Origin of the sequence: Bacteroides cutis, assembly GCF_900241005.1 — a bacterium.
Classification (GTDB): Bacteria; Bacteroidota; Bacteroidia; order Bacteroidales; family Bacteroidaceae; genus Bacteroides; species Bacteroides cutis.
This window is the reverse complement of sequence record NZ_OEST01000004.1, coordinates 1-57,671: the sequence shown is the minus strand read 5'-3', so window position 1 is coordinate 57,671 and position 57,671 is coordinate 1. Positions and strand designations below refer to the sequence as shown.

Genomic DNA, 57,671 nt, shown 5'->3' with positions numbered 1-57,671 from the left:
CAATAACGTAGTCTTATCTGCCAAATTCTCTTTCTTACCAAAATCCGTATGCATATCTCCATACCAAAAATCCGTATTGCTTCCAGCCCTACATGCCCATTCCCATTGAGCTTCAGTAGGAAGTGTCACATGCAGTCCTATCTTTTCACTCAATTTCTTACAAAAATTCATAGCATCCTGATAGCTGACCCGAATAACCGGTTGTTCCGGTTTATTAGCCGGATATCCCTGTACTACATGGTCTTTCCATTGCTGATCAATGAAACGGCTATCATGTTCAGGATAAAAAACCTTGTATTGCTCATTGGTTGTTTCTAATTCAGCCATCCAGAAAGACTTCTCAATATTCACTTTTGCTGTCGGATATGTATCTGATGGTCCGTCATAACTTCCCATTACAAATTGTCCGGCTGGAATGCGTACAAACGTCATACTGATTCCAGGAGCAATTTCCACAACCTTACGTTGTTCTCCCTCAGCAATCTGCTTACCTTGTGCAGTAACCGCGTCGAAAGGCCATCCTTTAACTTTCAGTTCTTTTACTTTTCTTTCTTGTTCTTCAATAGGCACGACAGGCTGAACTTCTCCCTTACTCTTCAAGTAAGATGCATAATCCGCCAATTCTTTCTTCCAGTCTACACTACTTCCATTCGCATATTTATCTGTAAGTTCTATCCGGCGCTTATACTCATCAAAACCTTTGTAAGGAGTTTTATTCAAAGACTTCACGTCAAAGTACCCTTTATCAGGAGCATTATAGTCAATCCAATTATACAAAGTGCGCCATTCCTTGTCTGTCAATTCCACATTATGGTGTCCTCGTTTCAACATACGAACCAATTCACTGGTATTCGGGTGATATTCATAAGGTTGCAATACAACCATATCTCCTTCTCCACCCTGACGGTGAATGTAAGGATGGAAATTCAAATAGGATGTACCATATCCGAATTTATCTTTCTTTCCCCCTCGTAAGTCAAAGGCTTTTTCACCATTATGACAAGCAATACAAGCCCGATCAAGAATAGGTTGAATTTCCAGATCGAAAGTGAACGAACGAACTCCTCCTTCAGGGGGAGTAATGACATCGGGGTCTTTCTGAGAAGCAATCACTCGCTTGGGAATAGCAATCTGGTTCTGGTCTTCATGACAACCAATACAAGAAACCACCTCTCCCGGCTGAGCAGTTACCCAGCTACGCATCCACTGAATAGCTACACCGTCCTTATCTATAGGCTGTATAGACAACGGTGTATTTGCCGGTACCTTAAAAATGGCCGAACCATCCTTCTCAACAGGGACAGTACCCAATAAACGTTTGATATCCCATCCAGACTGGATACCATGCCAATTATGATCCGACTTAGCCGATACATACGCATATTCATAAGCATGCAAACGAAGTTCCTTTACTGTACCGCGAGGAATATCTTTCAAACCCTCACCTTCGTAGATATCTTGAATGAAAAAGGTTGCTTCTTTCTGATCCATCTTCACTCGGTCGGGAATAATAGGCGGCACCGTTACTTTATGTACTAATGCCGGACTAATGAAACCTTCTCCTTCTGCTTCAAAAACACAAGTCACATTATCAAATATATCTACCAAATAAATACCCCACAGCGCTTCCGGCGACAATTTAGCAGCCACCAAGAAATATTTATCACTCAACACAGTAGGCTTGATAAACTGCGGCCATACACCATCTACCAAACGGTCTTTGATTTCCTCCTTGATAGGACGATTACGATAAGGTATCTCCTGCACCATCCCCGCCACGTTCTTACGCCCTTTAGTCGGATCAAAAACAATCATTCTACCCGAACGAGCTATCCCATGATGCCCCGAAATGATACCGACGAAAGCCGAACCGGTACCCGGTATAGGCTGTACATCGAACGTACTATTAGGAAACATAGAACCACTACCGTAAAGAGCCTTGTTTTCTGTTCCATCAGGATTCATGTGCATCACAATTCGAGAATAATAATGTGTCAAGTCCGTATATTCCCACCGTGTATACATTACCCGTCCATTGTTCATGATCACCGGATTCCAATTTCCATCCTGGTCAAAGGTCAGACGACGTAAATTATGATCTTTAGGATCGTAAATCACCATGTTTCCTACCGGATTGCTTCCGCTCAGACAAGGTACACGTTGATAACCTATATTGGAGGTAGCGATAATTCGTCCATCAGGCAAATAAGTCCCATCATAAAATTCCAAGTCCGGCTCTTCATTCTCAATCAATGGATGAAAACCTGTTCCATCCAATTGAACTTCAAAGATATTCCAACGTCGATCGTTACAGAGCTGCGTAAACATCATCCGGTTACCATCCCAATGCAGACGCAGGTCAGAAATAGGCGAATCGAGCTTTGGCTTATAAACCTCACGCACATTCACCTCTCCCCGCAAATTCGACAATTCTACAATCGAAGCATTGAAACCACTACGCCCCGCCGACCCCTGATTAGACCAGTTATTGTTCTGGGTACCCAACTTAGGAGCCATCGCATTACGTGCACTCTTCCCTAAAATATAACGAGCAGCCACAATCTTATCTGCATCCAACAACGGATTACCCAACAAAATTTGACGTTTCAATTCCAATGCCTTAACCGCATCTGCCAAAGCTTGTGCTTCACCCTGATAGATACCCTTAAATCCTTTTCCGGCTAATCGTTGCAGTTCTTGCCACATCGGTTCATACTTCTCCGCAAGATAATTACGGTTCTTCTTCATGTCATCGAAAGCAAGTTTTACTGCATCCGTATTCAACCATACCAGCTGCGATTGTATATCCAATACATTGTCTACTTCATCACGCAATGTCATCACTGCTTTCAGTAGTTTTACGCTGTCCGCTTCAGTCTCTATCTGAGAAAAACGACTCTGATAATAAGCTGGATCACTCAACCGGGAAATCCGGTCATTCAGCACCTTTTTTTCATAAGAAATGCCCGAAGAAGCCGCACTGCGTCCTGCCTTCACTTGCCCTGTCGCAAAAGTAGAAAAAGACAACAGCACTAAACTCAATAATAAAAATACTTTATTCATAGAATTACTTATTAGATAAAGACAAAATATCACCAACAATCATCCGATATTCTATCTGAGGTAACATTCATTTATCGTTCTCATATAAAACCGATTGTAAAGATACGAACGAAAAAGGATGAGGGACTTGCAGTATTATATATATTATTGTAATTTTTGTATCACTTTTATATCCTGATATAAAAACATACAATAATATATATAATACTGCAAGTTTTTTATTATTTCCCAAAAAAACTATCAATCAACAGTAGGAAGAAAATATCTATAGAAATCTATAAACGAAAGAGAAGTAAAGGTGAAATGATATATATAAAAAAACGGTCGCTACGGATATTCCGTGCAACCGTTTCCATATTTAATTGGAAAGAATTATTCAGCGCGCAAAGTGAAACGCTTGAAATCCACTACCTTCAATTCAGGATCAGCTTCCTTCAACACTTCCCTTACAGTCTTCTTACCATCCATAATATCTTCTTGGTTCAGCAAGCAAACTTCCTTCAAGAACTTGCCCAAACGACCGTTAGCAATGTTCTGTATCATTTGTTCAGGCAAATGCGCAGCCTTTTCAGCAGAAACTGTAGCAATGATTTCTTTTGCTTTAGCTACATCTTCAGCAGTAATCCAACCTTTAGACATGTTGCTTTCCATATGATCTTCGCTATCTACATGAGCTGGGTTGATACCTGCCTTCTTCAGAGCAGCCTCAACAGCCTTCTGTACTTGCTCTGCTTTAGTCTTTTCAATAGCCACTTCGATTTCTTTCTGCTTTATTTCTTCAGAAACTCCATCTTCATCAATTGCAATCGGGTTCATGGCGGCAATCTGCATAGCTATCTGTTTAGCCAATTGTTCATCAACTTCTTTGTTGAAAGCAACAATAGTACAAAGACCGTTTCTGTTCATGTGATTGTAAACAACAGTACTTGCACCTTCTACAGTCATATAACCGTCAAGTTCCATTTTTTCACCAGTAATACCGCTACGATCTACTACTGCATCTTGTACAGTACCTTTACCCATCGGCAACGCTTTCACCTCATCCAATGTTTTACACTTGTTGGCTACAGCCAAATCAAGAATATCTTGAGTCAATTTTATGAAATCAGCATTCTGAGCTACGAAGTCAGTTTCACACTTCAGAGCAATGATAACGGCAAAGTCACCAGTAGTTTTAGCCAAAACACAACCTTCAGAAGCTTCACGGTCTGAGCGCTTAGCAGCAACAGCCTGTCCCTTCTTACGGATAATCTCCATTGCCTTGTCAAAATCGCCTTCTGCATCGTTCAATGCATTCTTGCAATCCATCATACCAGCACCGGTCATTTTACGGAGCTTGGTTATATCAGCCATACTTACAGCCATAATATCTTTATATTTTAATTGTTAATAATATCTTTATAAAACAATTGAGAGCTGAGAATAGAGAATTGAGAATTGCTGTAAAGTAACTCTCAACTTTCAATTCTCAACTCTCAACTATATAATTAAGCCTCTTCGTCTTCCTTCATGAAAGCAGCAGCCTTAGCAGCATTGATTGCTTCCTCATCGGATTTGTCGAGTCTTGCCTTTGTAGCTTTCTTCTTGCCTTTGTTAGCAGGAGCCTCACCGGCAGCTTCCATATCTACCTTTTCAGCTTTACGCTCTTCCAAACCTTCCTGCATAGCAGCGCAACAAGCATCAAGGATAACTTCTACTGACTTAGTTGCATCATCATTTGCCGGAATTACGAAATCAATATTTGAAGGATCAGAGTTAGTATCAACTATACCGAATACAGGGATACCCAAACGATTAGCTTCGCGAACAGCGATATTTTCCTTCATTACGTCAACTACGAACAGAGCAGACGGCAAACGAGTCAGGTCAGCAATAGAGCCCAAAGTCTTGTCTAACTTTGCACGTTGACGAGAGATCTGAAGAATTTCTCTTTTAGAAAGGTTTGAATAAGTACCATCATTAGTCAACTTATCGATAGTAGCCATCTTCTTTACAGCCTTACGGATTGTCGGAAAATTAGTCAACATACCACCTGGCCAGCGCTCGATTACATAAGGCATATTTACAGATGAAGCCTTATCGGCAACCACCTGCTTAGCTTGTTTTTTAGTAGCAACAAACAGGACTTTCTTTCCTGATTTAGCGATTTGCTTCAAAGCTTCAGCAGCTTCGTCAATTTTAGCAACCGTCTTGTTGAGGTCAATGATATGAATACCATTGCGCTCCATGAAAATATAAGGAGCCATTGAAGGGTTCCACTTTCTTTTTAAATGCCCGAAGTGACAACCGGCTTCCAATAATGTATCAAAATTTGTTCTTGACATTTTGTTTTAATCTTTAAATCGTTTACTTTCTTTTTTGTTTTTTCTAAACCAACCGCCGGGTAGCCTATCCAGATGAAGAGTCCCGGTAGTTTAGATACTAAACGCTTTTTCAGTTGAGAGTTGAGAGGTGAAAGTCGAGAATTAAGCAACTTGTCCGCCCCAACCGTTCTCCAACTCTTAACGTTTACTGAACTGGAATCTACGACGTGCTTTCGGCTGTCCCGGTTTCTTACGTTCAACAGAACGCGGATCACGAGTCATAAAGCCTTCAGCGCGGAGAGCAGCCTTGTCTTCAGCATTGATTTTTACCAATGCACGAGCGATTGCCAAACGCAATGCCTGAGACTGACCGGTGAAACCACCACCGCAGAGATTAACTTTGATGTCGTACTTTTCAGCAACACCCAGCTTGTTCAACGGTTGTTTTACCACATATTGAAGAATGCTTGATGGAAAGTACTCTGCGAGGTCTCTCTTGTTAATAGTAATCTTTCCAGTACCTTCGCTTACGAAAATACGTGCAATTGCACTTTTACGTCTGCCTAATGCATTTACTACTTCCATTATCTCTTATTTAAGTGCGTTAATATCAATCATTTTCGGGTTTTGAGCTGCATGTTTGTGCTCACCACCTGCATAAACGTACATATTGCCCAGCAATTGAGCGCCCAGTTTATTCTTAGGCAGCATACCCTTTACTACTTTTCTCAGCAACTTGTCATCACCGTTCGGTTTTGCCTGCAAACGAGCAGGAGTGATTTCTCTCTGACCGCCGGGATAACCTGTATATGACAGATATACCTTGTCATTCCATTTGTTACCGGTTAATTTTACTTTGTCGGCATTGATAATGATTACATTATCGCCACAATCTACGTGAGGAGTAAAGTTTGGTTTATACTTTCCTCTCAACAGTTTCGCAACTTTTGCGCCCAGACGGCCTAACACTTGGTCTGTAGCGTCAACAATGACCCATTCTTTAGTCACTGTAGCCTTGTTTGCAGAAATGGTCTTGTAACTTAAAGTATCCACTCTTAATTGTTTTTTAAAATGTTACTACTAAAATATTTTCTTCACCACAAGTTATTCACCCCGGACAAAGGAAGATTAACTCGCTATGAATTAAATGCTTATCCTTTTGAGATAATAATCGGCTTGCAAAGGTACAGATTTTCTGATAACTGGCAAACGTTTTCTTCTTTTTTTTAGATAGCCAGCCGGACGATAAGTACTGTTATTCAGGGCAAAGCGAAGAAGCATCTCCCGACATGACTTATATTCGCACATATCAGAAGAGCAATTTCTTCGCTTTGCCCTGCCCCTACCACTTAACCGGCAAGGGTAAATCTGTCACAAACAAATCATCTGACAATATCTTCCGGAAACTTAGAAGGCATATTGACCCGTTTCCATGTCTCATGGAACCAAGTATTCAGCTCATTGCCATTCAAATCTTTGGAAATAAAGTACTTCAAATACATCAGCCCACCTTCACCCATTTCAAATTCAAGTACATTATCTTTATTATCAAGCATAGGCAGATGGATGTTTTTTTCGATGCTTTCTTTATAGGAGTTGTCCGATATTTGTTGATATGTACCGTATCCGGTAACGATCGCATCCGATCCGGGACGTATCGTAAAATTCACAATTCGTCCGTCATCACTCAACACTTTAAATGTATTACTCGGCTTCAATGTTCCCGGGACATCGGGGATCTCAGATACATAATGACACAACTGCCAGATACCTTCCAAATGGGCAGGTTTAAAAGCAGACTTACCCTGCGCCTTGAGATTTGTTACCGCAAACAGCATCGCTGCCAGCATGGTAAAGAAATAAATTCTTTTCATATTCGTATGATATTGGTTAACGTCACGTCATTCCTATTGAGACAAATATAAAGAATTATTTCGAGAAAATAACAATTCAAAGCATAAAAAAGTCCGCATAACTTAAAGTTTATGCGGACTCTTCAATCTATACTCCGTTAATTCATCCTAATTGTTAGAAATCAGCATTGCGAGGCGTACGCGGGAAAGGTATCACATCACGGATATTTGTCATTCCGGTAACAAACAACAGCAAACGTTCAAAACCCAAACCAAATCCGGAATGAGGACAAGTACCGAACTTACGCGTATCGAGATACCACCACATATCTTTCATTGGAATATGGAGTTCATCAATACGGGTCATCAGCTTGTTATAGTCCGCTTCACGTTCGGAACCGCCGATAATCTCACCGATTTTCGGGAAAAGAACATCCATAGCACGTACTGTCTTACCGTCTTCATTCTGTTTCATATAGAAAGCCTTGATTTCCTTTGGATAATCAGTCAGAATAACCGGACGTTTAAAATGTTCTTCTACCAGATAACGTTCGTGCTCAGACGCCAAGTCTACTCCCCAATATACCGGGAACTCAAACTTATGCCCTTTGGCTATAGCTTCCTCCAGAATTTTGATACCTTCCGTGTAGGGCAGACGAACAAAACTTTCCTTCAATACACCTTGCAGACGTTCTATCAACCCCTTATCGAACATATCGTTAAGGAACTTTACGTCATCGGCACAGTTATCAAGAGCCCACTGCACACAATACTTGATAAACTCTTCCGCCAAGTCCATGTTATCGACAATATCATTAAAGGCCACTTCCGGCTCAACCATCCAGAACTCAGCCAAGTGGCGGGGAGTATTGGAGTTTTCCGCACGGAATGTAGGTCCAAATGTATAGATAGCCCCCAATGAAGTCGCAGCGAGTTCACCTTCCAACTGACCGGAAACTGTAAGACTGGCCTGCTTACCGAAGAAGTCATCATCATAAACGATAGAACCATTTTCGTCTTTCTTCAAGTCATACAAGTTCATTGTAGTTACCTGAAACATTTGTCCGGCACCCTCACAGTCAGAAGCCGTGATGATAGGTGTATGAAAGTAGAAAAATCCTTTTTCGTGAAAAAACTTATGAATGGCAATGGCCATATTGTGCCGAATACGGAACACTGCACCGAACGTATTTGTACGCGGACGCAAATGAGCTATCTCACGAAGGAATTCCATAGAATGGCCTTTCTTCTGCAATGGATAGGTATTATCACAGGTTCCCAGAAGTTCAATATCACAAGCCTGTATTTCAGCTTTCTGACCAGAGCCCACAGATTCCGTCAACATACCGTTCACGCTCAAACAAGCACCGGTAGTAATATCTTTCAGCATATCCTCATTGAAGTTTGCCAAATCCACCACAACCTGCACATTATTTATTGTAGAACCGTCATTCAGCGCGATAAAGTTTACTTGTTTACTACCTCTGCGGGTACGAACCCAACCTTTCACATTGACCATGGCGCCAAAATCTTCGCGCTTCAACAAGTCAACAATTTTTGTTCTACTAATCTTTTCCATAAAAACAGTTTTAAATAACTTATTTATATTACTCAAAAGAGCCCATACGCAGGAAGTTTACCTCCTGTTCCGTCAAATAACGCCACTCACCGCGACGTAATCCTTTCTTTGTCAATCCGGCAAAGAACACCCGGTCCAGTTTTACAACCTTGTATCCCAACGATTCAAAAATACGACGTACGATACGATTCTTTCCTGAATGAATTTCAATGCCTACATCATCTTTCTTAAAATCATCAGTATAACTGATGGCATCCGCATGAATTTCACCGTCATCTAACTGGATACCGGCAGCAATCTGCTCCATATCAGCCTTTGTAAGGTTTTTATCCAGATGCACGTGATAGATTTTCTTTTTCAGGAACTTAGGATGAGTCAATTTAGAAGCCAAATCACCATCATTTGTAAGCAACAGTACACCTGTTGTATTGCGGTCAAGACGCCCCACCGGATAAATGCGTTCATCACAAGCGCCTTTCACCAAATCCATAACCGTACGACGAGCTTGAGGATCATCGGAAGTAGTTACCGTATCTTTCGGTTTATTCAGTAAAACATAAATCTTACGTTCAATACTGACCACCTGATCATGAAACTTCACCTCATCAGAACGTTTTATTTTAGTTCCCAACTCCGTCACAACTTCACCGTTTACAGAAACCACACCAGCCGTGATAAATTCATCAGCTTCGCGACGTGAACAAACGCCTGCATTTGCCAAGAATTTATTCAAACGAATCGGTTCGTTCGGATCGGTAAATTGTTCTTTATATTCAATTTGTTTTTTCTTACTATACTTGGCATTGGGGTCGTAATCACCCGTACGGCGAATTGGCCGGCTATAACTATCTTTGTTACCATACCCACTTGGCCTGCCGCCACCATTCGAGTTAAAACGCGGGCGATAAGGACGATCACCACCTTCGCTGTTATAACGCGGACGATAAGGACGGTCACCACCGGTATTACCATAGGAAGGACGTTGAGGACGGTCACTGCCTTCACTGTTATAACGCGGACGGTAAGGACGGTCACTATTACCATAAGAAGGACGTTGAGGACGGTCGCCACCTTCGCTGTTATAACGCGGACGGTAAGGACGGTCACTATTACCATAAGAAGGACGTTGAGGACGGTCACCACTTTCGCTGTTATAACGCGGGCGGTAAGGACGGTCACTATTACCATAAGAAGGACGTTGAGGACGGTCGCCACCTTCACTGTTATAACGCGGGCGGTAAGGACGGTCACTATTACCATACGAACGTTCACTATTATAAGGACGCTGAGGACGGTCGCCATTTTCCGCGTTAGGATTAAACCTCGGACGATAAGAGCGATCGCCGTTTTCACGATTATAAGACGGACGGCTATAGCCACCTTCTCTATTAAACTGGTTACCATCACGGCCGGCACCTGAGTTCTCCTCTGAGGAAGAAGCATCACGCCAAGTTTCATTTTCTGTATTCATTGTTTTATTCGAATAAAATTAAACCTACTGGCCTCACGGCCATTTTTTTGTTTCTCTTATACCTTTTTAATATGTTTATTATAAACAACCACCGGATAAAAAAGTTGATATTTCCTCAACCCGGCATTCATATCTGCTTAAATTCCCGTATATGTATGGGGAGTGATAACTCTCAGTTCTTGCTTTATTTCTTCACTTACATTCAAGCCATCAATAAATTCCTTGATAGACGCTTCCGTAATAGCCTGATTAGTACGGGTCAATGCTTTCAAAGCTTCGTATGGATGCGGATAAGCCTCACGGCGCAATATAGTCTGAATAGCCTCAGCCACAACACTCCAACAATTATCCAAATCACGATAAATCACTGTTTCATTCAACAACAGTTTACGCAAACCCTTCAACGAACTTTGGATAGCGATTATAATATGACCGAAGGGAGTACCGATATTACGCAATACGGTAGAATCGGTCAAGTCACGTTGCAAACGAGATACGGGAAGCTTTACAGCCAAATGTTCCAAAATGGCATTTGCCATGCCTAAGTTACCTTCTGCATTTTCAAAATCAATCGGATTAACCTTATGAGGCATTGCACTGGAGCCCACTTCACCGGCCTTAATCTTCTGCTTGAAATATTCCATAGATATATATTGCCAGAAGTCACGGTTCATATCTATCATTATTGTATTGATACGCTTCATTGCATCAAAAACAGCCGAAAGATTATCATAATTGGATATCTGGGTCGTATATTCTTCACGTTCCAATCCAAGCTTCCCTGAAACAAACTTATTACCAAAAGCTTTCCAATCATATTCCGGATAAGCTACATGATGCGCATTATAGTTGCCGGTAGCTCCACCAAATTTAGCTGTCAACGGACAAGCTTTCAAAGTAGCCAACTGACGTTCCAGACGATAAACAAACACCATTATTTCTTTCCCCAAACGAGTAGGAGAAGCCGGTTGTCCGTGCGTTTTGGCAAGCATCGGGATACCAGCCCATTCTTCCGCATAAGAACGAAGTTGAGCTATCAACTCTTCTATCTGAGGATAGTAAACCTGTTCCAACGCGTCTTTCACAGACAAAGGGATAGAGGTATTATTAATATCTTGTGAAGTCAATCCGAAGTGGATAAATTCTTTGTAGTCATCCATTCCGCCCAACTTATCAAATTCTTCTTTCAGGAAATATTCCACAGCCTTCACATCGTGATTGGTCACGCTTTCAATCTTTTTAATGCGCCCGGCGTCAGTTTCAGAGAAATTACGGTAAATATTTCTCAAAGTCTCAAATACACTCTTATCCACCCCTTTCAGCTGAGGCAAAGGCAACTCACACAAGGTTATGAAATATTCCACTTCAACCTGTACACGGTATTTTATCAGTGCAAATTCAGAGAAATAGGCAGCCAAAGCATCTGTCTTACCTCTGTATCGGCCGTCAATCGGAGAGATTGCGGTAAGTAAATCAAGTTCCATACATCGTATTTATGATAATTATCGAGGTGCAAAATTACGGCTTTTTTCTGAGTAATAAGGTATAAAGAAGAAAAGAATTTAAGAAAAGGACATTAATGGATAAAAAAAATAGCCTCACAATCACTTGCAAGACCATCCGTCATTAAAAACATTGAAATTTAGTGGGCGTTGACGGATTCGAACCGCCGACCCTCTGCTTGTAAGGCAGATGCTCTGAACCAGCTGAGCTAAACGCCCTTTTGATTTACGAAAGTGTGGATTACGTGTGGGCGTTGACGGATTCGAACCGCCGACCCTCTGCTTGTAAGGCAGATGCTCTGAACCAGCTGAGCTAAACGCCCGTACACTTTCGTTTCAAAAGCGATGCAAAGGTACAGCTTATTTTGACATTACCAAAACTTTTGCATTATATTTTGCAATAAAAAAATCACGTCACATTCAGCACTATTGAATTTCAAGCATTTAGCACATTCACTTTTTCACTTCGTTTTTCCGGATCACTCTTGCTGGATTACCAACAGCCACGCTATCGGATGGAATATCTTTCGTCACCACACTGCCCGCACCAATAATACAGCGATCCCCAATCGTCACTCCGGGACAAAGGATAACCCCTCCGCCAATCCAGCAATCTTCTCCCACCGTCACCGGATAGGCATATTCTTTTTCTGTACGCCGTTCTACATAATCAACCGGATGATGCGGTGTATAAATTTGTACACACGGACCAATCAGGGTATGAGCGCCAATCGTTATATAACCACCATCCAGAAAGGTACAATTGGCATTAACAAAAACATACTCACCCAAACGGATACCATCACCATGGTCGCAATGGAAAGGCGGACAAATAATAGAAGTTGCGGGAATACCCGGCACCAACTCCTCCAGCAAGTTCCGATAATCCTCATCATACGTACTCATTGTACGCATTTTGGCAAGCAACCGCTTGGCATGTTTAAATTTCACCTGTATTTCCGGCATTGACATATCCGCCAACTGCGAACTCCGCATTTTCTCCACTTCATTCATTTTGTTCTCTTTTTTAATTGATGAGACAAATATAGCGATAAAGCCAAAGACAACAAAAAACGGGAAACCGTAATCGGCTTCCCGCTTTCACAACCGTTTTCGGCAAGTAAAGGCTTATTTATATTCTTGCCAACTCTTAATCTGAATATCTTCCATCTTCATTTCACAGAATGCTTCGATGAAAGCACCTGCCAGACGCGCATTTGTAATCAATGGAATATTATGATCAATGGCACCGCGACGGATCTTGTAACCGTTAGTCAACTCGCGTTTAGAGTGATTTTTCGGTATATTTATAATCAAGTCAAACTTGTGTTCAGCAATCATTTTCATTACATTATTCTCTGCATCCGGGCGTTCATCCGGCCAGTAAACCGGTTCCGTAGTCACCCCATGCGCATTGAGGAATGCAGCCGTACCCGCCGTTGCATAAATCTTATACCCTTTAGCAAAAAGCATACGGCTGGCATCCAACAAATCCACTTTAGATTTCATAGCACCGGAAGAGAACATAACCCCCTTCTGAGGGATTTTAAACCCGGTAGCAATCATAGCGCTCATCAATGCTTCAGAGAAGTCGTCACCGATACAACCTACTTCACCTGTAGAGGACATATCTACACCCAGTACAGGGTCTGCTTTATGCAAACGGGAGAATGAGAACTGAGAAGCCTTTACACCAATCCAATCGATATCGAACGCCGACTTGTCGGGTCGCGCATATGGAGCATCCAGCATGATACGGGTAGCAGTTTCGATAAAATTACGCTTCAGTACTTTAGAAACAAACGGGAAACTACGTGAAGCGCGGAGATTACACTCAATAACTTTCACCTCATTGTTACGGGCCAGGAACTGAATATTGAAAGGACCGGAAATATTGAGTTCTTTTGCAATCTGGCGGCTGATCTTCTTGATACGGCGAGCGGTAGCAAAGTAAATTTTCTGCGCCGGGAACACCAATGTAGCGTCACCAGAGTGTACACCGGCAAACTCTACATGCTCCGAAATAGCATATTCCACCACTTCGCCATTCTGAGCCACGGCATCAAACTCTATTTCCTTCGTATTCTGCAAGAACTGAGATACAACTACCGGATATTCCTTAGATACCTCAGCAGCCATTTTCAGGAAGCTTTCCAGTTCTTCTTCGTCATAGCATACGTTCATTGCGGCTCCAGAGAGTACATACGACGGACGGACCAATACAGGATAACCTACTTTCTCTACGAAACCTTTCACGTCTTCCAAGCTCGTCAGTTCCTGCCAAGCCGGCTGGTCGATACCCAGTTGATCAAGCATAGCAGAGAATTTGTTGCGGTTCTCGGCACGGTCAATAGAAATTGGAGAAGTACCCAATACAGGAACCGACTGGCGATGAAGCTTCATAGCCAAATTGTTGGGTATCTGTCCGCCCACGGATACGATAACACCGCGTGGCTGTTCCAAATCAATAACATCAAGTACACGCTCAAAAGAAAGTTCATCGAAGTACAGACGGTCACACATATCATAGTCAGTAGAAACCGTTTCGGGATTGTAGTTAATCATTATTGATTTGTACCCCAGTTTGCGTGCCGTCTGGATAGCATTCACCGAGCACCAGTCAAATTCTACGGAAGAACCGATGCGGTAAGCACCCGAACCAAGTACAACCACCGATTTCTCATTCTTGTAATAATTCACGTCATACCCTTGAACAGCATATGTCATATACAGGTAGTTCGTCAATTCAGGATGCTCGGAAGCAACGGTATTAATGCGTTTTACCGCCGGAAGGATTCCCAACTCTTTACGGCGTGCACGCACCATCAGGTTTTCTTTTTCCATATTGCCTTGAGGGTTCAATACGAAACGGGCAATTTGGAAATCAGAGAAACCGAACACTTTTGCTTCACGTAACACGTCAGCCGGAATATCTTCCACCTTATTATATTGGGAAAGTTTGAACTTATAATCAACAATGTTTTTCAACTTGCCAAGGAACCACGGGTCAATCTTAGTCAATTCATGGATACGGTCGATGGAATACCCCTTTTCCATAGCCTCAGCGATAGCGAATACACGCAAATCGGTAGGATGAGACAACTCATAATCAAGATCGCTGAATTCCAAATCATCATTACCCACAAAACCATGCATACCTTGTCCGATCATACGGAGACCTTTCTGGATGATTTCCTCGAATGTACGTCCGATAGACATAATTTCACCGACAGACTTCATACTGGACCCAATCTCACGGCTCACACCCACAAATTTCGTCAAATCCCAACGAGGTATCTTACAAATCAGATAATCCAATTGCGGAGCTACGTATGCAGAATTCGGAGTACCCATTTCACCGATTTGGTCAAGCGTATACCCCAACGCGATCTTAGCGGCAACGAATGCCAACGGATAACCGGTAGCCTTGGAAGCCAACGCAGAAGAACGAGACAAACGGGCATTCACCTCAATCACACGATAGTCGTTGGTTTCAGCATTGAATGCATACTGAATGTTACATTCACCTACGATGCCGAGGTGACGGATGCACTTTGTAGAAAGTTCCTGAAGCATCTTCACCTGCTCATCAGTCAAAGAGCAAGTAGGAGCCACTACGATAGACTCACCCGTATGGATACCCAGCGGATCGAAGTTTTCCATACTTGCCACCGTAAAGCAATGGTCATTGGCATCACGGATAACTTCAAACTCTATTTCTTTCCATCCCTTCAGAGATTCTTCTACCAGAATTTGTTTAGAGAAAGCAAAAGAACTTTCAGCCAGCTTCAGGAATTCAGTCTCATCGGCACAAATACCGCTACCCAGGCCACCCAATGCATAGGCCGAACGTACCATCACCGGATAACCGATTTTACGCGCGGCGGCGATAGCATCTTCCATACTCTCCACAGCCTGGCTGATAGGGGTTTTCATCTGTATCTCATCGAGTTTCTTCACAAAGAGATCACGGTCTTCCGTATACATGATAGCTTCCACTGAGGTGCCCAGCACACGTACTCCATATTTCTGAAGAATACCGTTCGTATAAAGTTCCGCACCACAGTTCAATGCTGTTTGTCCGCCAAAAGCCAACAAAATACCGTCCGGTTGCTCTTTCTTGATAATTTCCTCTACGAAATAAGGAGTGACCGGCAGGAAGTAAACCTTGTCGGCAATGCCCTCTGATGTCTGAATTGTAGCAATATTCGGATTTACCAATACCGAACTTATACCTTCTTCACGCAATGCCTTCAACGCTTGTGACCCGGAATAGTCAAATTCCCCAGCCTGTCCGATTTTGAGCGCTCCTGAGCCCAAAACAAGTACTTTCTTTAAATTCTTTTCCATATTCTCTTTTGTTATCTATATAAGTTCATCCCATACGTTCCGGCAAAAAAAAATGCGTTACCCGAAAGAGGTCTAACGCATTACCAAAGAACTAAAAATATCATTTTCGGAAAAAGAAAAACCGACGGCTAACGAATGAAACTCATTCGAGCGGAGGTTGTATTCACTTCTCATTTCCTGCGATTGCATAGTTATCTTTAAAATTTGTGCAAAGTAACGACTTATTTCAATAAGATGCAAATATTCCGAAAAAAAACGTTGTCAAGGGCGAAGTACAAATCATAAACCTTTTTCCTCTTCTTACTCGCTCTCCGTTTCTTGAACATACTACCCAAGAACATAATCATTCTCCAGAAAGTTACCTTTGCCGGTACATAAAGTTAGAACGAAAGCTTCATTCCTTAAAAGGAAGACTTCATTTTAAGTTTACGTCACAACAGCCGCGACTTTATAATAAATGTATCTGCACACTATGAGCCTGTTTAAATTTTCTTCAATAATATTTTTTATAGGGACAGTAGATATTTAATGGGAGATATACTTGATAAGTTCTTTTGATACTGTATTCATCACAGAGAAATCAGTTGTCAAATTGATTTCAAAAAGACGCTCATCAGGCGTTTTCTGTCTCCAAACTGCCCATTTTACTGACACGCCCGCTTTCCAAGAAGTCCAAAAGCGTGTGATTTAGCGCATAAATATGCGACGTTTTTACCGAATATATACCGGTTGCACACTTCCCGCACGAGGGATATTAACTTCCCACACGAGAGATATTAACTTCCCGCGAGAGAGATATCAACTTCCGACGTGAGGGATGTTAACTTCCCTCATGGAAAAAATGGACATTTCTCCTGCAAATGCTCCTTTTCTCCCGTGAAAAGAGCGTTTCTGGATGGGTAACCCACTGTTTTCCGTCTATTTGGATTATACATATTTCTGTATTTCGCTATTCATGAGGAAGATACGGATTTTCGTTCGCAAATTTCCGCTTGCGTCTGCCAACGGGTGGAAATACGCGATCCTCGGGTTTCGGAAAGTACAAAGTGTCAAAAAACGGGTACAAGCATATCTGGAAGAACATCCTTGCCTCACCGTCTACAACTATCGCCAACTGACGGGAGTACTGTAAACTGCTGTTACCACAGAGCTGCATCAGTGAAAAAAAATGCCCGAAAGTAACATCACAAGTAGCAGAAAAGGAACCATAAGGCATATGTGAAAAGTGAGATTTTAGGCTAAAACCGAACCTTTTCTAAATATTTCTAATTAATAAACACTATATTTGCAGCCAAACTACCATTCTGTATCTATAATGGTTTAGAACAAAGTATATAATAAAAGAATAACAAATATGGCAAAAGAAAAAATCATCCTTACGGGCGACCGCCCCACAGGACGCCTGCACATCGGACATTATGTAGGCTCGCTAAGACGCAGGGTGGAGTTGCAGAATTCCGGACTGTTTGATAAGACGTTTGTATTCATCGCTGATGCGCAAGCACTGACGGACAACATGGAAAATCCGGAAAAGGTGCGCCAGAATGTTATCGAGGTAGCCTTGGATTATCTGGCTTGTGGCCTGGATCCGACAAAGAGCACCATTTTCATCCAATCCCAGATACCGGAACTTTGTGAACTCACATTCTACTATATGGATTTGGTTACCGTCAGCCGTTTGCAACGTAACCCCACTGTGAAAACAGAAATCCAGATGCGTAACTTTGAGACAAGCATTCCGGTAGGATTTTTCACCTATCCTATTAGTCAGGCCGCAGATATCACCGCATTCAAGGCTACAACCGTTCCTGTAGGTGAAGATCAGGAACCAATGATTGAGCAAGCCCGCGAGATAGTACGCCGTTTCAACTTTATTTATGGAGACACCTTAGTAGAACCGGAAATTCTTTTACCGGATAATGCCGCCTGCCTGCGTCTGCCGGGTACTGACGGAAAAGCCAAAATGAGTAAATCGTTGGGAAACTGTATCTATCTTTCCGACTCAGCCGACGAGGTGCAGAAGAAAGTGAAGAGTATGTATACCGACCCCGACCACTTGCGCGTGCAAGACCCGGGCAAAATTGAAGGTAATACCGTATTTACTTATCTGGATGCTTTTTGCCGTCCCGAGCACTTTGAACGTTACTTGCCCGATTACCCTTCGCTGGAAGAACTGAAAGCGCACTATCAACGTGGCGGTTTAGGTGATATGAAAGTAAAAGGGTTCCTCAATTCTATCATGCAGGAAACTCTAGAACCTATCCGTAATCGCCGCAAAGAATTCGAGAAGGATATTCCGGCCATTTATGACATGTTGAAAAAAGGTTGCGAAACAGCACGTGAGGCTGCTGCCAGAACATTGGATGAAGTGCGCCGTGCTATGAAAATAAACTACTTTGACGATGAAGAGTTAATTTCAGAACAGGTGAAGAGATTTAATGGAGAAGGAGCATAAATACTCCTGGAATTCTCATCCGACAATATTTTAAAAAAGCTGTATCCCAATAATACACGGATGTTATAAAAAATATACATCCGTGTAAATTATTAAATTTACTACTCCTATAAAAGGAAAAAGTGAATAATTATATATAAATAAAAAAAAGGAACAGATCCGAATGAAAGTATCCCACAGTAACCAATCTATAGAGGAACACAATGAGGAAGTATTGAAATACCTATTCGATACTTACTTTACCCGATTGTGCCAATTCATGTATACCTATTGGGATAACAAACAGGAGATCGAAGAAGAAGTTATGGACATATATGTCCATCTATGGCAGCATCCCGAAAAAATCAAACCAGATTTATCCATCAAAGCTTATTTGTTCCAATCCGCACGTAATAAATGCCTCAAGCTTATACGCGACAAAAAAGAAATACTTTCACTTGACGGACTCGAAGAAAACATAAACACGGACGAACCGACATCGCTTGAAATGCAAGAGCTCAATGAACTTATTCAAAAAGCAATCCTCGCTATTCCAGCCAACTCCCGTGAAATTTTCCTAAAAAGCAGGAACGACAATCTCACCAATCAGGAAATAGCTGAAAAAATGAATATTTCTTTGAAAACAGTAGAAAAACACATTTCCCGTTCGCTGAAGATAGTAAGAGAAATCATAGGTGACCAATACATTTTTTTTATTTTCTTGTAAAAAATCCATTTTTACCGTAGGGTTAAAACTGTTTTTAGGGTTACACTAGTAAAAGACCTTAAAAAAACAGTTAAAATGAGAAAAGAAATACCTTGGAATTTAATCATCGCCAAACTTGAACGCACTATCAACTCCGATGATGACCAATTACTGGCAGAATGGTTGTCCGACAGTAAAAATCTTCAAGCCTATGAAGAAATAGCCATCTTATGGAACAAGGTACAAGAGCGAGCAGACGGTTATACTCCACAGCCGGCTCACTATTGGAATCAGATCGCCAAGCAACTTAATCTACCTTCAGTAAGAAAAGAACGGAAAAGACTTCACTCTATTCGAAACATCTATAAAGTTGCAGCATGTATTGCCGTACTGTTGGTTTCCTCACTTTCATTCTATTTCGGAACAACCTGGGATTTTACAAGTAAGACATCGCAACAATGCTATACCAATGTCAACGGGAAGTCACAAGTCACTTTACCTGACGGCAGTATTGTCTGGCTACACTCCAACACCACTTTGGCATATAATACTGATTTCCAGAAAAACAACCGCATAGTCAACCTGAAAGGTGAGGCCTACTTTGAAGTAGCCAAAGATAAGCATAAACGTTTCATTGTACACACAGATGGAATTGACGTTGCCGTATACGGAACCAAGTTCAATATCTCCTCCCACCCGAAAAACGCAGAGACTTCTGTTAGTCTTTTAGAAGGTTCCGTAGCCTTTACTACTGCAAACAATCCGCAAGAAAGTTTCTTAAATCCCGGTGAAGTAGCTGTGTATAATAAAGAAAGCCACCAAGTATCAATCACCCGGGAAGATGTAGACATGAATGCGGCATGGGCCACTCCCACCGTACAATTCTCCAATCGTTCACTGGGGAAAATATGTACCGTTTTATCCGACAGATTTGACGTCACCATACGTATAGCACCAGAACTAGCAGACAAGTACTTATACACTTTCACCCTACACGATGAGAATATTTTTGAGATACTGGAACTTATTGCAAGTATCCATCCGATAAAATACACATTTAACAATGATGGCACAATCGATATTATTCAATAAAATCATTAACCTTTAATACAAACGCCTATGTAGAAACTTGAAAATTAATGTAAACAATTAAAAATGTAGAGAATTTATATGGATAAAAAACCAAAAATATCTAATTAACTTATGAAATACAAAAAACTTTATTTATTAATTATTACATGTTTCTTTTCCCTAGGTGTAATCGCCCAAAGCGGTTCGGAAAAGATCACCTTATCTTTCAAAAACATACCTTTAAAAGAAGCCATGGGAAAGATAGAACAGGCTTCCGGATATACGTTCTTTTATGATGCAACAGAAACAAATACAGAACAACCCGTTAGTCTGACAGCCAAGAATGAAGAAATTCGTCTGGCATTACGCAGAATGTTTGAACCTACCGATCTCACATTCAAGTTCTCGAAAAAGCAGATCGTACTAACTGTCAAAGAAATCAATAGTAACCAAAAAGGAGCAGCCAAAACCATTACCGGTCTTGTCACCGACGAGCAAGGAGAACCGGTCATCGGTGCTACAGTAACTGTAAAAGGTACCATAAATGGTGTACTAACTGATATTGACGGTAAATATAGTATCCAGACCCATGAAGGAGAAATACTGGAATTCCGCTATATCGGCTATAACAGTATAGAACAAAAAGTAAAAGATAAAAACACAATTAACGTGGCAATGTCCGAATCCAATGTCAACTTGGATGATGTGGTAATCGTAGGATACGGTTCTCAGAAAAAGGAGAGTGTAACATCCTCAGTAAACACAATAAAACCTGCCGAAATAGCAATTCCGACCCGCAGTTTGTCCAACATGATCGGTGGTCAGATTGCCGGTGTGATTTCCATCCAAGTATCGGGTGAACCAGGTAATGACGATGCCAGTTTCTGGATTCGTGGACAAAGTTCTTATGCCGGTGGCACAAGTCCGTTAGTATTGGTAGACGGTGTTCCCCGTGCCATGAATGATCTGGATACGGATGAAATTGAAACTTTTACCGTTTTGAAAGATGCCGCCGCCACCGCTGTATATGGTTCTGAAGGAGCCAATGGTGTTGTGTTGATTACTACCAAACGCGGACGTGCTCAAAAGACAGTGGTTTCTTTCAATGCACAATATAGCATTGCTACTCCTACCCGCATGCCTGAACTTATGAACTCCTGGGATTATCTCTCGCTGTGGAATGAAGCATCCTGGAATGACGCCGGAAATCCCGACTGGACAAACTATATGCAAAATAATGCTCCTTATTCGGCAGAAGTATTGGATATGTATCGTAATGGAACAGACCGTGATTTGTACCCCAACTCCATCTGGACCGACTTATTAGCGGACAACACACACAACCAACGATATACAATCAACTTCCGGGGAGGTTCTGAAAAGACGAGATTTTTTGTTTCAGGAGCCTTCTATGACGAGAAAGGTATCTTTAAGTCCAACCCTATAGACGATTATGATGCCAACATTGGTGTGAAACGTTATAATCTGCGTTCCAATGTGGATATGGATATCACACGAACTACCAAATTGTCTGTTGATATGAGTGGACAGTACCGCACAAAAAACAACCCGGGCAGTTCTTCAGAGTCCATATTCAAACATATTGTGGTATTCCCTACCCACCTTATCCCGATGACATGGTCAGACGGTACAGCATCTGCCGTTACCGGTGAATCCGATGGACGTTATAATCCGTATAACCTATTGAACTACTCTGGTTACACCAAACAGTGGTCAGCCGCTTTACAAAGTAAAGTCACCCTGAAACAGGAACTCGATTTTATTACTAAAGGTTTGTCTGCACAAGGAAGTATCAGTTTCGATGCAGATTTCACCTCCACCATGAAACGTTCTCTGACCCCGGAAAAATGGTTTGTCAATGGCAGGGATGAAGAAGGGAAGCTGATTAAACAAAAAGTGGCAGACGGAAGCCCACTTGGCGAAGCTACCGTCAATGGCAGTAGTGGTACAAAGAAAATTTATCTTGAAGCACAATTGAACTATGCCCGTACCTTTGCCCAAAAACATGCCGTTACAGGTACTTTCGTATATAATCAGAAAGAGACTCAGTATCAAGGTTCTAGAAAATCAGACGGAACTCAGGATGTAGGTGGTTTAAAATTACTTCCTTACCGCAAACAAAACTACGTTGTACGCGGTACATATACCTTTGATAGCCGTTATGTATTGGAGGCCAGTTTTGGCGCTACCGGTAGCGAAAACTTTGCATCCGGTCACCGTTGGGGAATTTTCCCTGCAGTGGGAGCTGCATGGAATGTACATGCAGAGAAATTCATGCAAAAAGATAACATACTCAATATCATTAACAAGTTACGTATCAGAGCTTCTTACGGTCTGACCGGTAACGACAATATTGGTAGCAGCAGCCGCTTCATGTACAGAGAATCTTATACAGACAGCGGGAACTCATATCTTGGTTTGACGGGGCCAGGCGGTAGTGTCACCAACAATTATGGAAAAGTATACGAAAATCTTTTTGCATCTCCTTCACTGACTTGGGAGATAGAGAAAAAAGCCAATTTCGGTATTGACTTGGGATTATTCCGTGGACGTGTAGATATCACAGCCGATTACTTCAACAATCGTCGTGAAGACATTCTAATTCAACGTGTCACTGTTCCTACCTCAACAGGTTTCCGTAACAATCCGTGGCAGAACTTCGGTATCACCACCAACAAAGGTTTTGATGCCAGTATTGTAATAAAACATAATATCGGTGACTGGACTCTGTCCGCCAGAGGTAATATGACCTATGCTGTAAATAAAATTGTAGAAAAAGATGAGATTCCACAGCAGTACCCATGGTTGGCACAGACTGGAACTTCAATCGGAACCAATAAAATTCTAATAGCCGACGGACTCTATACCAACCAAGACTTCATTATTACCCAAAAAGCCGATGGAAGTTATAGCTACAAATTAAAAAATGGAATTCCAGCTACCGATGTCAATAAGGTACTACCAGGTGACATCAAGTACAAAGACTTGAATAATGACGGAAAAATTGATGAGATGGACGAGACCTATTACAGTGGCATACATCCCAATAACCCGCAAATCGTCTACGGTTTCGGTCTCAATGTACAATACAAAGGTATTTATGCAGGCGTATTTTTCCAGGGAGCAGGCAGACGTTCGGTGAACCTGAAAGCCAATGACAGTTATTTCATGCCGTTCCATCAGGGAGTTTCGCAGACATCCGCACGTGCGGAAGCTGCCGACCACTGGAGTGCCAACGATCCGAACAATATGAATGTATTATATCCGAGATTACATACTGCCAAGAATGATAATAATGAAAGAAACAGTACCTGGTGGTATCGTAGCGGGAATTATCTACGCCTGAAAAATGTGGAACTTGGTTACCAATTCGATAAAAGACTCATCCAAAAATGGAAAATGCAGAATTTACGTGTCTACGTTCAAGGCAGTAATCTCGCCTTATTATTTGATGACATCAAATTATGGGATCCTGAAGTAGGAAACAGTGGTTCAAGATATCCTATCAGCGCAACATGGACCGTGGGTCTGGATGTAACCTTTTAATTAACCTTCAAATTAAACAATGAATATGAATATCAGAAAAACTATTTATACAATAGCGGTTGCCTCCATAGCAAGCGTTTTCTCCTCTTGCTCCGATTTTCTGGATGTCTCCAAAGAGTTATCCAAAGACTTAAACAAGGAAGAGGTATTCTCCAACTATACTTATTTGAAACAATGGTATGGCGAATTATACTCTACTGTACCCCGATATTCGGAAACAGGTCTGGATATTGTCAATAATTCGGGTGAATTTCCTAATATATGGGCCATATATTCGGGTGAATTGATTTGCGCGCATCCCAATGTACTACAACATGGACAAAATACATTTACCACACAAGTAGGTTATCATCGTTGGGCGTCTTGCTACAAAGAAATCCGTCAAGCCATGATTTATCTAGAAAATGCACCAGCCACAATGGGTGATCCCAGTGACCGTGACGGATACAGATCTGAAGAAGATATGCGCCGTATGAAAGCAGACGTAATCTACCTGATGGCGTATAACTATTTCCTGTTGTTTGAGATGTATGGTCCCGTACCCATCGTACAGACAATTGCCGATCCCGAAAGCGCCGATCTTGATCTTCCGCGTGCATCGGTAAAAGAAACGGTAGAGTACATTGACGGTCTGTTGGAACAAATTATTGAAGGTGAATACAGCGACGTGCTCCCCGACAACTATAAGCAAGGTAACAGTTATAACTATACCGAGATGTTACGTCCTACTAAAGCTGCCGCATTGGCATTGAGAGCACGCTTGTGGGTATATGCAGCTTCTCCACTCTTCAATGGCGGTTATCCAGAAGCTCTATTGGTGACAGACAAAAGTGGTAAACAACTATTCGAACCCGAAGACCGCAGTAGATGGCAAACAGCCAAAACACATCTGGAAGCATTACTGAATTTTGCCGATTCTCACGGAATGGGTTTATATAAATACTTAAATCCAGACGGAACAGAAGATCCTCACATGTCTGTATATTATTTGTTCCAGGAGCTCAATGACGAAATTCTATGGGCTAATCCTACCAATGATTATAGTGCTATAGGAAGCAGAATGGAGCCACGTACTGCTCCCTGGTCTTTGGGTTATGCCAGTACTATTGGTGGTAATGTAGGTCCTTATCAAGAATTGGTAGATATGTTCTTCACCAAGGACGGTCTGACTATTGAAGACGGTTTAAATAATGGAAGTTATAAGGAAACTGGTTTCAGTGACATCCAAAATCCTTGTACCAACATTGAGATTGATACGAAGGTGACTAAAAAACATGTAGACAAGCATATCTTCAATATGTATGCCAATCGTGAGCCACGTTTCTACTCCAACATTACATACGAAGGAAAGAGTTGGCACATCCAACCTTCAAGCTATCCTGACTGGGGAGCCTACTTCAGCGTCGCTTCAAAATCTTCTTATAAAGGAGATGATACAAATGCACGCACAGGCTATTTACTCTATAAATTCAATAATCGTGATATTATGAAGAACAATGGTAACAAAACCAGTTGGGGACGTCCGTGGATTTACTTCCGTCTGGCAGATTTCTACCTTTATTATGCGGAAGTATTGAATGAAATAGACCCGAGTAACAGTAATATCATTAAATATTTGGACATGGTTCGTGAACGTGCCGGTATTCCAGGTTATCGTGAAATGAATGATAACGGAACTAAAACAGGAATTATTGGTAACCAAAATGCGCAACGTGAAGCAATTTATCAAGAACGCATTGTCGAAATGTTTGCCGAAGGTAACTATTATTTTGATATGCACCGTTGGATGAGAGCTGGGTGGTCTAAAGACGAAAATACCGGACGATGGATCAAGGACAATGAAGATAAAGCTATTATCCGTACCGGTATGAATATAAATGAGATTACAGTTACAGCATTCAAGGAAAGTGCCAATAAACAAGCCAAGACTTTCCGGGAGGCAGACGGTCCCGGTACATACTACAACCGTATCGTTATAGACCGTTTCCCATGGAAGAAAGCAATGTTACTATATCCTGTACCTTATAATGAAATGCAGAAAAGTAAGTTAATGGTACAAAATCCTTTGTGGAATTAATCATAGTACGAATATGTAAAGGCAGGAACAGAAACTCTTTTCTTTGTCTGCTCTTGCCTTTACTTTTTGAAACACAATTCTTTTAAATCTTAAATCTCTATATCTTAAACAGATATTGATCAATTCTACAAAGAATAACAGAAACATGAATAATATGAATAAATATACCATAAGAAGTAAATGGAGCTATACAAAGTTCTTTTTATGGATACTACTTTATATATTTCCTCTTATGGCGTGTAGCGATGACAACGGTGAGGTGTTTCCTGAGAACTGGATAAATATATCTACCGAGCCTCTGAGCTTCTCTTTTGAGGGAGGAACGGAAAGTCGTGATGCTATACTCGGTACAGGATTGGATGCCGCCAAGGTAACCTCTACTCTTTCCCAGCAAGGGAAGGACTGGATTACAGTTAACCTTGAAAATGGTAAACTAAAAATTCTATGTGAACGTTCATGGAATAACAAACCGAGAAATACAATATTGACTTTAACGTATGACGATAATCATAAGTGTAATCTTCCCATTTCGCAAGAAGCTGCACCCAGTTCAGCAGATCAGACTATCAAAATAATCGGTGCAATAGCAGATTCTGAAGAAACAGACAAAAAAGACGAAACGACCCAAAACCCGTTGACTCTAAAAATGTCTTATGATGGTAATAAAAACACTTACTTCAATTCTAAATTTGGAGCTGTCAATTATCCGTTCCACATCACCTACGAATTGGAAACCGGGCATACTCTAGATTATATTGTCTATACGCCACGGCAAACCTACAATTACTGGGGAGCGTTCGATAAGTTCTCTGTAGAAATATCTACTGTCGACAAACCGGATGATTTCACCTCTATAGGCAGTTATGAGCGTGGCGACGGAGTGTTTACTCCATTCACGATTACACTGGCAAACGGTATCAAACAGGTAAAGAAAGTTCGATTTGTTATCACCAAAGCCTATCAGGACCGGGTTAGTTGCGCTGAAATGGAGTTTTTTGAAGCCAGTAACAATAAATTTGACGGTTCTTCTATCTTCGCAGATAAGATGGGTCTGCAACTTAAGGAAGGGCTAACTGAAAACAATATTAAACAACTGCCCAACAAGTATCTGAAAGAGTTAGGGCTTGCCCTATTAAAAGGAGAGTACGACACGTCTTATCGCTCAGCCAGTTATCGTCCTTATCAGAAACCGGATATCATGGCAACTAAAAATAAGACGAACAAATACAGTTTGCGTGATAACCCTACAGGCATCTATGCAAAGGCAGGCGAAACCCTACCTATATTTGTGGGAGAGATTTATGAAGGCGGAAAAATATCGATGTTGATCCAAGACTTGAACGGTGGTTATTCCAACAGTAAGACTTATGAGCTTAAAGAAGGATATAACGAAATAACGGTAGAAATTGGCGGTCTCATTTATATCCTGAACCATGTGGAAGACGATATTCCATTATTGGCAGATCAAGCTTCAGAAGCCCAAAAGCAAATTATCAAGGCAAAGACCGTGCAAGTACATTTCGGGGCAGGGAAGGTAAACGGCTACTTCGATATTCAGAAGAATACGGAAAACGACTGGAAAAATATCCTCAATAAAGCTCAATATCAAGATATAGATATATTAGGCAAATACTCACACATTACGTGGAAAGTAGAAGACTTCAGAGCTGCGAATACAGAAATTACCAAAACGGTGGCGAACACAGATCGGCTGGTTGAGCTGGAATGGGATTTCATGGGACTATTCAAATATCATAAGGAGTTCAACAACCGTATGCACCTCTGTATTGACTATAAAGCAACAAGCCCCAATGCCAGTGATTACCGTACCGTATATAGTGTGGGAAACTCCAACAGCTATGCCGAAATATTCTGTAATCCGGCACGGTTTGGAGTACGTTGTTGGGGACCTGCACATGAAGTAGGGCATTGTAATCAAACACGTCCGGGTTTGAAATGGGCTGGTATGACTGAAGTGACCAACAACATCATGTCTACATATGTACGTTGGGAATTGACAGGAACCTCCTATCTTATCGAAGAGAATAATGGTAACGGTTTTTATAAAAGTGCAATTACTCTATTCAAAGATAACAAGACCCCTCATTGTGTTGGTTATTCGGATGATACCTATAACCATTGTTATGAGAAACTGGTTCCCTTCTGGCAATTGAAACTATATATGATTGATGCATTAGGACAAAAAGACTTCTATCGGGACTTGTATGAATACTATCGTGGTGAAAATTCCCTTGCTACTGATGCAGAAAGCATGACTCATGGTGTCTATCAGCTGGATTTTGTACGACAAGTATGTAGAATGGCCCGAATTGACTTTACCGGCTATTTCAAGGATATGGGCTTCCTCACTGCGGTAAGCACGAAACTGAAAGATTATGGAGAAAAACAATTCACAATCACGCAAGCACAGATTGATGCCCTGATTGCAGAAATCAAAGCCCAAAACTATCCCAAGAAAGCTCCCGCCGATTTATATCTGATAACAGATAATAACTGGGAATCTTATAAGAACAAATAACAGAATTAGAAAAATAAAGTTATAACTATTAAGTTTAAAAATTATGAATAAGAAATATGCAATGAACGTAACTACAACTATGTTACTGTTACTTTTTATGTGTTTTTCCATTACAGGATGTAACGATGACGATAAAGATGTTACTGTACCCGACAACTGGGTGACTGTACCCTCTGATCCTTTGACTATCGGCTACAGGGGGGGTGATCTATCTTGTGACTATACACTAGCTCCAGGATTGGATGCTTCAATCGTATATGTTGTCAGCCATGAATTATGGGCTTCCGGATATATTGATTATGATCAAGAAAAAAAACTAAATGTTTTAAAAATTGAAGTCGAAGAATCGGAACTTATAGAAGAAAGAGAAGCAAAATTCACTTTATGCTACGATGACAAGCATCAAACAGAGATCAGTGTAATACAAGCACCTGCACCTCCTACAATGGTAACTGAAATCATTACCGACAATATCCCCGTAAGTATCCGTATGAATGAAACACTCAACTTGAATGAGTACACTTCCGTACTGCCATCCAATGCAAGTTATAAGACATTACGATTTACAGTAGCAGAAGGTAGTGAGAAAATAATATCCATCAGCGCAGATGGCATATTGAGTTGTAAGACCGGTGGTAATGCTACGATCAATATAACGACAACGGATGGCAGTAATGTAACCACTACCGCTACAATTACCATAGAAAACAATATCCTATTCGATCGTAAAGATTGGAAGGTGTCTACATCAGCAAATTATACATTATCCACTGGAGGAACATTAAATTATATAGGTGATTATAACAACAATCTACCCGGACAAACCGGAGAACCGGAAGCTATGTTCGACGGTAACAGTAAAACATATTTCGCAATACTAAAAGCCGAAAAATCGAGCTTTGCTCCAAATGCCGGTAAATACAAAGGTGTCACTTTTAGTCAAACCCCCGGTGGTTCTTTGTATTTCATAGTGGATATGAAAGAGCAACAAAAGTTTAATTATTTCTATATCGGACACAGAAGCGACAATACAACTTCCGGCTTAAGAGTTTCTAAAGTAAAAATTCATGGTAGTAATGACGGTAGTACGTTCACCCAAATAGATAATGAGATAACTCTTAATAAGACGCAGAACATTAATTATCCTATCACTACAAGTACATATAGATATGTCAAAATTGAATATTCTGCCTGGGAATCGGCAAGTAGTACCTTACAAATTGCAGAATTCAATTTAGGAATGAATTATGCTTTAGAATAATTTTTTTATTAAAAAATGACTGATTGTACTTTTAGAGATAAATAAGAAATACATGTTTCCTTAGTTTATATCGGTAAAAGTCTAAACTCAAAATCCCCCAAGAGTGAGATTTCTCAAACTCTTGGGGGATTTTTTTATATAGACTAATTATTTTAATTAGCGGATTTTACTAATACCACACGATTTAAAATAGGTTGTCCAAACTTGTCTACACCGCCACCGGCAGCTACTTTCAGACGGTCAGCAGAAATACCATAATCCTTCACCAATACGTTCACTACAGCTTGTGCACGTTTCAAACTCAATTCCTGATTGAATGTCGGAGTACCTGTTGCAGAGTCAGCATAACCGTTTACTGTATAAGTTGCATTCGGGAATTCCTTCATCTGTTTTGCCAGATAAGAAATGTTCATAACTTCACGTGGAGTTATTTCGGCAGAACCTATATTGAAGAATACAGTACGCGGTGCAATATCCGGATCAGTAACAACAACTTCCGTTTCAGAAACCTCTACCGGCCTGTTTTCAGCAGCAGTTAAAGCCGACTTCAATTGTTGGTTTGCAGCAGCCATATTAGCAATTTCTTGTTGCATTGCAGCCAACTCCACAGCAGAAACCAATTGTGGTGTCGGACGGTTAAAACCACGTTTCGGGAAGTGGTAAGTCAACCCAAGAGTTGCACTAAATACACCGTCATAACCACGCTTTCCGGCAACTGTTCCATCAAATTTATCCTCTACTCCCATCGCACTCAGTTCGAGATTAATATCTATCGCATTCGAAATACGGAAGCGATTGATAATACCGGCGTTTATCGCCAAGGCTTCGCGATGAGGCTTTGTATAATTATGAGTGATACCAGCACCTAAGTAAGGAATAATCTCATATACACGATACTGATTATAACCACCGAAAAGTGCGTTCAAGTTAAACATTACATCACCATGGAAATTCATGTAATCAAAACGTTGTTTGTAGGAACCATTACTACGCTGAGTCCCTCTTACATAATCAGCTGAAGGATCCATTGTGAAACCTTTTACCTGAAGACCACTATATTGCAAACGCAGTCCTAAACCAGGAGTAAACCATTTACCAACGGAAACATTCATCGTCGGACTGATGCGCTTACCAAAACTGCCTAATTGTTGGTCATTATCTCCATACATAACCGAGGCACCTCCCCCGATAGAGAAAAACCAATTACTCCAGAATGGATTGGTGATTACTTGATATTTATCCTGCAATTGGATAACGTCAATTTGTTCTACAACAACAGGCTTTTGTTGCGCCATAGCAACAGAAGATACGCCGGCTAAAGCCAGCAACATTAGAATCTTTTTCATATACCTCAAATAGTTAAGTGGTTAATTAAATTCTTTATCATTCAATCTGATTAATTAACACCATCGAAACTAAAAGGTTTTAGAAAAAGAGTTTTTTTTTATGATTTCTCTTATTTTGAGAATAGCTTTTCGATTTCTTCTTCTTTGATTGTAGCGAGAACCGTACGTCCATCGGGTGTATAGTTAGGAGTGGCACAAGCAAAAAGATTATCCACCAAATTGGACATTTCATCATTGTTCAATACTTGTCCGTAAACAATAGCAGCCGCACGTGCCAAAGTCAATGCAAGAATAGTTTGTATCTCTTCTTTTACATCATTACCTTTTTCCATAGCTGTATGTACCATATTACGAACAAGCTCCACCGGGTTTAGACCTTCAATTCCCGAAGGAATACCATTAATGGCATAACTTCCCCCACCCAATGGGCTTAGATCGAACCCTACTGCCGCCAAATCATCGAAAAGGCTTTCGAGCACAGCTGCTTCCGAAACCGGCAATTGAACTATTTCAGGGAATAACACCCCTTGGGAAAACCCTTGTTTTTGGCGTATCTGGTTCATATAACGATCGAATAACACCCGAATATGTGCACGATGTTGGTCTATTAACATTAAACCGGATTTAACAGACGTAAGTATAAAACGGCCTTTGAATTGTAAATGCTGTGCTCCTTTTTCTACAGTAGATGCTTCACCGGCATACAGTAAAGAAACGGGTTGAGGAATTATCTCCACCGGTCTTTCTGCAAGAGGGGTTTCTTCAAGATCAAACGATGCCTCCATAGGCTCGTTCATTTTACTGGCTTTCTCCAGGCCAGAATATAATCCTTCCCATTCCACATTCTGTCGAGAGTAACCTCCTCCATATGCTGACGCAGAAGAGGTTTTAAAAGGATTAAAATCCGTATTATAGTGTACTTTAGGAGGTTCTATCGGACGACTTTGTTCAAATGCAGGAATATCCGGCATACCTTCCGTATCAAAATCAATGGAAGGTACAGCATTGAACTTCCCTAATGATTCCTTAACTGCCGCTGAAACGATCTGCCAAATGGCTTGCTCATTCTCAAACTTGATTTCAGTCTTTGTGGGATGAATGTTTACATCTATATTAGCAGGGTCTACATCAAAATAAATAAAGTAGGAAATTTGCTCACCGGCAGGTATCAACTGTTCATATGCATCCATCACAGCTTTATGAAAATAAGGATGACGCATATAGCGACCATTCACAAAGAAATATTGATGTGCTCCCTTCTTACGAGCAGTTTCCGGTTTAGCGACAAAACCGGAAACCTTAACCATCGTTGTATCTACCTCAACAGACAGCAGTTGCTGGTTCAGTTTCTTTCCGAAGATAGCAAGAATACGCTGACGCAAAGGCATGACGGGAAGATTGAATAATTCCGTATCGTTGCTATACAAATAAAAAGCAACATCAGGATGTACCAGAGCAATACGTTCAAACTCCATAAGAATATTACTCAACTCCGTTGAATTAGCTTTCAGGAATTTTCGACGTGCCGGGATATTAAAAAACAAATTTCTGATAGAGAAATTACTACCTTTCGGACAAGAAACCGCTTCCTGGCTCTCCACTTTTGAACCGGCTATTACTAATCGTGTCCCTAATTCCTCATCGGCTATACGAGTTTTCAACTCTACTTCCGCCACAGCAGCGATAGACGCCAATGCTTCCCCACGAAATCCCATCGTACGTAAGGCAAACAAATCCGAGGCCTCACGAATTTTGGATGTGGCATGACGTTCAAAAGAGAGACGAGCATCAGTCTCAGACATCCCTTTACCATCATCTATCACCTGAATACAGGTCTTTCCCGCATCAGTTATTAATACATGTATTTCTTGTGCTTCGGCATCAATCGCATTTTCTACCAATTCTTTAATAACAGATGCCGGACGCTGAATAACCTCTCCGGCAGCAATTTGATTAGCAACCGAATCGGGCAGCAAATGAATGATATCGCTCATAATTAAGTTAAAATATAAGATATAAGATATGGGAACTTAGAGAAGTCCGCTCGCGATAGCATACCATAGATATCCTAATAAGGCTATGATAACCAAAATAACACCCAAGTGTACAGGCTTACGTCCACTTTCCTTGCGACGTTTCAAATGAGTGGTACCCTCAACGAACTTTCCTCGGATATCTTCCGGAGAAAACTCTTTCTCTGGTATCATACCCAATTCACGCTTAGCATCTTCTTCCATCTTTGCCAACTTCTCTTTTCGCTCATCCACATAAATGTATGAATGATTAAAGCCACGAGGCTTCCGCATTGTAAACATTCCCATAGCATTACTTTTTAGTTCGTTTAATATGCATGTCTCTTGGCGAAGAGACAGGTTTCCTATCACTTTTCTGCAAAGTTTCACCTGCTTTTTTACCCCGCCACTCAAAGATATCCTCTTTATTGAGCGGACGAATATAGTCGAACCACACAAAAGAAGGCAGTTTCATTTTATCTGCCGGTATCTGATCCATAGGATATAAAATGCCATTAGACTTACCGATGAGGGCAGCTTCCTCCATTTTACGATCTTTGAGATAAATACGCAAAAAGCTGCCTTCAGCATAGTTCATACCAATCATTGTAGAATCTTTTTCTTCCGGATAGAATATGATAAGAACATTACCATTTACATCCACACGACGCATCTCACCTGCTATAAAGTAGGCCTTCATTTCCTTACCAGTAACTTGATTATAGTGTATAGAGTCTTTTTGCTCTACTGCCAAAGCCTGATTAATAATATGAGCCCAATCAATGGTACTGTCGTTCATATAAACTTTAATTTCTTCACCAAGCAATTGTTGCGCACCATGCCAAATAACCGGATCGGTGTACATCGTCATGCAGGAATCTTGGGAATTATACACCAAAGAATCACAAACAGCCTGTACATCTGTACGATAGGCACGAACTTTATGATAAACCCGCATCTCACGGTACATAGAATCCGTATTCAAATGATAAGTAACCAACCGCAATGTATCTCCATGCATAAAAAGGCTGTCACCTTGAGAATAATCAATAGCAACAGCACGCTGAGTTGCCAAAGCATTGCCAGTAAGTTCATTGTAGAAACAATAATTACCAGTAAGCATATTTTTGTTCACCGTATCGTTCATCTGCACATTATTGAAAGCTTCACCATAACCCAGATTACGGTCATAGAAAAGGCTGTCACCTGTGAGTTTCTTACCTTCATTGGTCAACACGGAACGGTCTAAAAGTTCAGCTTGTTCTGTAATGGTATTGTATATTCCACGTTCCGAGTAAATATGATTCTTGTCACTAACAATATCCGAAGGACCAAGGATAGTAGCTATTTTAGAAGCTGTATTATACTTCAATGTATCCGAAGTCAAAACAAACTTGGGATTTACCAACTTTACGTCATGGTTGAATACTGATAATTTAGTTGCCGGACTATATTCACCCCATTCTGAAGTCAATACATTCTCTTCATCTGTAAGCGTACCACCATCAAAGTAGTATCCCAAATTGTAAAGACGATCATAATTCAAACTATCGGTAGTAAGTTCAGTATTACGATTAATCATACGTACATTCTCACGCAACATGGCCAACTGAGACATACCATCATAATACAGGTAATCACCATATATGAACAAGGTGTCTCCCTGCTCCATACGTACATTACCAAACGCCTCGACAGAATTGATTTTCTCATAAATCAATGCACTATCACAAAACATATACATGCTGTCATGCTTCAACCTAACCGCCCCGATAAGCACTTGTACATCTGGACGAAACTGTTTGTCTGCCCGCGCTTCGTCGGCATAGAGCAAATCAACACGCGTTTTTTTCTTTTCAGGCTCTTTTTTCTTGTCCTGTGCGCTCAACAAGCACACACAGAACAAGTATAAAACAGAAAATATCAGTCTTTTATCCATCCTGGATATTTGAATGTACAGTTTCTCCAATTCTCATTGATACGGACATAAGTATGCTTCTGTTTCTCACGTATCCATTTATCCAACATTTCATCACGGCGTTTTTCCAATACGATATTTTTCAGATTTTGATAATCTTCAGAAATGGTAGCCTTATGACCGTTGGTACGACTTTTAAGTTTCACAATAACGCACTCTTCCTTTCCCGTCTTCTGCGGTATCATCACGAAAGCTTCAGAAATCTCACCCACTTTCATCTTATCTACCATTTTAGCTATTTCAGGGGGAAGCTCCTGCATTTCAAATCTAGAAGTATTGGTATTAGGATTAGGCAACAAGCCATGATTATTGCGTGTATCCTTATCCTGTGAAAGCACAGATGCAGCTTCTTCAAAAGTAAACTTGCCATTACGGATATCATCAGCAATGGAATCCAAACGAGCCTTACCAGCCTCTAATGCTTCCTCCGGTATATGCGGTTTCAGCAAAATGTGACGGGTCTTAATGCGGTCTCCCCGTTTCTCTATCAACTGAATAATATGAAAACCGTATTCAGACTCAACAATCTTAGACACTTTATTAGGGTCTTGCAAGTTGAAAGCAACATTTGCATAAGCCGGATCGAGCATACCACGTCCGGAGAACTCAATTTCACCACCATGCATGGCAGACCCACGGTCTTCTGAATAAAGACGTGCTAATGTAGAGAAACTAGTTTCTCCCTTGTTGATACGGTCGGTATATTCACGCAGACGTCTCTTTACATCTTCTATCTCCTCTAAAGGGACTTTCGGTTGCTGAGTGATAATCTGTACTTCAACCTGAGTAGGAATGTAAGGGATACTATCCTGTGGCAAATCTTTAAAGTAACGGCGTACCTCGGCCGGAGTCACTTTAATTTCCCCTACAAGTTTCTGTTGCATCTTTTGTACTTTCAACCCTTCACGAGCATTCTCGCGCAAAGTTTCACGTATCTGGCTGGAAGTTTTGTTAAAGTATTCTTCCATCTTCTCGCGCGAACCGATATTGGCAATATACATATTTGTCATGTAGTCCACACGCTGAATAACCTCACTTTCGGAAACTTCAATACTATCGAGTGCAGCCTGATGCAGATACAATTTCTGTACCGCTATTTCCTCCGGTATCACACAATAGGGATCACGATCAAATTTACGTCCTTCATACAAAGCGCTCATACGCGCCTCTTCTACTTCAGACTTCAAGATAGCCTCATCACCTACTACCCAAACTACCTCGTCAATCACGTTGTCTTGTCCATAAACGGTAGTACCGGCTAACAGTGTCAAGGCAAATAAAACTACAAACTTAAAGTTCATACACTTTCTCATTCTTGGTGTCTTATACTAATAATATTTAATTTCATTTTTCTTCTCCGCCCGTTGATACAAGTCGTTCTTTACCTGTTGCATAAATTCCACTTGTTTCATATTCAGCAGCATATCCTTCACTTGCGCACGTGCAAATTCAAACGGTTCCTGTTCTCCTATCCGACGAAAATCACTCACATTCAGAAAATAATAGAAGGCTGTATCTTTCAATTCTACATGGCGGTTTTTATCCAAATATTTTTCGGTATCGGCAGCTTTCAACGGCATCAAGTCAAGCACGTCGGCCATCGGCACCCATTTATCATAAAAATATTCATACTTCACAGCATTCTGCAAACTATATTTCTCCAAATGTTCCACCGCCTCACGATTTTCAGTCTTATACCAACGCCGTACATTACCCAACTGAGGAGCCGTCAACGGAACTTTGATGAATAATCCCTTCATTAACGGACGTTCTACCTTGAAAAGCACATGATTCTTAGTATAATAATCAATCAGTTCCTGTTCGGATATCTCCCCGGAAAGAGTTTGATGTATCAATGCCTGTTGATAAGTATGCATAATCAAAGCCTTACGATAATTTTCCACCAACTTGTCTATCTCACCATTATTAGGGATATTACTCCGTGCTTTTTCGTAGAGCAGAACATCTTCCACCCAATTACGGATGTAATGTTCGGCAAACAACAGGCTGTCGTCCGTCGTCAATCCATCAGGAAGTACCGATTGTAAGTCTTCTCGATAAAGAAAATTACCGTCCAACTCCACCAAAGGTGTCCGTCCCTCGTGGTCATGTTGTTCCTTGCATGCAACACAAAGAAGAAGAATTAAAAGCCCAATGCAGGTTGTTCGCATTATCTACTGATATTTACTATATTTTAAGGTACGAAGATAGTGCTTTAATTGGTTGCATCAGTGATTATTAACGGTTTTTAAAACCTCTTGGTTAATTTCAACCTTAGCATTAGTACGTAATCGGTTCATCCACTGCCCCTCTAGATAGTTATGATAATCGGCAATAAGGACTTTACGTACCTCCTGATAATCTTCCGGCCCTTTTACTTTTTTACCTAACACAGCAGTAAAAGGGAATGACATTACAGGAGTAGCATCCTCCTTTTTAAACACTAAATCGTCAACATAGATATTATCACCCATAGTAAATACCCCTTGTTCCAATTGTATCTGAGGTTGAGAGCCAGCATTAAAAGTTAACCGAATAGCATCTTTCCACTCATTCTCTGGCAAATGTTTCAGAAATTTACGGGCTTGCTTAGCAATACGTTTAGTGGTACAATGCAATACAATACCTTTGTAACGGGGTTCTTTCCATTGATAGTTAGAACGATGTTTATTAAAATACGCCTGTAAACCGTACTCATCAGTCAAAGCACGTCGTTCAATTTCTTGTTCAGTAATTCTATCTAATAAAAGATTATCCCGATATTCCAATACCTGATAACACAAATTCGGATATTTCTGTTCCAAACGCGAGTTTTCATAATCTAAAACAGATTTCATAATAAAACCTTCCAGTTGCTTACGTACTCCTGCCGGATAGGTCATGGCAAAATGAGAAAATTCCTTACCTGTATATTTTTTCCCATTGAGAGTAAACAAAGTCCGGACAGTAGATCCTTGGGTTATCAGTTCATCGATACTAAATTTATCAGGAGTATAACGGTATTCCTTTTTCAACTTTTCCACAAAAGCCCTTGTACCTTTATCTATATTATAATGGTGTGTCCTCCTCCGGATAATTTCATCTTTGACAGTTTCAAACGAAGGTATTTCTTTCCGTCCAAGTACCTTTACAATATGAATACCCTGAGGAGTATAAAAAGGACGTGATATCTCACCGACTTTTAAACTGAATACGGTATCTTCAAACTCTATCGGCATCTGTAACCAACTCATCCAGAATGTCTGCTTTTCATCGGAAAACTTATCCATACAATTTTTAAAAGCCATATCCGTATTATTTTTTTGCAGGAATTTATAAACAGAATCTATCTGCATCTCGGTTTCACGAAGAGTGATACTAGTTACATTCTGAGGAAGATACTTAAAAATATGTGCCACATGTACCTGACCAGCACGGTGATTGTCCTTCATTTTATCATACAAGTAACGGGCTTCTTTCTCCGTGACCTCCCTATCGGTGAGATACGATTTAATCAATTGTAGACGATATTCTTCAAGTTCTTTCTTAAACAACGCCACAGTATCCAAACCAGCATCTTCAGCTGCCCGGACTTTCAACTTGAAGTCCACGAACAAATTGACATATTTATCTAGCGTTTTCTTCTCTAAATCAGAACCTGACTTATTTTTATTATAAAAATACTCAAACTCTGAACGTAGTACATCTTTCCCGTCGATACGTATCATTACCGGATCTTGCTGCGCAACTATAGTACTTACCAGCAATAGAAGTATGATTGTCAAATTTGTTCTTACCATAATTTTTTTGTCTGAAAACAAAAGAATGCCCGAAAAGCATAATACACTCCCCGGGCATTTATCTCATGTCTACAAAATATGTTTATTCCGGACGGCTGTAGTTCGGGGCTTCACTCGTAATCGCTACATCGTGCGGATGACTTTCCAGCACACCAGCATTGGTAATACGAGTAAACTTGGCGTTATGCAACTGCTCGATATTGGCAGCACCACAATAGCCCATACCTGCACGCAGACCACCTACCAACTGATAGATAACTTCATACAAAGTACCTTTATAAGGTACACGTGCAGCAATACCTTCCGGAACTAACTTCTTTACATCACTTGTTCCACTTTGGAAGTAACGATCTTTTGATCCATTCTCCATTGCTTCCAAAGACCCCATACCACGATAAGATTTAAACTTACGACCGTTAAAAATAATTGTATCACCCGGAGACTCTTCTGTTCCGGCAACTAACGAACCAATCATTACGCTGTAACCACCAGCAGCCAAAGCTTTCACCACATCACCGGAATAACGCAAACCACCGTCAGCAATCAGAGGAATGCCTGTACCTTTCAATGCTTTGGCTACATCATACACGGCAGACAACTGGGGTACACCAACACCGGCAACCACACGAGTCGTACAAATAGATCCTGGACCGATACCCACTTTTACACCATCAGCTCCAGCCTCTACCAAAGCTTTGGCAGCTTCTCCAGTAGCAATATTACCTACGACAATATCAATACCTGGAAAACGTTTTTTGGCTTCCTTCAATTTTTCAATTACATAAACAGAATGTCCGTGAGCCGTATCAATAACAATTGCATCTGCACCTGCATCGACCAAAGCCTGCATACGATCAAGCGTATCAACCGTTACACCGACACCGGCAGCAACACGCAGACGACCTTTACTGTCTTTACATGCCATCGGTTTATCTTTTGCTTTAGTAATATCCTTATAAGTAATCAATCCTACCAATTTATTATCCTTATCTACTACCGGTAATTTTTCAATCCGGTGTTCTTGCAGAATTTGAGAAACAGCCTCCATATCTGTAGTAGGATTGGTAGTAATTATGTTCTCCTTAGTCATTACCTCATCAATACGCTTATTCATATCTTTCTCAAAACGCAGATCACGATTGGTAACAATACCCACCAAATATTTTTCATCATCCACCACTGGGATACCACCAATCTTATACTCAGCCATCAAAGCCAAAGCATCAGCTACCGTGGAACCTCTCTTGATAGTTACCGGATCATAAATCATACCATTTTCAGCACGTTTCACAATAGCAACCTGACGCGCCTGCTCTTCAATAGACATATTTTTATGAATAACGCCGATACCACCTTCACGAGCAATGGCAATAGCCATCTTTGCTTCGGTAACCGTATCCATAGCGGCTGTTACAAACGGGACTTTTAACTCAATGTTTCGTGAAAACTTTGTCGTGAGCTCGACAGTTTTGGGAAGTACTTCAGAATAAGCAGGGATTAACAAAACATCATCGTAAGTCAATCCATCCATTACAATCTTATCAGCAATAAATGACATAGGGCTATGCGTTTAAAAATTATTGCGTGCAAATATACGTTTTTTATTCCATTCCGTATATTTACACGCAATATTTTTTCTTTTTTTAAATCACCGAACTATAATCAATTCGCCATTTCAGAAATGAATTTAATACGTACCAAACGTACCTCTTCTTCCGCAAAATCATCACCCAATTCATCCAATGCATCATCAATCTTATCCGTAGTAGATTCTTTAAAATAATCATATATATCCAACATATGGTCCTCGTCCATGATTTCATCTAAAAAATAATCGATATTCAACTTCGTACCAGAATAAACGATGGCTTCAATTTCATCCAGCAATTCGCTGAACTCAATACCTTTAGACAATGCAATATCGTCCAACGCGACCTTACGGTCAATAGCCTGGATAATAGAAACTTTCAATTTAGATTTATTGGCAACCGTACGGACACGCAAATCCTCAGGACGTTCAATCTCATTTTCCTCACAATGGCGCTTAATCAATTTACAGAACTCTTCACCATAACGTTTTGCCTTACCAGCTCCAACCCCTGGAATATTCTGCAACTCATCCAAAGTCACTGGATAAATAGTAGCCATCGCTTCCAAAGAAGGATCCTGAAAAATCACATACGGTGGTACTTCCAACTTCTTAGATAGTTTTTTACGCAAATCTTTCAACATAGAGTAAAGTGCCGGATCTACCGCACAAGCACCACTACCACGTGCCGGAGCTTCTTCTTCTGTCTCCTCAAAATCATTATCTTCCGTTATCTTGAAAGATCTCGGATGTCTAAGAAACTTTTTACCTTCTTCCGTAACCTTGAGTAAACCGTAGTTCTCCACATCTTTACTTAAATAGCCTGCAATCAGTGCCTGACGGATAACAGCATTCCAAGTTTTGTCTTCTTCTCCCATACCAGAACCGAACACTTCAAGATCTTCGTGCAGATGAGCCTGCACCTCTGAAGTTTCTTTTCCTTGTATGATATCTATAATATAATCTGCTTTAAAATTCTCTTTCACCGCAATAATCGCTTCTATCACGGTACATAATAATTCCTGAGCCTCCACTTGTTTTTTCGGATTTAAACAGTTATCACAATTACCACAATTATCCTCCGTATATTCTTCACCGAAATAGTGCAACAACGTCTTCCGACGACAAACGGACGATTCGGCATACGCAGCGGTTTCCAGCAGAAGCTGCTTGCCTATTTCCTGTTCTGCAACAGGTTTACCCTGCATAAACTTTTCCAGTTTCTGCAAGTCTTTATTCGTATAGAAAGTAATACACTGTCCTTCTCCCCCATCTCTTCCGGCACGTCCGGTTTCCTGATAATATCCTTCCAAACTCTTAGGAATATCATAATGAATTACATAACGCACATCAGGCTTGTCAATACCCATACCAAAAGCAATAGTAGCCACAATCACATCAATTTTTTCCATCAGAAAATCGTCTTGATTTTGTGTTCGTGTGGCCGAATCCATTCCTGCATGATAAGCACGAGCATTAATACCGTTTGCCTGTAAGATTTCAGCAAGTTCTTCTACTTTCTTCCGACTCAGGCAATAAACGATACCCGACTTTTCCGGATTGTTCTTGATAAACTTAATGATATCCTTATCTACGTTTGCAGTCTTAGGACGTACCTCATAATAGAGGTTCGGACGGTTGAACGACGACTTGAACACCTGTGCCTCCACCATACCCAGATTTTTCTGGATATCATGTTGCACTTTCGGAGTGGCAGTCGCAGTCAACGCAATCAACGGGGCTTTCCCAATTTCATTGATAATAGGGCGGATACGACGATATTCAGGACGAAAATCATGTCCCCATTCTGAGATACAGTGAGCTTCGTCTACGGCATAAAAAGAGATCTTTACCGTTTTTAGAAACTCCACGTTTTCGTCTTTCGTCAGTGATTCGGGCGCTACATACAGTAGCTTTGTCTTACCAGCAAGAATGTCAGACTTCACCTGATCTATCGCACCTTTATTAAGGGAAGAATTGATAAAATGAGCTATTCCATCTTCTTCACTAAAGTTACGCATCGCGTCGACCTGATTTTTCATCAAAGCTATCAACGGAGAGATCACAATGCCCGTACCTTCCATTAATAAAGAAGGCAACTGGTAACACAGAGACTTTCCACCACCGGTAGGCATTAACACAAACGTATCATTACCTTCCAACAGATTCTGTATGATTGCTTCCTGATTTCCTTTAAAAGTGTCGAACCCGAAGTATTTCTTCAGCTGGTCTGTCAAATTAATCTTCTTCCCTGCCATGATTCATTAGGTTGTTTATAGAGTTACCAATTATACTACTTGTATTTCAAGAACTCTAACAAAGTTATAAACAACTTCTTAAATTTCAAGCATAATCTACCGAATATTTTTCAATAAAAAGTAAAAAAGTCGGCTTTAGTTTGCATTACCTTTTGATTTTAAGCGCTTTGAAGCCTTGCCAAGTTCGCTTTTTCCAACTGGCGTTTGGCATAATCAAGCGTTACGACAAAGCTATCTTTCTGTTCAGAAGGGATTTCAAACATCGCATCCATCATAATGGTCTCCACAATAGAGCGCAATCCGCGAGCTCCCAACTTATATTCAACAGCTTTATCTACAATGTACTCAAACACAGCATCATCAAAAGCGAGTTCTACTCCGTCCATTTCAAACAACTTGATATATTGTTTGACAATAGAATTCTTCGGTTCTGTAAGAATAGATCGCAATGCAGTACGATCTAACGGATTTAGATAAGTCAACACTGGCAGACGACCGATAATTTCGGGTATCAAGCCAAAGGACTTCAAATCCTGTGGGGCAATATATTGCATCAGGTTGTTCTTATCAATAGTAGCCGTATTACGGACAGCGCTATACCCCACCACATGAGTATTTAACCGTTGCGCAATCTTCTTCTCGATACCATCGAATGCTCCGCCACAGATAAACAATATATTCTTAGTATTCACCGGAATCATTTTCTGATCGGGATGTTTACGCCCCCCCTGAGGCGGAACATTTACAACCGAACCTTCCAACAATTTAAGCAATCCTTGTTGTACACCTTCACCGCTTACATCACGAGTAATCGAAGGATTATCACCTTTACGTGCAATCTTATCGATTTCATCAATGAACACGATACCTTGTTCTGCCTCAGGTACATTATAATCAGCCACTTGCAGAAGACGCGTCAGAATACTTTCAATATCCTCACCCACATAACCGGCTTCCGTCAAAACCGTTGCATCCACAATAGTGAAAGGCACATGAAGCAACTTAGCAATAGTACGCGCCAACAACGTTTTCCCGGTTCCGGTACTTCCTACCATAACAATATTGGACTTTTCTATTTCCACATCATCCCCACCGTCTTTTTGCAACAGACGCTTATAATGGTTGTATACGGATACAGCCAAAAAACGTTTAGCATCATCCTGTCCGATAACATACTGGTCGAGAAAGTTCTTAATCTCTACGGGCTTAGGAAGTTCCTCCAGATTTAGTTTTGCAGCACCACTTTTTTTGTCACCCAAAGCTTCCTGAGTAATCTCGTATGCCTGTGTAGCACAACTATCACAGATGTAACCGTTCATTCCCGTTATCAGGAAACCTACTTCATCTTCCGAACGTCCGCAGAAACTACATCTGTTTTTATTTCGTTTAGAGTCTGCCATATTTATTTTTTAATCAACACTTCGTCTACCATACCATACTCTTTGGCTTCCTGTGCAGTCATCCAATAATCGCGGTCGGAATCGGCCCATACTTTATCAAACGAAGTATGAGAATGGTCAGCAATGATAGCATAAAGTTCTTTCTTCAATTTTTGAATTTCACGCGCAGTAATTTCAATATCCGAAGCTTGCCCTTGAGCACCTCCCATCGGTTGATGTATCATGACACGGGAGTGCGTCAAGGCAGAACGCTTACCTTCTGCGCCTGCTACGAGAAGTACAGCTGCCATACTGGCTGCCATACCGGTACAGATAGTTGCCACATCACTGCTGATAAACTGCATAGTATCATAAATACCCAATCCGGCATATACCGAGCCACCTGGAGAGTTAATATAAATAGAAATATCTTTACCGGGATCGGCAGAATCCAGATACAGCAACTGCGCCTGCAATGTATTGGCAGTATAGTCGTCAATCTGAGTACCTAGAAAAATGATACGATCCATCATCAGACGGGAGAAGACGTCCAGTTGAGTTACATTGAGCTGACGTTCTTCTAGGATATAGGGATTTAAATACCCAGCCTGTGATTTAATCACATCATCCAACACCAAGCTGTTCATACCTAAATGCTTGGTAGCGTATTTTCTAAAATCATCCATTTTCTTTCTGTTTTTGGGTTATATAATAAGGTACAAAGAAACAAAAAAGAACACAGAGACACAAAAAAACACAGAGTTATAGTTTGTCAAACTCTGTGTTTCTTTATAAAAACCGGCCATTTTCTGGTAATGTCTTATTCAAACATCTTATTAAACTCTTCTGCTGAAACTGTTTTGTTGTTCAACTTCACCTGAGACTTCAATGCAGCAGCCAATTTGGTTTCAACCACACGATTCACCAGACCTTCAACGCTTTCTTTTTTCTTCAACATTTCTTTTGAATAATTCTCAAGAATTTCTTCAGGTACACTCAACATACCATATTGCGCAAACTGTGCACGGGTAGCTTCCTTAGCCATATTTGCGATGTCTTCTTGCTCAACCTTGATATCATTAGCTTTCACCAGTTGTTCTTTAATCAAGTGCCAAGTCAGTTCCTCAATGCTCTTTGCATAGTTATCTTCTACAAACTTCTCATCCTTATCTGGATTGTTCAAACGCATAATACGTTTCAACAACACATCCGGAAATTCCAAAGTACCAATTTTTTCCATCAACATCTTGCGAACATCGATCAAGAACTTATAGTCTGAATCTGCTACAAACTGAGCGGCAACCACCTCTTTTACTTTTGTACGGAATTCTTCTTCGCTCTTCACTACCTCTTTACCAAACACCTGATCGAAGATTTCCTGATTCAGTTCGCCTTCCACGAAACGAGTGATTTCTTCTACCTGATAGCTGAAGTTAGACTTCATTTCAGTGGCAGCTTCCTTTTCAATCTTCAACAGAGAAGCAAGTTCAGCAGCATTACCGTCCCACGCAGCATAAGGATTGAATACAAGAACATCATTTACTTTTGCATTAGCAAAAATAGCCTTTTGTTCATCGTTCTTCATGTAAGACGGCATCATAACGGCAGCTTCTACCTGAATACCGCCTTCTTTTGTATTACCTTCTTCATCCAGCTCGGCAAGCAAACCTTTCATCATGTCGTTACCTTCGAAAGTTTCTACTTTTTCATATTTTCCATTACGTTGAGTATAAGCTTTTACTTGGTTGTTCACCATTTCTTCCGTTACATCAATCGTATAGTAATCTACTTCATCCTTTGCATCCACTTCAACTTTGAATTCAGGAGACAAAGCGATATCAAACAAGAATTCGAACTCTTCCATTGTATCAAAGTCGATTTCCTTTTGCTTTTCTTCGTTAGGCAAAGGCTCACCAAGGATATTCACCTTATTATCTTGAATATACTTATACACAGCTTCCGAAAGAACTTTATTCACCTCTTCAGCCAATACTGACTTACCATACATTTTCTTTACTAAACTCATCGGCACCATACCTGGGCGGAAACCCGGTACCTGAGCTTTCTGACGGAAATGCTTCAACGACTTATCTACCTTTTCTTGATAATCTGCTTTCTCAAGCTTTACAGTAAGCAATGCACTTACTTTGTCAATGTTTTGCAATGAAACGTTCATTCTGACAATTATTTATTTGATTTATACTTTATTTCAATCTCAAATGAGCGTGCAAAATTAGCGTTAATCTTTCAATTATCAAAAAAACACAGACAATTATTTCCTGTCTCCTCTTTCTTCATTTCCTATTCCGTTCTGTTTCTACAAAGGATATCATCTGTTCCCGCACAGGGTAACAAAACACCCAAGTTTGGCACATCCGATACCTTACCAAGAAATGTTATGTACCCTACTAAGGTACGATAGATACCAAATGAGGGGTTTTTAGGCACACATATACATCTATCACTCAACCGCTTAGCAACAAATGAAAATCCAGTATTTATAACGGCTCAAATATCACATATATCGCAAATCAGTACAGTCCACAATTCATATATCTGGTAAGCTACCGATACTCATTGAAATGGAAAGAAAATTGAAAATAATTGAGGAAAAATATTGTATATCCGAAATTAATGTGTTCCTTTGTCGCGGAATGACGACACATTAGTTTCTCGATTTCTATTACATAGTTTTTACTTCAGTTAAAAAACGCTTTTGTAAACTCTCTGTCGATGTAATCTTTTTATTATTAAGTCGTCTTTCCAAAGAGAGTTTTATTTATTTCATTTATTTACATTTTTCATTATGAACATTTATGTTGGAAACCTTAACTACCGTGTTAAGGAAAGTGACCTGCAAAAGGCCATGGAAGATTACGGTACAGTAACTTCTGTAAAATTTATCAATGACCGCGCAACCGGACGTTTCAGAGGTATCGCATTCGTAGAAATGGAAGACAGCGTTGCTGCTGCCAAAGCTATCGCAGAACTAGATGGCGCTGAATTCTTCGGTCGCCAGATGGTAGTAAAAGAAGCCAGACCTCCGAAATATTAATCATATAGATAAAGGAGAAAAAGGAAGACCGCTTATAGCGGTCTTTTTTATGTCATAAAATCTTTACGACGAAGCACAAAACTGTTACTCAAATATTTTTCACGAACTATTTTGTTCTCAGCCAACTCTTCAGGGGTACCCTGAAATAGGATTTTGCCTTCAAACAAAAGATAGGCACGATCGGTGATACTCAGTGTTTCCTGCACATTGTGGTCGGTAATGAGAATGCCAATATTACGATCTTTCAACTTCCACACGATCTGCTGGATATCTTCCACTGCAATCGGGTCTACGCCTGCAAACGGTTCATCAAGCATAATAAACTTTGGGTCGATGGCAAGACAACGTGCAATCTCGGTACGACGACGTTCACCGCCTGACAATTGATTACCTTTATTCTTACGCACCTTCTGCAAACGAAATTCTGCGATTAAACTTTCCAATTTTTCCTTCTGATATTCCAAGGGTTTATCGGTCATTTCAAGAACAGAAGCAATATTATCTTCCACACTCATCTGACGGAATACAGATGCTTCCTGTGCCAAATAGCCTATACCTGTCTGCGCACGTTTATACACGGGGTATTTCGTGATATCCAAATCATCCAGAAAGATCCGCCCTTCATTGGGAGTAATCAATCCAACGGTCATATAAAACGAAGTAGTCTTACCGGCACCGTTTGGTCCAAGTAAACCAACAATTTCACCTTGCTTTACATTTATAGAGACATGACTCACGACCGTACGCTTTCCGTACTTCTTAACCAAGTCTTCCGTGCGGAGCACCATTTTACTTTCTTCTTCCATATCGCTATATCACCACAGATTTATACAGATTAAAACCAATCCGGCAGTTAATTGTTTCCCACTATAGATTACATTACCGTGCACCAATAATATGAAACTTCACAAAGAAATCTGTGCTAAACTGCGTAATCTGTGGTGAAACTGGCGCAAATGTAGCAAAAATAAGCCGAAATAATGTACATTTGCAGACAAATACTTATGAGTCATGATTAAAGCACTTAGAACAGTAGGAAGATATATCATGCTGATGGGACGAGTATTTGCCCGTCCCGAACGTATGCGTATGTTCTTTCGTCAGTATATCAACGAAATGGAACAACTCGGTGTGAACTCTATCGGCATTGTACTGCTGATATCGTTTTTCATTGGAGCCGTTATCACTATTCAAATAAAATTAAACATTGAAAGTCCTTTTATGCCACGTTGGACGGTGGGATATGTCACTCGGGAAATCATGTTGTTAGAGTTCTCCTCTTCCATCATGTGTTTAATATTGGCAGGAAAGGTCGGTTCAAATATCGCTTCCGAGTTAGGAACCATGCGAGTGACCCAACAGATCGATGCCCTTGAAATCATGGGGGTCAATTCTGCCAATTATCTGATATTACCTAAGATTACAGCAATGGTAACCACTATCCCGCTGATGGTGACATTCAGTATATTTGCCGGAATTATCGGTGCATTTTGTACCTGCTGGTTTGGAGGAATCATGTCAGCAGTTGATCTGGAATACGGCTTGCAATATATGTTTGTAGAATGGTTCATTTGGTGTGGTATCATCAAATCCTTATTCTTCGCCTTCATCATTGCCAGTGTATCAGCTTTCTTTGGTTATACTGTTGAAGGAGGTTCCATTGAGGTAGGTAAGGCTTCTACAGATTCTGTAGTATGTAGCAGTGTATTGATTTTATTTGCCGACTTAATATTGACTCAGTTATTGATGGGGTAAATTAAATAGTAAATCGTAAATAACAAGATGATAGAACTAAAGGGACTTTGCAAGTCATTTGAAAGGAAAGAGGTACTGAAGGATATCAATGCCATATTTGAAAATGGTAAAACCAACCTTATTATTGGTCAGAGCGGTTCAGGTAAAACTGTCTTGATGAAATGTATCGTAGGGCTGCTTATACCTGAAAAGGGGGAGTTACTGTATGACAACCGTAACTTTCTGCTGATGGACAAAAAGGAAAAGAAAGCGTTACGCCGCGAAATGGGAATGATTTTCCAAAGTGCAGCCCTCTTTGATTCCATGACAGTGCTCGATAATGTTATGTTCCCTTTGAATATGTTCAGTAATGACACGTTGCGCGATCGTACCCAGCGTGCCATGTTTTGCCTGGAACGTGTTAATCTGATTGAGGCCAAAGATAAATTCCCTGGCGAAATCAGTGGTGGTATGCAGAAGCGTGTAGCTATCGCCCGAGCCATCGCATTAAACCCCCAATACTTGTTTTGTGACGAACCGAACTCTGGTCTGGATCCCAAAACCTCGCTTGTCATTGATGAGCTTATTCAAGATATTACTCGTGAATATAATATGACAACTCTTATTAATACCCACGATATGAACTCCGTAATGGGTATCGGAGAGAAAATCATCTATATTTACGAGGGGCATAAAGAATGGGAAGGGAGTAAAGATGATATCTTCACTTCTAGCAACGAACGTTTAAATAGCTTTATTTTCGCTTCAGATCTTTTCCGTAAAGTCAAAGAGGTTGAAATACAAAACATTGAAGGATAACCAGAAAGTCATTCGATATTTATATTGATAAAAAAGATATCCGGAACAATGTTCCGGATATCTCATTCTCATAAAACCAGTTAATAGAATTGACTTATATCATCACGATATACTTTACGTTGTACTCAAACACTCATTATCAAGGGGATAAGCTACAACTTCAATCTCGGAGCAAAGTTAAGTAAAACAGTTCAATAAAAAATCACGGAAAACCGTGATATAAGGTTTCCAATAGTTATCTCAGTATAAGCCATCCCCGTTCTACAGCCTTGATTACCATATCTATAGCATTTCTTGCCCCAAATTTACTAATCAATCTTTTACGAAAAGTTTCTACTGTATTTTCTGAAATTGCAAGTAATGCAGCAATTTCATGAGTACTAAATCCTTTAGCTACCGCTTGTAACACATCGAGTTCACGTTTTGTAGGGACGTCTTTAGGTTGTGAATGCATCAAAGAATAACGTAGTTTTTGACAAATAGATTCAAAACGGGGGCATGTATAAGTTTCTCCTTTCAGCACACAATGTATAGCATTCAATAATTCGGAAGAGGCAGAAGTTTTCAAAATAACCGCATTCACTCCACTACGGATTAATCGATTGATAATCCATATTTCCTCATGCATGGTATTTATAATAATGCGTGCTTGCTCATTCACTTCACGAATTTGCGTTATAAGGTCGAACCCCGACACATCCGGTATACTCACATCTAAAAGATAGATATCATAATCACGTTGAGATATCAGTTCGATCGCTTGTTTGCCTGAAGTAACGGCATCGGCTATCAAAACCTCAGGTATTTTATTGACAATCCTACAAATACCATCCAATATCAGGCTGTGGTCGTCAACCACCAACATTTTGGCTTTCGCATTCTTTTCCATAGCACTTTTAAATCCTGACAGTTACTTCTATATTCGTACCTTTACACGATACAGAGTTTAATTCCACTTTTGCTTCTATTGTTTCGGCACGTTGCAATATAGTACGCAATCCAATACCTTTTACTTTCTTATACATATCAAAACCTTTTCCATCATCACCAATGAACACAGAAAGTTTGTTTTCCTCCAAAGTCAGTATCACTTGGATGATCGAAGCATCAGCATACTTTACAGCATTACTCACAGCTTCTTGCACTATACGGTAAAATTCAAATCCAATCTTCTGTGGAACCAAGTTCCAGTTTACATTTTCAGTAGAACGATATACGATCTGTGTACAATCCGGAAGAGTTAAATGTTGTACATAATCGGCAAGCATTTCATCAATAGTGGCATATTGGAATACTGGTGGCATCAATTCATGTGAAATATTTCGCAGACGTTCACGGGTTTCTTCCAACAAATCAATCTGCTTATTCATCTTTGTATCACCATCCGTGAGCGAACGGATATTTATTTCAAGCGCAAGTAAATTATTACAAATATCGTCATGTAATTCCGTAGCCATTCGTTCGCGCTCACTTTCCAAGCCATCAATATACTTTCGTGATAAACGTTGCTCCGTCTCTTGCTGTAAAGCAAGAAATTGACGTTCTTTTTCTCCTGCAGTCTGTGCCAATTTTGAAAGATGTGCTTTCTGCCTTTGCCGAGTATAAAGAAGTACCAAAAGGAATATAAGGAGAGTGGAAATCGTTGTTCCATAGACTACACGACGGTGTAACTGCACAGCTTCTTGTTCCAATTCTTTCTGACGTAAGCGTATGATTTCCAATTCTTTCTCCTTAGTTTTGTACCTTACTGAGAAATCAGATAAACGATCTACATATTTCTCCTGATAATTTAAATCACACAGTGCATAAGCCTTTTGAAGACAGGTATATGCCTTCCGATCCTCATGAATGGCAGCGTAACATGCCGCAAGACGTACGTAATGTTCACTATCTTTCACATCCCGATATCCTTTCTCCAACATGTCCGTTATCCGTAGGTAGTATTTTATAGCCTCGACATATTGCTGTTGATCTTGCAATATTGGTGCCTTTACCCGATAATAACGATAACGCTCTACATCCGTTTTAAGCTCGGATGATAATTTTTCCAACAGGTTCAAATATTCCACTGCGGCATTCAAATTACCACCACGACGATATGCATCTGTCAGGTACACATAAGCTTCACAAAGGCGACGTTTGTTATTCACCTCGATCAAAAGAGGAATAGCTTTTTTCACCATAACAATACCTTCTTCCCGTAAGCTCTCAATATTACACAGAATAGCCCCCAAATTGATATAGCAGACTCCTTCCATTTGCGGATTTTTCATCTTTAAAGCATACTCCAGTGCTTTTTTGGAAAAAGGAATTGCCTCGGCCGGACGATCCCAATCGGAGTATGCTGTGGCTATATTTCCATAAATAAAAGCGGCTGTTCTGAAATTCTTTTGTGCTTCACATAATCTAATAGCTTCCTCAAAATTTGAAATACATAGTTCCAGATGTTTTTTACGACGATAAAGTGTACCTAGCTGATTCAGATTTTCAATCAACATTGCTGTATCTTTATCAGCAACTGAACGTTCCTTAGCCTTTTCCGTATAAATCAATGCTGAATCGGTTTCACCTTCATACAGATAAGAACTGGCATAATTTGTCAACATAGTACGGTAATGTTCTGCCAGTTTCGGACTTTCTTTAGAAACTGCCATACCTTTCTTTAAATAGTAACGTGCAGAATCATAACGTGCATCAACATTGTAATAATATCCCATATCCGAGCATAATTCGGTAATATAGCTATTATTCTTCATACGTTCAGCCAAGGATAATGCTTTATTTTTTAATGCGTAGCCACCTACGAAATCTCCCTTCATAAAGCACGCTTCACTATTCCATGAATAATATTCTATAAAGCACTCCACATTTTTTGTACGAACACCTATTTGTCGAATACTATCTGCATACAAGGCAAGTAACTCCGGCTTCTCCTCCCGCAGATAAAGATAACGGCAAACAGCAGAATAACCTGCTATATTTTTTTGTAAAGTGGCTTTCCGACACAGTGTTAACAAATCTTCGGCTTCATTCGCCCCCAGATTATTCACTGGCAAAAATAACAGAAGTAGTATACACAAGATACCGAATAATCTCATCTTTTGTAAGTATTAGTGTCAAGACAAAAATACCGATAATATTAATACTAACCTATATTTTTTTAAATATTATCCAATATCACATAAAAAAAGGCTGATTTATTTTAAAATCAGTCCTTTTTATCTTATCAAGTCACAATCTTACTTCTGACGGATATAAATATTTATTGGCGTACCAGTCAAATTCCATTTTTCACGCATTTTGTTTTCAAGAAAACGTTTATAAGGCTCTTTGATATATTGCGGAAGATTAGCAAAATATACAAAAGAAGGCACCTGTGTATTAGGTAATTGTGTGACATACTTAATTTTAATATATTTGCCTTTGATTGCAGGAGGCGGATATGCTTCAATAAGCGGTAACATTTCTTCGTTCAGACGAGCTGTAGATATACGAGTCATACGATTTTCATATACGGTACGTGCTTCTTCCAAAACTTTCAAGATACGTTGTTTCGTCAAAGCTGAAGCAAAAATAATCGGGAAATCCACAAAAGGAGCAAAACGGTTACGAATAGCATCCTCAAAAGTCTTCATCACTTTTGTTGTTTTATCTTCCACAAGATCCCACTTATTAACCACTACCACCAATCCCTTGGCATTCTTTTGAATAAGAGAAAAGATATTCAAATCCTGACTTTCGATACCACGTGTAGCATCCAGCATCAGAATACAAACATCTGAATTTTCAATGGAGCGAATTGAACGAATCACAGAATAGTATTCCAAGTCCTCATTTACCTTGTTCTTCTTACGGATACCGGCCGTATCCACTAAATAAAAGTCAAACCCAAACTTATTATAGCGCGTATAAATAGAGTCACGAGTTGTTCCGGCAATCTCTGTTACGATATTACGTTCTTCACCGATAAAAGCATTCACAATTGAAGACTTTCCAGCATTGGGACGTCCTACTACTGCAAAACGAGGAATATCTTCATCCAGTATCTCATCAGATTCCTTTTTAAACTTACTCACAATAAGATCCATCATATCTCCTGTACCACTACCAGTCATGGCAGAGACACAATACGGATCCCCCAAACCCAGACTATAGAATTCAGGAGCATTATATTGCAACTCATTATTATCAGTCTTATTGGCAATCAGCAAAACCGGTTTCTTAGTACGGCGCAAGATAGAAGCCACTTGCAAATCAAGATCTGTTACTCCGTTTATCACATCCACAACAAACAGGATTACATCTGCTTCGTCCACAGCCATCAAAACCTGCTTACGAATTTCCTCTTCAAAAATATCATCAGAGTTTACTACCCAACCGCCAGTATCTACCAGTGAAAATTCACGTCCCAGCCACTCGGATTTACCATATTGACGATCACGTGTTGTGCCCGCCTCTTCATTTACAATTGCCTGTCTTGTCTTAGTCAGACGATTAAATAATGTAGACTTACCCACATTGGGGCGTCCTACGATTGCAACTAAATTTCCCATAGTTCCTACTCTTTTTTGCGACTGTCACAGTCGTTTTAATATTAGTCCAGTTGATAACCAAAACTCCGCAACTCCTTATCTGAATTACGCCAATCCTTATCAACTTTCACATACGTTTCCAAGAAAATTGTCTTCCCGAAAAACCTCTCCAAATCACGACGCGCCTCAGTAGCCACTTTCTTCAAAGCTTTACCCTGTTTACCAATGATAATACCTTTTTGCGAATCGCGCTCTACATATATCACAGCATTAATATATATTTTTTTTTCTTCCTCTTTAAATTGTTCTACCACAACTTCTACTGAATAGGGTATTTCCTTGTCATAGTACAACAGAATTTTTTCACGAATGATTTCGTTCACAAAAAAACGTGCTGGCTTGTCTGTCCACTGATCCTTGTTAAAGTAAGGCGGCGAATCGGGCAATAACTCCTTCACCCGTTTCATTACATAATCTACATTGAATTTCGTTGCTGCAGAAATAGGAATAATCTCCGCTTTCGGCAACAAGGCTTTCCACGCCTCTACCAGCTCCACCAACTTCTCTTGAGTAGTCAAATCTATTTTATTGATAAGTAATAACACCGGAACATCCATCTGTCCTACTTTCTCCACAAAATCATTATGTTTATCAGGGGTCTCAACTACATCCGTCACATAAAGCAACACATCCGCATCCGTCAAAGCTGAAGTAGAAAAATTCAGCATAGACTCCTGCAACTTATAGTTAGGCTTCAGTACACCCGGAGTATCCGAAAATACAATTTGTATATCATCCGTATTATAAATTCCCATAATACGATGACGAGTAGTTTGTGCCTTAAAAGTAGCGATAGAGATGCGTTCACCTACTAGCACATTCATCAATGTAGATTTACCTACATTAGGATTTCCCACGATATTGACAAAGCCTGCTTTATGCGTCATAATCATTGTATATTTGAATTGAGACAAAAAAACGCATCGAATCGAAATAGGATGCGTTTTTTATATTTTTATGATCTAATCAAGAAAGTAACCCATAATTTACAATTCATAATTAAACCATTACTGTTTCTTTCCATCGTATCCCCACTTCACGTAAACGGCTCCCCACGTAAACCCAGCTCCAAATGCCGTAAAGATAAGATTATCACCTTTCCTCAATTTTTCTTCAAAATCCCAGATACAAAGTGGAAGAGTACCAGCACTTGTATTACCGTAGCGATCAATATTAATCAGCACCTTTTCATGAGGAACTTCCAAACGATGTGCCACAGCATCAATAATACGAAGATTTGCCTGATGGGGAATTACCCAATCAATAGTATCTTTTGTCAGACTATTTTTTTCAGCAATTGCTGCACTTACATCAGACATATTGGATACTGCATATTTAAATACTGTACGACCTTCTTGATAAAGATAGTGCATATGATTGTCTATCGTAAAATAAGAAGGGGGGCAAACCGAACCACCTGCTTTCAAATGCAGAAAAGGCAAACCTTTACCATCAGTTCTCAAGATAGCATCCATAACACCTACATCTTCTATTGTCGGTTCCATCATGAAAGCCGCTGCACCATCACCAAAAATAGGACAAGTAGCACGGTCTGTATAATTCACGATGGATGACATTTTATCTGCACCTACAATAATAACCTTCTTATACCTTCCCGAACGAATGAAATTCGCAGCTGTCTCCATGAGGAAAAGAAATCCACAACAAGCAGCAGACAAATCATAAGCAAAAGCATTTTTTAGTCCGAGTTTATCACATAAGATAGATGCGATAGATGGGAATTGATAATCAGGAGTAGAGGTAGCGACAACCACTAAATCAATGTCGTCCGGATTAGAACCAGTACGCTGCATTAACTGCTTTGCAGCTTTACGCGCCATATACGAAGTACCCAACCCTTCTTCATTCAGGATATGTCTTTCCTTAACTCCAATACGAGTCATAATCCATTCATCGTTAGTATCCACCATTTTTGATATCTCATCATTTGTCAAGATATAATCTGGTACATAACCACCGACTCCTGTAATTACTGCATTTATTTTTTCCATTAATCTTGTTTGCTTATAAAAACACTTAAACAACGGCAGTCTAAAAAGGTTTGCTCTTTCAATCTACAAATCTTTTCAGACGCCCGATATTCAAGTATAAATTTTAGTCAAACTGCTAATTAAACAGCAGCTTCTTTCTCAACTGCCAGCTTACCACGATAGTAACCACATGCACCACATACAGTGTGATATACATGCCATTCACCGCAATTCGGGCAAATAGCCAATGTAGGAGCGACTGCTTTGTCATGAGTTCTTCTCTTTGCAGTTCTTGTTTTTGACTGTCTTCTCTTAGGATGTGCCATTTTCTTTAATCTTTAATTGTTATCTAATATTTTCTTTAATTCGTCCCAACGCGGATCTACCGCTATTTCTGTATCTTCATTAGCAATCTCACTTTCCCCATCTTCCTGAACAAAAGTATCATCTTCCATTTCATCATCCGGTGTAACACGCATATGTTTATTTAACTTACTACTCATTGCTTTATTACACTTACCAGGAGCATGTACATGCTTCATTGGAATCGCCAAAGCTATAAACTCATACATGAACCATGCTACGTTAATTTCTCCTTCGTCCTCTGGAATAACGACGAGGTTATCACCCTCTTCTGCATATTCATGACCGAACTTCACCAACAGTTTATCAGTAGAAGTAATCTGTTGCTCCATATCATCCAAACAACGATCACATGGAACCCATACCATACCGTCTGTTTGAAAGTTCAATTCGAAAGCACGAGATGTTTTCTTTACAACCAACAGAATATTGACTTTACCTTTTTGTACTTCCGGTCCATCAATATTAGCAAAAAAAAGGTTATCTAAAACAAACTCATATTTACAAGAGTCAGCTTGCATACCTTTCAAATCGATTTTGTATTTATCAAACTTTCCCAAAGCTTCTTTTGTTTATTCGGGCGACAAAGATACAAATAATTATCCTCATTATGTAGTATTTAGGACAAAATATTCACTTTTTTATATTCATACTACTATAGATCACACCTATACCCCCAATAAATTCCTTATGTTTTTCCTTCCCGGCCAGAGAGTACGGTATTTAGAGCAAATTCCCACTAACGTTCCCAACGCCACTTTCCATTTTCTATCTTCCCTTTTCCACCAGTATGCGGAGGAGGGGGATGGCGGGCAAGGGACGGACAAGACAAAAAAAGCCCCCACATCTTTCGACATGGAGGCTTTCCTCTAAGACGGCGACTACCTACTCTCCCACTGTTACGCAGTACCATCGGCGTGACCGGGCTTAACTTCTCTGTTCGGAATGGGAAGAGGTGGAACCCCGGTGCTATAGTCACCTGAATAAGGCAGACATGATGT

42 protein-coding genes, 2 tRNA genes and 1 rRNA gene (1 of these 45 running past the window's edge) are annotated in these 57,671 nt (G+C 40.3%); 11 read left to right on the top strand and 34 right to left on the bottom strand.

Features of this window, described 5'->3' with window-relative positions; translation table 11 throughout:
* The 13 genes from C1A09_RS09910 to carB form a co-directional block, all read right to left on the bottom strand.
* Positions 1 to 3,063, bottom strand: partial view of an SUMF1/EgtB/PvdO family nonheme iron enzyme gene (locus tag C1A09_RS09910; protein WP_101543569.1) — the 5' portion only. It extends 366 nt beyond the left edge of the window; 3,063 of the gene's 3,429 nt are visible here — the first part of the coding sequence; it begins with the start codon at positions 3,061 to 3,063; its stop codon lies off the left edge, out of view.
* A gap of 372 nt (positions 3,064 to 3,435) precedes the next feature.
* Positions 3,436 to 4,428, bottom strand: a complete 993-nt coding sequence (tsf, locus tag C1A09_RS09905; protein WP_101543567.1) for a translation elongation factor Ts — start codon at positions 4,426 to 4,428, stop codon at positions 3,436 to 3,438.
* A 122-nt stretch (positions 4,429 to 4,550) separates the two neighbouring features.
* Positions 4,551 to 5,387, bottom strand: a complete 837-nt coding sequence (gene rpsB / locus C1A09_RS09900) for a 30S ribosomal protein S2 (RefSeq protein WP_101543565.1) — start codon at positions 5,385 to 5,387, stop codon at positions 4,551 to 4,553.
* A 177-nt stretch (positions 5,388 to 5,564) separates the two neighbouring features.
* Positions 5,565 to 5,951, bottom strand: coding sequence for a 30S ribosomal protein S9 (rpsI, locus tag C1A09_RS09895; RefSeq protein WP_004288304.1), 387 nt, complete (start codon positions 5,949 to 5,951; stop codon positions 5,565 to 5,567).
* A gap of 6 nt (positions 5,952 to 5,957) precedes the next feature.
* Positions 5,958 to 6,419 carry a 50S ribosomal protein L13 gene (gene rplM / locus C1A09_RS09890; protein ID WP_101543563.1) on the bottom strand — a complete coding sequence of 154 codons (462 nt, stop codon included), beginning with the start codon at positions 6,417 to 6,419 and terminating at the stop codon, positions 5,958 to 5,960.
* A 329-nt stretch (positions 6,420 to 6,748) separates the two neighbouring features.
* On the bottom strand, positions 6,749 to 7,240 hold the full coding sequence (locus C1A09_RS09880; RefSeq protein ID WP_101543561.1) for a DUF4488 domain-containing protein: 492 nt from the start codon (positions 7,238 to 7,240) through the stop codon (positions 6,749 to 6,751).
* 154 nt (positions 7,241 to 7,394) lie between these two features.
* Entirely contained in the window at positions 7,395 to 8,798 is a 1,404-nt protein-coding gene (gene asnS / locus C1A09_RS09875) for an asparagine--tRNA ligase (RefSeq protein WP_101543560.1), read from the bottom strand.
* Between the two features lie 28 nt (positions 8,799 to 8,826).
* Positions 8,827 to 10,269 carry a pseudouridine synthase gene (locus C1A09_RS09870; protein WP_101543558.1) on the bottom strand — a complete coding sequence of 481 codons (1,443 nt, stop codon included), beginning with the start codon at positions 10,267 to 10,269 and terminating at the stop codon, positions 8,827 to 8,829.
* A 137-nt stretch (positions 10,270 to 10,406) separates the two neighbouring features.
* Positions 10,407 to 11,753, bottom strand: a complete 1,347-nt coding sequence (purB, locus tag C1A09_RS09865) for an adenylosuccinate lyase (RefSeq protein WP_101543556.1) — start codon at positions 11,751 to 11,753, stop codon at positions 10,407 to 10,409.
* Positions 11,754 to 11,915: 162 nt separating this feature from the next.
* Positions 11,916 to 11,990 (bottom strand) — tRNA-Val (locus C1A09_RS09860).
* Positions 11,991 to 12,019: 29 nt separating this feature from the next.
* Positions 12,020 to 12,094: transfer RNA gene (locus C1A09_RS09855), tRNA-Val, on the bottom strand.
* Between the two features lie 130 nt (positions 12,095 to 12,224).
* Entirely contained in the window at positions 12,225 to 12,785 is a 561-nt protein-coding gene (locus C1A09_RS09850) for a sugar O-acetyltransferase (RefSeq protein ID WP_101543554.1), read from the bottom strand.
* Between the two features lie 114 nt (positions 12,786 to 12,899).
* Positions 12,900 to 16,121, bottom strand: a complete 3,222-nt coding sequence (carB, locus tag C1A09_RS09845; protein WP_101543552.1) for a carbamoyl-phosphate synthase (glutamine-hydrolyzing) large subunit — start codon at positions 16,119 to 16,121, stop codon at positions 12,900 to 12,902.
* An 895-nt stretch (positions 16,122 to 17,016) separates the two neighbouring features.
* Between carB and C1A09_RS09840 the strand changes: the two genes are divergently transcribed.
* The 8 genes from C1A09_RS09840 to C1A09_RS09805 all read left to right on the top strand — a co-directional run bounded on the left by C1A09_RS09840 (position 17,017) and on the right by C1A09_RS09805 (position 29,776).
* Positions 17,017 to 17,253 carry a hypothetical protein gene (locus tag C1A09_RS09840; protein WP_101543550.1) on the top strand — a complete coding sequence of 79 codons (237 nt, stop codon included), beginning with the start codon at positions 17,017 to 17,019 and terminating at the stop codon, positions 17,251 to 17,253.
* A gap of 222 nt (positions 17,254 to 17,475) precedes the next feature.
* Positions 17,476 to 18,576, top strand: a complete 1,101-nt coding sequence (gene trpS / locus C1A09_RS09835; RefSeq protein ID WP_101543548.1) for a tryptophan--tRNA ligase — start codon at positions 17,476 to 17,478, stop codon at positions 18,574 to 18,576.
* A 163-nt stretch (positions 18,577 to 18,739) separates the two neighbouring features.
* Complete coding sequence (locus C1A09_RS09830) at positions 18,740 to 19,282, top strand: RNA polymerase sigma-70 factor (protein WP_101543545.1); 543 nt, start codon at positions 18,740 to 18,742, stop codon at positions 19,280 to 19,282.
* 75 nt (positions 19,283 to 19,357) lie between these two features.
* Positions 19,358 to 20,353 carry a FecR family protein gene (locus C1A09_RS09825; protein WP_101543543.1) on the top strand — a complete coding sequence of 332 codons (996 nt, stop codon included), beginning with the start codon at positions 19,358 to 19,360 and terminating at the stop codon, positions 20,351 to 20,353.
* Positions 20,354 to 20,584: 231 nt separating this feature from the next.
* Positions 20,585 to 23,899, top strand: a complete 3,315-nt coding sequence (locus C1A09_RS09820; RefSeq protein ID WP_245875003.1) for a TonB-dependent receptor — start codon at positions 20,585 to 20,587, stop codon at positions 23,897 to 23,899.
* Positions 23,900 to 23,924: 25 nt separating this feature from the next.
* Positions 23,925 to 25,976, top strand: a complete 2,052-nt coding sequence (locus tag C1A09_RS09815) for a RagB/SusD family nutrient uptake outer membrane protein (protein ID WP_101544203.1) — start codon at positions 23,925 to 23,927, stop codon at positions 25,974 to 25,976.
* 232 nt (positions 25,977 to 26,208) lie between these two features.
* Positions 26,209 to 28,515 carry a M60 family metallopeptidase gene (locus C1A09_RS09810; RefSeq protein ID WP_245875001.1) on the top strand — a complete coding sequence of 769 codons (2,307 nt, stop codon included), beginning with the start codon at positions 26,209 to 26,211 and terminating at the stop codon, positions 28,513 to 28,515.
* 43 nt (positions 28,516 to 28,558) lie between these two features.
* The gene (locus C1A09_RS09805) at positions 28,559 to 29,776 is read left to right on the top strand and encodes a discoidin domain-containing protein (RefSeq protein WP_101543538.1); all 1,218 of its coding nucleotides are present in this window, start codon (positions 28,559 to 28,561) and stop codon (positions 29,774 to 29,776) included.
* 152 nt (positions 29,777 to 29,928) lie between these two features.
* Here the strand turns inward: C1A09_RS09805 and C1A09_RS09800 are convergent, their stop codons facing one another.
* The 12 genes from C1A09_RS09800 to tig all read right to left on the bottom strand — a co-directional run bounded on the left by C1A09_RS09800 (position 29,929) and on the right by tig (position 46,292).
* Positions 29,929 to 31,122 carry an OmpA family protein gene (locus tag C1A09_RS09800; protein WP_180949205.1) on the bottom strand — a complete coding sequence of 398 codons (1,194 nt, stop codon included), beginning with the start codon at positions 31,120 to 31,122 and terminating at the stop codon, positions 29,929 to 29,931.
* 110 nt (positions 31,123 to 31,232) lie between these two features.
* A complete protein-coding gene (gene mutL, locus C1A09_RS09795) occupies positions 31,233 to 33,116 on the bottom strand; it encodes a DNA mismatch repair endonuclease MutL (RefSeq protein WP_101543532.1) in 1,884 nt (627 codons plus the stop codon).
* Between the two features lie 36 nt (positions 33,117 to 33,152).
* Positions 33,153 to 33,443, bottom strand: a complete 291-nt coding sequence (locus C1A09_RS09790; protein WP_101543529.1) for a hypothetical protein — start codon at positions 33,441 to 33,443, stop codon at positions 33,153 to 33,155.
* 4 nt (positions 33,444 to 33,447) lie between these two features.
* Positions 33,448 to 35,073 (bottom strand): OstA-like protein, encoded by a 1,626-nt coding sequence (locus C1A09_RS09785; RefSeq protein WP_101543526.1) that lies wholly within the window; start codon positions 35,071 to 35,073, stop codon positions 33,448 to 33,450.
* Positions 35,058 to 36,425 (bottom strand): peptidylprolyl isomerase, encoded by a 1,368-nt coding sequence (locus C1A09_RS09780; RefSeq protein ID WP_101544200.1) that lies wholly within the window; start codon positions 36,423 to 36,425, stop codon positions 35,058 to 35,060. Before C1A09_RS09780 ends, C1A09_RS09785 begins: the two co-directional genes overlap by 16 nt.
* A 15-nt stretch (positions 36,426 to 36,440) precedes the next feature.
* Positions 36,441 to 37,283: a peptidylprolyl isomerase gene (locus C1A09_RS09775; protein ID WP_101543524.1), complete on the bottom strand. Its 843-nt coding sequence runs from the start codon at positions 37,281 to 37,283 to the stop codon at positions 36,441 to 36,443.
* A gap of 57 nt (positions 37,284 to 37,340) precedes the next feature.
* Positions 37,341 to 38,891, bottom strand: coding sequence for a peptidylprolyl isomerase (locus tag C1A09_RS09770; protein ID WP_101543521.1), 1,551 nt, complete (start codon positions 38,889 to 38,891; stop codon positions 37,341 to 37,343).
* 82 nt (positions 38,892 to 38,973) lie between these two features.
* Entirely contained in the window at positions 38,974 to 40,449 is a 1,476-nt protein-coding gene (gene guaB / locus C1A09_RS09765) for an IMP dehydrogenase (RefSeq protein WP_101543518.1), read from the bottom strand.
* Between the two features lie 104 nt (positions 40,450 to 40,553).
* Complete coding sequence (gene recQ / locus C1A09_RS09760) at positions 40,554 to 42,737, bottom strand: DNA helicase RecQ (protein ID WP_101543515.1); 2,184 nt, start codon at positions 42,735 to 42,737, stop codon at positions 40,554 to 40,556.
* A 158-nt stretch (positions 42,738 to 42,895) separates the two neighbouring features.
* Positions 42,896 to 44,137 carry an ATP-dependent Clp protease ATP-binding subunit ClpX gene (clpX, locus tag C1A09_RS09755; protein ID WP_101543513.1) on the bottom strand — a complete coding sequence of 414 codons (1,242 nt, stop codon included), beginning with the start codon at positions 44,135 to 44,137 and terminating at the stop codon, positions 42,896 to 42,898.
* Between the two features lie 2 nt (positions 44,138 to 44,139).
* The gene (gene clpP, locus C1A09_RS09750; RefSeq protein ID WP_101543511.1) at positions 44,140 to 44,802 is read right to left on the bottom strand and encodes an ATP-dependent Clp endopeptidase proteolytic subunit ClpP; all 663 of its coding nucleotides are present in this window, start codon (positions 44,800 to 44,802) and stop codon (positions 44,140 to 44,142) included.
* Between the two features lie 134 nt (positions 44,803 to 44,936).
* Positions 44,937 to 46,292, bottom strand: coding sequence for a trigger factor (gene tig, locus C1A09_RS09745; RefSeq protein WP_101543508.1), 1,356 nt, complete (start codon positions 46,290 to 46,292; stop codon positions 44,937 to 44,939).
* A gap of 630 nt (positions 46,293 to 46,922) precedes the next feature.
* Here tig and rbp point away from each other — a divergent pair.
* Entirely contained in the window at positions 46,923 to 47,171 is a 249-nt protein-coding gene (gene rbp / locus C1A09_RS09740) for an RNA-binding regulator (protein ID WP_101543506.1), read from the top strand.
* Positions 47,172 to 47,218: 47 nt separating this feature from the next.
* On the opposite strand, the gene lptB is transcribed toward rbp, so the two are convergent.
* Positions 47,219 to 47,977, bottom strand: coding sequence for an LPS export ABC transporter ATP-binding protein (gene lptB / locus C1A09_RS09735; protein ID WP_101543504.1), 759 nt, complete (start codon positions 47,975 to 47,977; stop codon positions 47,219 to 47,221).
* A gap of 205 nt (positions 47,978 to 48,182) precedes the next feature.
* Here lptB and C1A09_RS09730 point away from each other — a divergent pair, with 205 nt between their 5' ends.
* Together C1A09_RS09730 and C1A09_RS09725 are read left to right on the top strand one after the other, a co-directional pair.
* Positions 48,183 to 48,926, top strand: coding sequence for an MlaE family ABC transporter permease (locus C1A09_RS09730; RefSeq protein ID WP_101543502.1), 744 nt, complete (start codon positions 48,183 to 48,185; stop codon positions 48,924 to 48,926).
* Positions 48,927 to 48,953: 27 nt separating this feature from the next.
* The gene (locus C1A09_RS09725) at positions 48,954 to 49,724 is read left to right on the top strand and encodes an ABC transporter ATP-binding protein (protein WP_101543500.1); all 771 of its coding nucleotides are present in this window, start codon (positions 48,954 to 48,956) and stop codon (positions 49,722 to 49,724) included.
* 235 nt (positions 49,725 to 49,959) lie between these two features.
* On the opposite strand, the gene C1A09_RS09720 is transcribed toward C1A09_RS09725, so the two are convergent.
* The 8 genes from C1A09_RS09720 to rrf form a co-directional block, all read right to left on the bottom strand.
* Positions 49,960 to 50,613 (bottom strand): response regulator, encoded by a 654-nt coding sequence (locus tag C1A09_RS09720; RefSeq protein WP_101543498.1) that lies wholly within the window; start codon positions 50,611 to 50,613, stop codon positions 49,960 to 49,962.
* 7 nt (positions 50,614 to 50,620) lie between these two features.
* Entirely contained in the window at positions 50,621 to 52,822 is a 2,202-nt protein-coding gene (locus tag C1A09_RS09715) for a tetratricopeptide repeat-containing sensor histidine kinase (RefSeq protein ID WP_101543497.1), read from the bottom strand.
* A gap of 141 nt (positions 52,823 to 52,963) precedes the next feature.
* Positions 52,964 to 54,277, bottom strand: coding sequence for a ribosome biogenesis GTPase Der (der, locus tag C1A09_RS09710; RefSeq protein ID WP_101543495.1), 1,314 nt, complete (start codon positions 54,275 to 54,277; stop codon positions 52,964 to 52,966).
* A gap of 41 nt (positions 54,278 to 54,318) precedes the next feature.
* Complete coding sequence (gene era / locus C1A09_RS09705) at positions 54,319 to 55,203, bottom strand: GTPase Era (RefSeq protein WP_101544198.1); 885 nt, start codon at positions 55,201 to 55,203, stop codon at positions 54,319 to 54,321.
* A gap of 120 nt (positions 55,204 to 55,323) precedes the next feature.
* The gene (locus C1A09_RS09700; protein WP_101543493.1) at positions 55,324 to 56,328 is read right to left on the bottom strand and encodes a beta-ketoacyl-ACP synthase III; all 1,005 of its coding nucleotides are present in this window, start codon (positions 56,326 to 56,328) and stop codon (positions 55,324 to 55,326) included.
* A 119-nt stretch (positions 56,329 to 56,447) separates the two neighbouring features.
* Positions 56,448 to 56,633 carry a 50S ribosomal protein L32 gene (gene rpmF / locus C1A09_RS09695; protein WP_004288267.1) on the bottom strand — a complete coding sequence of 62 codons (186 nt, stop codon included), beginning with the start codon at positions 56,631 to 56,633 and terminating at the stop codon, positions 56,448 to 56,450.
* Positions 56,634 to 56,645: 12 nt separating this feature from the next.
* Positions 56,646 to 57,230: a YceD family protein gene (locus tag C1A09_RS09690; RefSeq protein ID WP_101543491.1), complete on the bottom strand. Its 585-nt coding sequence runs from the start codon at positions 57,228 to 57,230 to the stop codon at positions 56,646 to 56,648.
* Positions 57,231 to 57,542: 312 nt separating this feature from the next.
* A 5S ribosomal RNA gene (rrf, locus tag C1A09_RS09680) occupies positions 57,543 to 57,653 on the bottom strand.
* Between the last annotated feature and the right edge of the window lie 18 nt (positions 57,654 to 57,671).

Bases quoted from the DNA above. Each gene is read 5' to 3' on its own strand.
- C1A09_RS09770 (WP_101543521.1), bottom strand. From the start codon at position 38,891: ATGGTAAGAACAAATTTGACAATCATACTTCTATTGCTGGTAAGTACT.
- C1A09_RS09730 (WP_101543502.1), top strand. From the start codon at position 48,183: ATGATTAAAGCACTTAGAACAGTAGGAAGATATATCATGCTGATGGGA.
- C1A09_RS09830 (WP_101543545.1), top strand. From the start codon at position 18,740: ATGAAAGTATCCCACAGTAACCAATCTATAGAGGAACACAATGAGGAA.
- C1A09_RS09805 (WP_101543538.1), top strand. From the start codon at position 28,559: ATGAATAAGAAATATGCAATGAACGTAACTACAACTATGTTACTGTTA.
- C1A09_RS09800 (WP_180949205.1), bottom strand. From the start codon at position 31,122: ATGAAAAAGATTCTAATGTTGCTGGCTTTAGCCGGCGTATCTTCTGTT.
- C1A09_RS09725 (WP_101543500.1), top strand. From the start codon at position 48,954: ATGATAGAACTAAAGGGACTTTGCAAGTCATTTGAAAGGAAAGAGGTA.
- C1A09_RS09775 (WP_101543524.1), bottom strand. From the start codon at position 37,283: ATGCGAACAACCTGCATTGGGCTTTTAATTCTTCTTCTTTGTGTTGCA.
- C1A09_RS09810 (WP_245875001.1), top strand. From the start codon at position 26,209: ATGGCGTGTAGCGATGACAACGGTGAGGTGTTTCCTGAGAACTGGATA.
- asnS (WP_101543560.1), bottom strand. From the start codon at position 8,798: ATGGAAAAGATTAGTAGAACAAAAATTGTTGACTTGTTGAAGCGCGAA.
- rpmF (WP_004288267.1), bottom strand. From the start codon at position 56,633: ATGGCACATCCTAAGAGAAGACAGTCAAAAACAAGAACTGCAAAGAGA.
- C1A09_RS09880 (WP_101543561.1), bottom strand. From the start codon at position 7,240: ATGAAAAGAATTTATTTCTTTACCATGCTGGCAGCGATGCTGTTTGCG.
- C1A09_RS09715 (WP_101543497.1), bottom strand. From the start codon at position 52,822: ATGAGATTATTCGGTATCTTGTGTATACTACTTCTGTTATTTTTGCCA.
- der (WP_101543495.1), bottom strand. From the start codon at position 54,277: ATGGGAAATTTAGTTGCAATCGTAGGACGCCCCAATGTGGGTAAGTCT.
- guaB (WP_101543518.1), bottom strand. From the start codon at position 40,449: ATGTCATTTATTGCTGATAAGATTGTAATGGATGGATTGACTTACGAT.
- C1A09_RS09850 (WP_101543554.1), bottom strand. From the start codon at position 12,785: ATGAATGAAGTGGAGAAAATGCGGAGTTCGCAGTTGGCGGATATGTCA.
- C1A09_RS09820 (WP_245875003.1), top strand. From the start codon at position 20,585: ATGGGAAAGATAGAACAGGCTTCCGGATATACGTTCTTTTATGATGCA.
- C1A09_RS09790 (WP_101543529.1), bottom strand. From the start codon at position 33,443: ATGGGAATGTTTACAATGCGGAAGCCTCGTGGCTTTAATCATTCATAC.
- purB (WP_101543556.1), bottom strand. From the start codon at position 11,753: ATGGAACTTGATTTACTTACCGCAATCTCTCCGATTGACGGCCGATAC.
- lptB (WP_101543504.1), bottom strand. From the start codon at position 47,977: ATGGAAGAAGAAAGTAAAATGGTGCTCCGCACGGAAGACTTGGTTAAG.
- tig (WP_101543508.1), bottom strand. From the start codon at position 46,292: ATGAACGTTTCATTGCAAAACATTGACAAAGTAAGTGCATTGCTTACT.
- clpX (WP_101543513.1), bottom strand. From the start codon at position 44,137: ATGGCAGACTCTAAACGAAATAAAAACAGATGTAGTTTCTGCGGACGT.
- C1A09_RS09700 (WP_101543493.1), bottom strand. From the start codon at position 56,328: ATGGAAAAAATAAATGCAGTAATTACAGGAGTCGGTGGTTATGTACCA.
- mutL (WP_101543532.1), bottom strand. From the start codon at position 33,116: ATGAGCGATATCATTCATTTGCTGCCCGATTCGGTTGCTAATCAAATT.
- rbp (WP_101543506.1), top strand. From the start codon at position 46,923: ATGAACATTTATGTTGGAAACCTTAACTACCGTGTTAAGGAAAGTGAC.
- rpsB (WP_101543565.1), bottom strand. From the start codon at position 5,387: ATGTCAAGAACAAATTTTGATACATTATTGGAAGCCGGTTGTCACTTC.
- C1A09_RS09870 (WP_101543558.1), bottom strand. From the start codon at position 10,269: ATGAATACAGAAAATGAAACTTGGCGTGATGCTTCTTCCTCAGAGGAG.
- C1A09_RS09825 (WP_101543543.1), top strand. From the start codon at position 19,358: ATGAGAAAAGAAATACCTTGGAATTTAATCATCGCCAAACTTGAACGC.
- recQ (WP_101543515.1), bottom strand. From the start codon at position 42,737: ATGGCAGGGAAGAAGATTAATTTGACAGACCAGCTGAAGAAATACTTC.
- C1A09_RS09785 (WP_101543526.1), bottom strand. From the start codon at position 35,073: ATGGATAAAAGACTGATATTTTCTGTTTTATACTTGTTCTGTGTGTGC.
- rpsI (WP_004288304.1), bottom strand. From the start codon at position 5,951: ATGGAAGTAGTAAATGCATTAGGCAGACGTAAAAGTGCAATTGCACGT.
- era (WP_101544198.1), bottom strand. From the start codon at position 55,203: ATGACGCATAAAGCAGGCTTTGTCAATATCGTGGGAAATCCTAATGTA.
- C1A09_RS09720 (WP_101543498.1), bottom strand. From the start codon at position 50,613: ATGGAAAAGAATGCGAAAGCCAAAATGTTGGTGGTTGACGACCACAGC.
- trpS (WP_101543548.1), top strand. From the start codon at position 17,476: ATGGCAAAAGAAAAAATCATCCTTACGGGCGACCGCCCCACAGGACGC.
- C1A09_RS09780 (WP_101544200.1), bottom strand. From the start codon at position 36,425: ATGAGAAAGTGTATGAACTTTAAGTTTGTAGTTTTATTTGCCTTGACA.
- clpP (WP_101543511.1), bottom strand. From the start codon at position 44,802: ATGGATGATTTTAGAAAATACGCTACCAAGCATTTAGGTATGAACAGC.
- C1A09_RS09815 (WP_101544203.1), top strand. From the start codon at position 23,925: ATGAATATCAGAAAAACTATTTATACAATAGCGGTTGCCTCCATAGCA.
- tsf (WP_101543567.1), bottom strand. From the start codon at position 4,428: ATGGCTGTAAGTATGGCTGATATAACCAAGCTCCGTAAAATGACCGGT.
- C1A09_RS09840 (WP_101543550.1), top strand. From the start codon at position 17,017: ATGGGTAACCCACTGTTTTCCGTCTATTTGGATTATACATATTTCTGT.
- carB (WP_101543552.1), bottom strand. From the start codon at position 16,121: ATGGAAAAGAATTTAAAGAAAGTACTTGTTTTGGGCTCAGGAGCGCTC.